56 protein-coding genes and 1 other RNA gene (1 of these 57 only partly in view) are annotated in these 57,671 nt (G+C 27.9%); 8 read left to right on the top strand and 49 right to left on the bottom strand.

Going from position 1 to position 57,671, the window contains the following annotated elements:
- Positions 1 to 24 precede the first annotated feature (24 nt).
- A complete protein-coding gene (locus tag I2H23_RS08625; protein ID WP_195237964.1) occupies positions 25 to 705 on the top strand; it encodes a response regulator transcription factor in 681 nt (226 codons plus the stop codon).
- On the top strand, positions 698 to 1,894 hold the full coding sequence (locus tag I2H23_RS08620; RefSeq protein ID WP_195581502.1) for a sensor histidine kinase: 1,197 nt from the start codon (positions 698 to 700) through the stop codon (positions 1,892 to 1,894). The genes I2H23_RS08625 and I2H23_RS08620 overlap by 8 nt, the downstream gene beginning before the upstream one ends.
- 52 nt (positions 1,895 to 1,946) lie before the next feature.
- Here I2H23_RS08620 and I2H23_RS08615 read toward each other — a convergent pair whose 3' ends face one another.
- The 22 genes from I2H23_RS08615 to I2H23_RS08510 all read right to left on the bottom strand — a co-directional run bounded on the left by I2H23_RS08615 (position 1,947) and on the right by I2H23_RS08510 (position 23,948).
- Positions 1,947 to 3,890 (bottom strand): carbohydrate-binding domain-containing protein, encoded by a 1,944-nt coding sequence (locus I2H23_RS08615; RefSeq protein WP_195581501.1) that lies wholly within the window; start codon positions 3,888 to 3,890, stop codon positions 1,947 to 1,949.
- 164 nt (positions 3,891 to 4,054) lie between these two features.
- Positions 4,055 to 4,354 (bottom strand): nitrous oxide-stimulated promoter family protein, encoded by a 300-nt coding sequence (locus tag I2H23_RS08610; RefSeq protein ID WP_195581500.1) that lies wholly within the window; start codon positions 4,352 to 4,354, stop codon positions 4,055 to 4,057.
- Between the two features lie 54 nt (positions 4,355 to 4,408).
- Positions 4,409 to 6,091, bottom strand: a complete 1,683-nt coding sequence (locus tag I2H23_RS08605; protein WP_330615404.1) for an amino acid ABC transporter ATP-binding/permease protein — start codon at positions 6,089 to 6,091, stop codon at positions 4,409 to 4,411.
- On the bottom strand, positions 6,084 to 7,853 hold the full coding sequence (locus I2H23_RS08600) for an ABC transporter ATP-binding protein/permease (protein WP_195581499.1): 1,770 nt from the start codon (positions 7,851 to 7,853) through the stop codon (positions 6,084 to 6,086). The genes I2H23_RS08605 and I2H23_RS08600 overlap by 8 nt, the downstream gene beginning before the upstream one ends.
- An 18-nt stretch (positions 7,854 to 7,871) precedes the next feature.
- Positions 7,872 to 8,186, bottom strand: a complete 315-nt coding sequence (locus tag I2H23_RS08595; RefSeq protein WP_092922696.1) for a hypothetical protein — start codon at positions 8,184 to 8,186, stop codon at positions 7,872 to 7,874.
- Positions 8,187 to 8,212: 26 nt separating this feature from the next.
- Positions 8,213 to 8,611, bottom strand: coding sequence for a YbaN family protein (locus I2H23_RS08590; RefSeq protein WP_195581498.1), 399 nt, complete (start codon positions 8,609 to 8,611; stop codon positions 8,213 to 8,215).
- Between the two features lie 193 nt (positions 8,612 to 8,804).
- Entirely contained in the window at positions 8,805 to 10,184 is a 1,380-nt protein-coding gene (locus I2H23_RS08585; RefSeq protein WP_195581497.1) for an MATE family efflux transporter, read from the bottom strand.
- Between the two features lie 80 nt (positions 10,185 to 10,264).
- On the bottom strand, positions 10,265 to 10,708 hold the full coding sequence (locus I2H23_RS08580; protein WP_195237979.1) for a MarR family winged helix-turn-helix transcriptional regulator: 444 nt from the start codon (positions 10,706 to 10,708) through the stop codon (positions 10,265 to 10,267).
- 208 nt (positions 10,709 to 10,916) lie between these two features.
- A complete protein-coding gene (locus I2H23_RS08575) occupies positions 10,917 to 11,348 on the bottom strand; it encodes a peptide deformylase (RefSeq protein WP_271893384.1) in 432 nt (143 codons plus the stop codon).
- A 273-nt stretch (positions 11,349 to 11,621) separates the two neighbouring features.
- The gene (locus I2H23_RS08570; protein WP_166504764.1) at positions 11,622 to 11,750 is read right to left on the bottom strand and encodes a helix-turn-helix domain-containing protein; all 129 of its coding nucleotides are present in this window, start codon (positions 11,748 to 11,750) and stop codon (positions 11,622 to 11,624) included.
- 414 nt (positions 11,751 to 12,164) lie between these two features.
- Positions 12,165 to 12,497, bottom strand: a complete 333-nt coding sequence (locus I2H23_RS08565) for a GIY-YIG nuclease family protein (protein WP_195581496.1) — start codon at positions 12,495 to 12,497, stop codon at positions 12,165 to 12,167.
- A 247-nt stretch (positions 12,498 to 12,744) separates the two neighbouring features.
- A complete protein-coding gene (locus I2H23_RS08560; RefSeq protein ID WP_195581495.1) occupies positions 12,745 to 14,826 on the bottom strand; it encodes an ABC transporter permease in 2,082 nt (693 codons plus the stop codon).
- On the bottom strand, positions 14,816 to 15,583 hold the full coding sequence (locus I2H23_RS08555) for an ABC transporter ATP-binding protein (protein ID WP_195237985.1): 768 nt from the start codon (positions 15,581 to 15,583) through the stop codon (positions 14,816 to 14,818). The genes I2H23_RS08560 and I2H23_RS08555 overlap by 11 nt, the downstream gene beginning before the upstream one ends.
- Before the next feature lie 98 nt (positions 15,584 to 15,681).
- On the bottom strand, positions 15,682 to 16,692 hold the full coding sequence (locus tag I2H23_RS08550; protein WP_092922672.1) for a sensor histidine kinase: 1,011 nt from the start codon (positions 16,690 to 16,692) through the stop codon (positions 15,682 to 15,684).
- Positions 16,689 to 17,357 (bottom strand): response regulator transcription factor, encoded by a 669-nt coding sequence (locus I2H23_RS08545; RefSeq protein ID WP_195581494.1) that lies wholly within the window; start codon positions 17,355 to 17,357, stop codon positions 16,689 to 16,691. Before I2H23_RS08545 ends, I2H23_RS08550 begins: the two co-directional genes overlap by 4 nt.
- Positions 17,358 to 17,553: 196 nt before the next feature.
- Positions 17,554 to 18,453 (bottom strand): sensor histidine kinase, encoded by a 900-nt coding sequence (locus I2H23_RS08540; protein ID WP_195237988.1) that lies wholly within the window; start codon positions 18,451 to 18,453, stop codon positions 17,554 to 17,556.
- A gap of 30 nt (positions 18,454 to 18,483) precedes the next feature.
- A complete protein-coding gene (locus I2H23_RS08535) occupies positions 18,484 to 19,263 on the bottom strand; it encodes an ABC transporter permease (RefSeq protein ID WP_195581493.1) in 780 nt (259 codons plus the stop codon).
- The gene (locus I2H23_RS08530) at positions 19,256 to 20,176 is read right to left on the bottom strand and encodes an ATP-binding cassette domain-containing protein (protein ID WP_092922660.1); all 921 of its coding nucleotides are present in this window, start codon (positions 20,174 to 20,176) and stop codon (positions 19,256 to 19,258) included. Before I2H23_RS08530 ends, I2H23_RS08535 begins: the two co-directional genes overlap by 8 nt.
- A gap of 124 nt (positions 20,177 to 20,300) precedes the next feature.
- Positions 20,301 to 20,996 (bottom strand): response regulator transcription factor, encoded by a 696-nt coding sequence (locus tag I2H23_RS08525; protein WP_195581492.1) that lies wholly within the window; start codon positions 20,994 to 20,996, stop codon positions 20,301 to 20,303.
- A 244-nt stretch (positions 20,997 to 21,240) separates the two neighbouring features.
- Complete coding sequence (locus I2H23_RS08520) at positions 21,241 to 21,726, bottom strand: hypothetical protein (RefSeq protein ID WP_195581491.1); 486 nt, start codon at positions 21,724 to 21,726, stop codon at positions 21,241 to 21,243.
- 358 nt (positions 21,727 to 22,084) lie between these two features.
- Complete coding sequence (locus tag I2H23_RS08515; protein WP_195581490.1) at positions 22,085 to 23,002, bottom strand: metallophosphoesterase; 918 nt, start codon at positions 23,000 to 23,002, stop codon at positions 22,085 to 22,087.
- Positions 22,989 to 23,948: a DUF4474 domain-containing protein gene (locus I2H23_RS08510; protein ID WP_195581489.1), complete on the bottom strand. Its 960-nt coding sequence runs from the start codon at positions 23,946 to 23,948 to the stop codon at positions 22,989 to 22,991. The genes I2H23_RS08515 and I2H23_RS08510 overlap by 14 nt, the downstream gene beginning before the upstream one ends.
- 650 nt (positions 23,949 to 24,598) lie before the next feature.
- On the opposite strand from I2H23_RS08510, the gene I2H23_RS15485 reads away from it, so the two are divergent.
- On the top strand, positions 24,599 to 24,724 hold the full coding sequence (locus I2H23_RS15485) for a hypothetical protein (protein ID WP_271933051.1): 126 nt from the start codon (positions 24,599 to 24,601) through the stop codon (positions 24,722 to 24,724).
- A 371-nt stretch (positions 24,725 to 25,095) separates the two neighbouring features.
- On the opposite strand, the gene I2H23_RS08505 is transcribed toward I2H23_RS15485, so the two are convergent.
- Together I2H23_RS08505 and I2H23_RS08500 are read right to left on the bottom strand one after the other, a co-directional pair.
- A complete protein-coding gene (locus I2H23_RS08505) occupies positions 25,096 to 26,271 on the bottom strand; it encodes an amidohydrolase (RefSeq protein WP_166504751.1) in 1,176 nt (391 codons plus the stop codon).
- 602 nt (positions 26,272 to 26,873) lie between these two features.
- Positions 26,874 to 27,305 carry a MarR family winged helix-turn-helix transcriptional regulator gene (locus I2H23_RS08500; protein WP_195237998.1) on the bottom strand — a complete coding sequence of 144 codons (432 nt, stop codon included), beginning with the start codon at positions 27,303 to 27,305 and terminating at the stop codon, positions 26,874 to 26,876.
- A gap of 157 nt (positions 27,306 to 27,462) precedes the next feature.
- Here I2H23_RS08500 and I2H23_RS08495 point away from each other — a divergent pair, with 157 nt between their 5' ends.
- Positions 27,463 to 27,948 carry a DUF2798 domain-containing protein gene (locus tag I2H23_RS08495; RefSeq protein ID WP_092922639.1) on the top strand — a complete coding sequence of 162 codons (486 nt, stop codon included), beginning with the start codon at positions 27,463 to 27,465 and terminating at the stop codon, positions 27,946 to 27,948.
- Between the two features lie 256 nt (positions 27,949 to 28,204).
- On the opposite strand, the gene I2H23_RS08490 is transcribed toward I2H23_RS08495, so the two are convergent.
- The 9 genes from I2H23_RS08490 to I2H23_RS08450 form a co-directional block, all read right to left on the bottom strand.
- Positions 28,205 to 29,077 carry a sensor histidine kinase gene (locus tag I2H23_RS08490; RefSeq protein WP_195581488.1) on the bottom strand — a complete coding sequence of 291 codons (873 nt, stop codon included), beginning with the start codon at positions 29,075 to 29,077 and terminating at the stop codon, positions 28,205 to 28,207.
- A 21-nt stretch (positions 29,078 to 29,098) separates the two neighbouring features.
- Positions 29,099 to 29,788 (bottom strand): ABC transporter permease subunit, encoded by a 690-nt coding sequence (locus tag I2H23_RS08485; RefSeq protein WP_195238004.1) that lies wholly within the window; start codon positions 29,786 to 29,788, stop codon positions 29,099 to 29,101.
- Positions 29,781 to 30,704 (bottom strand): ATP-binding cassette domain-containing protein, encoded by a 924-nt coding sequence (locus I2H23_RS08480; RefSeq protein WP_195581487.1) that lies wholly within the window; start codon positions 30,702 to 30,704, stop codon positions 29,781 to 29,783. Before I2H23_RS08480 ends, I2H23_RS08485 begins: the two co-directional genes overlap by 8 nt.
- Before the next feature lie 82 nt (positions 30,705 to 30,786).
- Positions 30,787 to 31,449 (bottom strand): response regulator transcription factor, encoded by a 663-nt coding sequence (locus I2H23_RS08475; protein WP_195581486.1) that lies wholly within the window; start codon positions 31,447 to 31,449, stop codon positions 30,787 to 30,789.
- Positions 31,450 to 31,744: 295 nt separating this feature from the next.
- Complete coding sequence (locus I2H23_RS08470; protein WP_092922624.1) at positions 31,745 to 32,290, bottom strand: hypothetical protein; 546 nt, start codon at positions 32,288 to 32,290, stop codon at positions 31,745 to 31,747.
- A gap of 13 nt (positions 32,291 to 32,303) precedes the next feature.
- Positions 32,304 to 33,272 carry an ABC transporter substrate-binding protein gene (locus tag I2H23_RS08465; protein WP_092922621.1) on the bottom strand — a complete coding sequence of 323 codons (969 nt, stop codon included), beginning with the start codon at positions 33,270 to 33,272 and terminating at the stop codon, positions 32,304 to 32,306.
- Between the two features lie 32 nt (positions 33,273 to 33,304).
- Positions 33,305 to 34,018, bottom strand: a complete 714-nt coding sequence (locus I2H23_RS08460) for an ABC transporter ATP-binding protein (RefSeq protein WP_195581485.1) — start codon at positions 34,016 to 34,018, stop codon at positions 33,305 to 33,307.
- The gene (locus tag I2H23_RS08455; RefSeq protein WP_092922615.1) at positions 34,005 to 34,769 is read right to left on the bottom strand and encodes an ABC transporter permease; all 765 of its coding nucleotides are present in this window, start codon (positions 34,767 to 34,769) and stop codon (positions 34,005 to 34,007) included. The genes I2H23_RS08460 and I2H23_RS08455 overlap by 14 nt, the downstream gene beginning before the upstream one ends.
- Positions 34,762 to 35,388 carry a hypothetical protein gene (locus I2H23_RS08450; protein ID WP_166504748.1) on the bottom strand — a complete coding sequence of 209 codons (627 nt, stop codon included), beginning with the start codon at positions 35,386 to 35,388 and terminating at the stop codon, positions 34,762 to 34,764. Before I2H23_RS08450 ends, I2H23_RS08455 begins: the two co-directional genes overlap by 8 nt.
- Before the next feature lie 378 nt (positions 35,389 to 35,766).
- Between I2H23_RS08450 and I2H23_RS08445 the strand changes: the two genes are divergently transcribed.
- Positions 35,767 to 36,135, top strand: a complete 369-nt coding sequence (locus I2H23_RS08445) for a hypothetical protein (protein ID WP_092922609.1) — start codon at positions 35,767 to 35,769, stop codon at positions 36,133 to 36,135.
- A 177-nt stretch (positions 36,136 to 36,312) separates the two neighbouring features.
- Here I2H23_RS08445 and I2H23_RS08440 read toward each other — a convergent pair whose 3' ends face one another.
- The 4 genes from I2H23_RS08440 to I2H23_RS08425 all read right to left on the bottom strand — a co-directional run bounded on the left by I2H23_RS08440 (position 36,313) and on the right by I2H23_RS08425 (position 40,591).
- Positions 36,313 to 37,206, bottom strand: coding sequence for a LysR family transcriptional regulator (locus tag I2H23_RS08440; RefSeq protein ID WP_195581484.1), 894 nt, complete (start codon positions 37,204 to 37,206; stop codon positions 36,313 to 36,315).
- A gap of 80 nt (positions 37,207 to 37,286) precedes the next feature.
- Entirely contained in the window at positions 37,287 to 38,906 is a 1,620-nt protein-coding gene (locus I2H23_RS08435; RefSeq protein ID WP_195581483.1) for an amidohydrolase, read from the bottom strand.
- 69 nt (positions 38,907 to 38,975) lie between these two features.
- Entirely contained in the window at positions 38,976 to 39,170 is a 195-nt protein-coding gene (locus I2H23_RS15240; RefSeq protein ID WP_207741715.1) for a hypothetical protein, read from the bottom strand.
- A gap of 179 nt (positions 39,171 to 39,349) precedes the next feature.
- Positions 39,350 to 40,591, bottom strand: coding sequence for an MFS transporter (locus I2H23_RS08425; protein ID WP_166504744.1), 1,242 nt, complete (start codon positions 40,589 to 40,591; stop codon positions 39,350 to 39,352).
- Positions 40,592 to 40,808: 217 nt separating this feature from the next.
- Here I2H23_RS08425 and I2H23_RS08420 point away from each other — a divergent pair, with 217 nt between their 5' ends.
- Together I2H23_RS08420 and I2H23_RS08415 are read left to right on the top strand one after the other, a co-directional pair.
- Positions 40,809 to 41,837: a YeiH family protein gene (locus tag I2H23_RS08420; protein WP_195581482.1), complete on the top strand. Its 1,029-nt coding sequence runs from the start codon at positions 40,809 to 40,811 to the stop codon at positions 41,835 to 41,837.
- A 110-nt stretch (positions 41,838 to 41,947) separates the two neighbouring features.
- On the top strand, positions 41,948 to 43,249 hold the full coding sequence (locus I2H23_RS08415; RefSeq protein ID WP_195581481.1) for a conjugated bile salt MFS transporter: 1,302 nt from the start codon (positions 41,948 to 41,950) through the stop codon (positions 43,247 to 43,249).
- A 533-nt stretch (positions 43,250 to 43,782) separates the two neighbouring features.
- Here I2H23_RS08415 and ssrA read toward each other — a convergent pair.
- The 4 genes from ssrA to I2H23_RS08395 all read right to left on the bottom strand — a co-directional run bounded on the left by ssrA (position 43,783) and on the right by I2H23_RS08395 (position 47,712).
- Positions 43,783 to 44,131, bottom strand: a transfer-messenger RNA (tmRNA) gene (gene ssrA, locus I2H23_RS08410).
- 150 nt (positions 44,132 to 44,281) lie between these two features.
- The gene (smpB, locus tag I2H23_RS08405) at positions 44,282 to 44,737 is read right to left on the bottom strand and encodes an SsrA-binding protein SmpB (protein ID WP_092922583.1); all 456 of its coding nucleotides are present in this window, start codon (positions 44,735 to 44,737) and stop codon (positions 44,282 to 44,284) included.
- A gap of 133 nt (positions 44,738 to 44,870) precedes the next feature.
- On the bottom strand, positions 44,871 to 47,042 hold the full coding sequence (rnr, locus tag I2H23_RS08400) for a ribonuclease R (protein WP_195238013.1): 2,172 nt from the start codon (positions 47,040 to 47,042) through the stop codon (positions 44,871 to 44,873).
- A gap of 358 nt (positions 47,043 to 47,400) precedes the next feature.
- Positions 47,401 to 47,712, bottom strand: a complete 312-nt coding sequence (locus I2H23_RS08395; protein ID WP_195238015.1) for a DNA-binding protein — start codon at positions 47,710 to 47,712, stop codon at positions 47,401 to 47,403.
- A 302-nt stretch (positions 47,713 to 48,014) separates the two neighbouring features.
- Between I2H23_RS08395 and I2H23_RS08390 the strand changes: the two genes are divergently transcribed.
- A complete protein-coding gene (locus I2H23_RS08390; protein WP_195238017.1) occupies positions 48,015 to 48,371 on the top strand; it encodes a hypothetical protein in 357 nt (118 codons plus the stop codon).
- Positions 48,372 to 48,460: 89 nt separating this feature from the next.
- On the opposite strand, the gene secG is transcribed toward I2H23_RS08390, so the two are convergent.
- The 8 genes from secG to rpoN all read right to left on the bottom strand — a co-directional run.
- On the bottom strand, positions 48,461 to 48,688 hold the full coding sequence (gene secG / locus I2H23_RS08385; protein ID WP_166504739.1) for a preprotein translocase subunit SecG: 228 nt from the start codon (positions 48,686 to 48,688) through the stop codon (positions 48,461 to 48,463).
- 232 nt (positions 48,689 to 48,920) lie between these two features.
- Positions 48,921 to 50,213, bottom strand: coding sequence for a phosphopyruvate hydratase (gene eno, locus I2H23_RS08380; protein WP_166504738.1), 1,293 nt, complete (start codon positions 50,211 to 50,213; stop codon positions 48,921 to 48,923).
- 179 nt (positions 50,214 to 50,392) lie between these two features.
- Positions 50,393 to 51,922 carry a 2,3-bisphosphoglycerate-independent phosphoglycerate mutase gene (gene gpmI, locus I2H23_RS08375; protein WP_195581480.1) on the bottom strand — a complete coding sequence of 510 codons (1,530 nt, stop codon included), beginning with the start codon at positions 51,920 to 51,922 and terminating at the stop codon, positions 50,393 to 50,395.
- Positions 51,923 to 51,934: 12 nt separating this feature from the next.
- A complete protein-coding gene (gene tpiA / locus I2H23_RS08370; protein WP_195581479.1) occupies positions 51,935 to 52,678 on the bottom strand; it encodes a triose-phosphate isomerase in 744 nt (247 codons plus the stop codon).
- Between the two features lie 164 nt (positions 52,679 to 52,842).
- A complete protein-coding gene (locus I2H23_RS08365) occupies positions 52,843 to 54,042 on the bottom strand; it encodes a phosphoglycerate kinase (protein ID WP_195581478.1) in 1,200 nt (399 codons plus the stop codon).
- A 165-nt stretch (positions 54,043 to 54,207) separates the two neighbouring features.
- Positions 54,208 to 55,215 (bottom strand): type I glyceraldehyde-3-phosphate dehydrogenase, encoded by a 1,008-nt coding sequence (gene gap / locus I2H23_RS08360; RefSeq protein ID WP_092922559.1) that lies wholly within the window; start codon positions 55,213 to 55,215, stop codon positions 54,208 to 54,210.
- A 58-nt stretch (positions 55,216 to 55,273) separates the two neighbouring features.
- Positions 55,274 to 56,323, bottom strand: coding sequence for a sugar-binding transcriptional regulator (locus I2H23_RS08355; protein ID WP_271933042.1), 1,050 nt, complete (start codon positions 56,321 to 56,323; stop codon positions 55,274 to 55,276).
- A 117-nt stretch (positions 56,324 to 56,440) separates the two neighbouring features.
- Positions 56,441 to 57,671, bottom strand: the 3' portion of a protein-coding gene (rpoN, locus tag I2H23_RS08350) for an RNA polymerase factor sigma-54 (protein ID WP_195581476.1). The gene runs 116 nt beyond the window's last position; only the last 1,231 of its 1,347 coding nucleotides appear in the window; its start codon lies off the right edge, out of view; it ends in the stop codon at positions 56,441 to 56,443.

The following is a 57,671-nucleotide window of genomic DNA, read 5'->3' as shown; positions in this document are numbered from 1 at the left end:
CAATATATAAAGAGGTATATTTTTATGAAATTATTATTAGTAGAAGATGAAAAACAACTTTCCGAAGCTTTAACTCAGATTTTAATAAAAAATAATTACTCTGTTGATGCCGTATTTGATGGTGAAGATGGACTTGATTATGGTTTAACAGATGTTTATGATGTTATTATTTTAGATATAATGTTGCCTAAAATGAATGGTCTAGATGTATTAAAAGACTTAAGAAAAGAAGGAATTTCAACTCCTATTATACTCCTTACTGCTAAAGGTAGTGTTGAAGATAGAATTTTAGGACTTGATTATGGTGCTGATGACTATTTACCTAAGCCTTTTTCTCCTGAAGAACTATTGGCTAGACTAAGAGCTATAACTAGAAGAAAAGGTCCTATGGTAAATAATAATATATTGGAATTTGGAGATATTAAATTAAATATTTCTACCTATAATATGGAAGTCAATGGTACTTCTCTTACTCTAACTTCTAAGGAGTTTGATATACTAAAATATTTTATGGAAAGACCTACATCTATAGTAACTAAGGATGATTTAATCACTAAACTATGGGGCTTTGATTCTGATGTAGAGCACAATAATATTGAAGTGTATATTTCCTTCCTTAGAAAAAAATTAGCCTATGTAAAGTCAAATGTTCAAATTACTACCTTAAGAAGAGTTGGGTACAAACTGGAGGAGCAAAATGTTTGATAAGCTAAAGAAAAAATTTATACTTATTAATATGACATTGCTTACTACAGTTTTTGTAGCTATTTTTGGAACTATTTTTGCCATAACTTATACTAATATAGTTAATGAAATGAATGGTGAAATGGAAGTTTTATTAAGGGGTGGTCATAAACCTAAACCTTATTATGACTATATAATTGCAGAGTATGATAAGGACAAAAATATATTAAATACTTTTACTCGTTTTAATACTAAAATTGACAACAATAATCTAAAGGAATCTGTAGTACAAATACTAAACAATAAAAGTAGATCTGGCAAAATAGAAATAGGTGATACTAAATATTCTTATACAAAAGAAGATACTCCTATGGGCAGTAAAATTGTTTTACTAAATAGAACTTATCTGCAAAATACAGTAACTCAGCTTTTAAAGAGTTTCTTATTAGTTGGCTGTATAAGTTTAATAGCTTTATTATTTATTAGTTTTTATTTAACTAACAAGGCTCTAAAACCTATAAAAGAAACTTTTGAAAAGCAAAAACAGTTTATTGCTGATGCTTCTCATGAGTTAAAAACCCCTCTTACCATTATAAAGACCAATACTTCATTAGTACTAAGTAATCCAAATGATGCTGTAAAAAATCAGTCTAAATGGATTAACTACATTAACTCTCAATGTGACAGAATGTCTGAGTTAGTTAATGAGATGTTATCTCTTGCTAAGCTAGATGTTGAAGAAAATAAAATTGAACTCCAATCTATTAATATTAGTAAGATAGTCCAAAGTATGATGCTTGGATTTGATGCTATTATCTATGAAAATGGTATTGAATTAGAAGAAAATATCTCAAATGATATCTTTATTAATGGAGATACTGAGGGTATCAAAAAATTATTTAATATATTAATGGACAATGCTATAAAGCATAGTAATAAGAGTGGTAAAATTACTGTTGATTTATTTAAAGATAAAAATAAAGTTAAGCTAATAGTTAAAAATACTGGTGAAGGTATTGAACCTGAGTATCTAGAGAAAATTTTTGAAAGATTCTACAGAATTGATACTTCCAGGGTAAGAGAAACTGGAGGTTATGGATTAGGATTATCTATTGCTAAGTCTATAGTAGCTCAACATAAAGGTAAGATATATGCTAAAAGTAACGTAGGAAAAGATACTACTTTTATAGTAGAGCTTCCTCTTCAATAAAATAACAAACACTTAAAAAAGAGGAGCTACTGCTCCTCTTTTTTAGTATTTGTTATTGTGTTTGAATATTGTTTTCCATGCTATTTTGTGTTGGTGGTTGTTGCATACTACCATTTCTATCTGGTCTAATGCCACCTTTTCCACCTCCCATAGAACCTCCTGCTGAACCTAGGTTAGTTACACTTTCTGATACTGTAAAGCTCGTAGATTTTGTTCCTCCTGAGTATTTACCACCAGTGTATAATCCATCTTTAGCTTCTCCAGTTGAAGTTCCTCCATAAGATACTGTATATGTTGAACCTGTTTTTAATTCAGGTGATGATACTATTACTGACTGATATTGTTTTGATGGTGCAAAGGTAATTACTTCATTTCCTTTTTCATCTTCTATATGAATTATTGTGTTAGCTTGTTGTGATGATAAAGCTACGTTTACTGAGTTTTGAGAGGAAGTGGCGCTAGGTGATTGTGCCATACCTGCACTACCTGCTGCTATTAATATTCCTCCACTTATATCACAACTTCCATCATAATCTAAAGAACCATTTCCGTTATTTTCAGGACCGTTTACTATTGTTGTACCACCTGTTATTGTTATTGTGCCATTTGCATCTATACCATCTCCTCTAGCGTCTACTACTGTATACCCGCCATTTATAACTATTTCACATTTGCTAGATGAATTAAAATTATTTTCTCCTGGTCTACCACTAGTTGAAGAAGCATCATTGCCTCCACCAGCATTTATTCCATCATCACTTGATACTACATTTACATTCCCATCGTTAATTGCTATAGACTGACTCTCTATCCCTTCATATGATTTTGTAATATCTATATCTCCATCGTTTATTTCTATTTTAGAATCTGCATGTACACCATCATCTCCAGAAGATGCTTTGATATTACCTCCATTGATCATTATGGTGTCATTTGAGTGAATAGAGTCATCAGATGAATCTATATTTATGTCACCTCCAGATATTGTAATGTTAGAAGTTGCTTTTATCCCTTTTGCACTAGTAGAATCCGTTTCTTCTGTAGTAGTTGTATTATTCTTCTCTGGTGGTTGCACTCCTGGTGATTGCATTTCTGCTGGCTGCTTACCTCCCCAGTTACCCCAGTTTTCATTTTTACTACTACTATTTTTACTTCCTTCACCTGAGACTATATTTATTTCTCCATTAGATATTACTGCATTAGTTTCAGCTTGTATTCCATCTTGTCCTGACGTGACGTTTAAAGTCCCACCTTGAATATGTATATATCCTTTTTCTACATCTTCAGTATTACTAGATTTCATACCATCTTCCTTTGCATCTATAGTTATTTTACCATCTAAAATTGTAATAGAGTCTTTACCTCTTAGTCCATCTGATACTGCATTTACTGTTATTTGTCCGCCTTCTATTTTTAAGTCATCTTTACTAGTGATACCATTGTTGTAGTTTGCATTTACTACTAATGAACCTGTTCCTATTATAGTAAGGTCATCTTTACTAAAAATTGCCGCATTTGGTTCATCTGTTGTAGCATCTTCAAATACATAATTTTCTCCATCTGTTATAGTATTTTTAGTTCCCTCACTTAGCCCTATTACTACTTTTTTAGCACTTTTTACATATATAGGTGCACTATTTGAGCTTGTTATATTTGCATTGTTTAATTGTATTTGAACTTTATCTTCTTCACTTGAACTTACTACTATCTGCCCGTCCTTTAATTCTCCGCTTATGCTATAAGTACCTGCTGAAGTTATTGTTACTACATTGTTTTCTACCTTAGCACCTTCTCCGTTTATGCTTATGCTATCTCCAAGTTCTATATATGTATCTACTTCTTTTAATTCTTCGCTTTTTGTTGAATCTATTGTTTGATCGGTTACTGTAGTTTTGTTTGTATTTGTAGATGTTGTTGTATTAGTTTTTACTGAGCATCCTGTTACACTTACTGTTAAGGAAAGTGCACATAACGTTGTTAATAGTTTTTTGTTCATAATTTACCCTCCGAAAATTATATCTATTTAATTTGAATTTTTATTTGTATTCTTTTTCTTAGGATATAATAGCAACTCTACCTTAAACTAAACTTAAAAATAATCAAGTATGATATATACATCTACAAATCTATTTTAGTTTCTAAGTATATTATTAATTTATCTTATCTCTCAAAAATATGTTTTATAACTTCTATTGGCTCATGAAGTAATAGCCTTGGACCTGAAAACCTCATGACTTCTTTAATCTTAGCTCTCATATCCTTTTTATAGCAATGTATAGGACATTTACTACAAAACTTCTTTTCTTCTCCAAATTTACAAAAATCCAACCTTTTATTAGCATATTCTAAAAGTTCACTACATTCATTACATAAGCTTCCGTTTTTATGCCTATGCTTTTTATTGCAATATATATTTATCATAAGATTAATAATATTTTTCTCTTTTTCTATTCTAGTCATACTCTTTCTCCCTAATTATCTCTAATATAAAAGGGCTAAAATAGCCCTTTTATATTAGTTGAATTTAAGTGTATTATTTTTTACATAAACCTTCTTGTCACATATTGATGTACTAGATTTTCTATGTGATACCATTATTATTGTTTTATCATCTGATTCTTCTTTTATACTTTTTAATATTTGTGCCTCATTAAGTGTATCTAAATTACTTGTAGGCTCATCAAGTATTAAAACTTGTGGATTATGTAAAAATGCCCTTGCTATACCTAATCTTTGCTTTTCACCTGATGAAAGATTAGAACCTATTTCTCCAACATTAGTTTCATATCCATTAGGTAAAGTTTCTATAAACTCATGTACTGAGGCTTTTTTACAAGCACTTATTACCTCTTCAATAGTTGCATCTTTTTTACCTATTTTTAAGTTATTTATAATAGTATCATTGAATAAGAATGTTTCTTGACTTACTAATGATTGAGTTTTTCTTAATGCTTTAGTTGGAATAGTTTTTATATTCTTATTGTCTATTTCAATACTTCCATTCTCTACATCCCAGAATCTCATCATAAGTTTTAAAAGTGTACTCTTTCCGCAACCACTTTCTCCTATTATTGCAACCTTATCCCCTTTTTTAATGTTAAGATTGACATCTTTAAGTAATACTTCATCTCTATCTGCATACTTAAATTCTAAATCATTTATATTAGTATTATTCATTTCTAAATCACAATTTCCAGATACTTCTTCAACAGCAGGCACTTCATCTAATATATCGAATAATCTTTGTGCACAAGCAAATGTATGCATTAAGTTATTTGATAGGTTACTTAACGCTACAGTTGGTCCAAAAGAACTAGAAAGTAAAACTAAAGCAACTATTACTTGACCTAAGTTTATAATATCAGCTTTAAATAATTCAACACCTACGTAAAGAGTTATAAGTATTGCTATCATTATAGTTATATCAGTTAAAGCTCTTATTAAACCTTCATGACTTTTTATAACTTTCATTTTTTCATTTAATTTATCACTATTTTTATTTATTGAGTTTAGTCTATTATCGCCTTGACCAAATAATAATATTTCTTTTATACCTCTTAATGAATCAAGTAAAAAACTATTAGCTTGCCCAAATTCATTTCTATAATCAAGTCCTGCTTCACTTCCTAATTTAGAAGATAAAACTGGTATTATGTATCCTACTATTACATAAAAAACTAATCCTATAATCCCAAAGTATGGATTTATATTATATAAAAATAATGCTATTATTGATGATGTAATTATGGCTATAACTATTGGTGCTATTGTATGAGCATAAAATACTTCAAGTAATTCTATATCACTAGTTATAACTGATATTAAATTTCCTTTTTCTTTACTTTCAAGCTTAGCTGGTGCTAACTTTCTTAAAGCTTTATATACCTTGTCTCTTAGTATAGCAAGTATTTTAAATGCTATATAATGACCTGAGTATTGTTCTATATACCTTAATATACCTCTAAGTACTGCACATACTATTATTATTTTTACTGCATTTTTAAAAGTATAACCCATATCAAGACCTATAATATCTCCCATAGCAACTGCTCCAAATGTAGTTATTGCTATAGCCGCTAAAAATCCTAATACACCAAAACTTATTGTTATCATCATTACAGGTACTAGTGGCTTTAGTATTTTTATAAGTCTAAGCATTATTTTACTACCTGACAATCTTTTTCTTTCATTATTCACTTATAGCCACCTCCCTAACTATATCTTCTTTATATATATTTTCTAAGTTTTCTTGATTAGTATATAGATTCGCATATGCTGAATTATTGTTCATTAATTCCTCATGATTTCCACTTTCAGCTATATATCCTTTATCTAACACATATATCTTATCCGCATTTTTTATGTTAGCTAATCTATGTGATATAACTACTACAGTTTTCTCTTTTGCTAAAGCATATATCGTTTCAAGTATTGAGTCTTCACTTTCAACGTCAATATTTGAAGTTGCTTCATCAAATATATAAACTTCCGGATTCGTTAGTATCATTCTAGCTAAAGCTAATCTTTGCTTTTGCCCTCCTGATAAGAACGATCCATTTTCACCAACTGGAGTTTGTAATTTTTTATCAAGTCCCATTACAAAATCATAAAGATTTGCTGTCTTTAAAGCTATATATAGTTCTTCTTCAGTTGCATCTTCTTTACCCATTCTTAAATTTGCCTCTATCGTAGAGTTAAATATATACGAGCTATGACTTATAAAGCTTACTTTTTTTCTTAATTCATTAAATGGTATATCATTTAAGTTTACTTCATTTAATAGAATTTCACCTTTATCGACCTTATTTAACTTTAAAAGTAAATTAGTTATTGTACTTTTTCCACAACCACTTTCTCCGACTAAAGCAACCATTGATTTATTTTCTATGTCTATATTTACATTATGTAAGACTTTTCTTTCTTTATCATAACTAAAATCAACATTTTTTATTGATATAGAAATATCTTTTAATTTTGCTTTATTCTTATCTGATAACTCTTTTTCTTCTTCAACCTTAGCATCAAGTAAATCAAATATCTTATCAGCAGCAGCTAATCCATTCATAGCGACATGGAAAAATGACCCAAGTAGCCTCATCGGAATAAAGAACTCTGATGATAATAATATTATTACTACTGTAGATCCTATAGTAATATTGCCTTTAGAAAATTCATTAACAGCTATTAATATACCTATAGCAGAACCACCAAATGCTATTAAGTCCATTATTGTTATAGAATTTAATTGCATTGATAAAACCTTCATTGTTATATTTCTAAAAGTTTCTGCTTCTTTATTCATTTCATCATTTTTTTCTTTATCTAAATCAAATATCTTTAAAGTGGTAAGACCTTGAAGATTTTCTAAAAATGAATCTCCTAAATTAGTATATATCCCCCAGTATTTGCTTAAAAGTTTTTTAGCAAATTTCATAACTGACGCTATTGATATTGGTATCAATGGAACACATATTAAAAGTACTATTCCTGCCTTAAAGCTTATAGGTGCTATAACAGCAAATAATGTAAGTGGTGCTAATAAACTATAAAATAATTTAGGTAAGTATCTACCAAAATAAATTTCAAGTGCCTCAACTCCATCTACTGCTATTTGAACAGTTGATGATGTTGATATTGTGTCATTATAATTTACACCTAATTTTAATAATTTCTTATAAATACTTTCCCTTATTGATGCTCTTACCTTTGCTGAAGAATTATAAGAAAATATCCCTGACATATAATTGCATATAAATCTTATCAATATTAATGAACCTAAATAAGCCACATAAGCTACCATATTAAAATTCAAATCATTATTATATAATTTGTCTATTATATTTCCAACAAATAAAACTATTCCTATATTACAAATTATTGATATCCAGTTCATTAAAACTGTAAAATATACATATTTTTGAGACTCTTTACTAAGCGAAAGTAATCTTTTATTTACCATAATATTCCCTCCTGCATATTAGTTGATTATATGATATGCAAGCGCAACTGCAAATCCTATAACCGACATTAAATGTAACCATTTATATTTTTTTCTGACCTTATTAGTCCCAGATAATATTATTAATAAACTAGCTATACCTACTGGCAATATTGTAACTTCCTTATCCTTAATATAATCTGTTATTGAATATACAATCATTGCTAGTGATCCTAAACTTCCAGTTAAAATATGTAACTTTAAAATTAGTTTATTATTTATAAATTTTAAATACTTAAAAAAATATGTTATTATAGCTAACAAAAATAACATTGATCCTAATCTATGTAACATTCATGTTTTCCTTTCTACTTTTACCTTTATTGAGAATTTACTTTTAAATCATCTTGTTTTATTGTTTTTATTTTAAACATAAAGTAATAATATTTAAAACATGCTAAAGCTATTAAAAATAACCTAATATGTAAACTATCTAATATTATAATTGGAAATGCTAACATTATATCTGCGAATAATAATATACCTATCTTTTGTTTCATAGTCATAGCTCTTTCATTTACAAAGCTTTCTAAATGTTTTTTGTAAATTTTTGTTGACTTAAGCCATCTATCAAACTTTTCAGAGCCCCTAACAAAACAATATGACGCTAATAATAAAAATGGAGTAGTCGGAAGTATTGGAAGTACAACGCCTATCGCGCCTAACACAAATGATATTAACCCTACTGTTACATATATAAACTTTTTAATTTTACTCACTAGCTTTTCCCCCTAATTTAATTTACTATAACAATTCTATCATTATTAATAATCAATATCAATAACATTTTAAAATCAAATAAAAATAATTATTATGTACTTTTTGAAAACTTATATAAAAATTCATAATAAAAAATACCTATATCCAAAAGGATATAGGTATTCGTGTACTTCAATTATTAAAATTAAAGATTTACTGCTCTTGTACTTGATAAGTTATATCTACAGGTGTCTCTTCTTTTGACAACTTCTTTGATAAAATCATAAAGTAAATTACACATAATATAATTTGTACAAATGTAGACATTGGTGTTGCAAGACCTACTTTAAATAACGATACTGGTAATATTTTACTCATAATATATGATACTGGTATTCTTACCCCAAAAGCACCTATTATTCCTTGTATCATTACAAAAGTTGTTTTTCCACATCCATTAAAATACCCTACCATACAGAACATAATTGCAGTTAAAAGACAGTCTATTCCGTATGCTTTCATGTATTCCCAAGCTGCTAAGACTACATCTTTATCTTTAGAGAACATTCCTGCAAGTAAATTTCCATGGAAGAAGGTAATATAAAACATTACAACTCCACAACATAAAGAAGCCGAAATTGCATAAACAAGAACTTTTCTTGATCTATGGTATTTTTTAGCTCCATAGTTTTGTGCAACAAACGCAGATACTGCTTGAGAAAAAGATGATGGTATAAGCATTATAAATCCAACAAGTTTTTCTGCGACACCAATTCCTGCTGATGGAATTACTCCCATTGAATTACCTATAATCATAATTACAAGGAAAGATAAATGTACAAGTCCATCTTGTAAAGCTATTGGAGTACCGTATTTAATTATCTTTGATGTTAAACCTTTATGAAACTTTATACTTTTTCTAGAAAATTCAAAAGGAAGTCCACGCTTTTTAATAATTATTACAGAAAGTATAACACTAATTGCCTGAGCCATTATAGTAGCAAGTGCTGCACCTGTAGCAGCCATTTTAAATATTCCAACGAATATTAAATCTCCTATAATATTTGTAACACATGCAATCCCTACTGTAATAAGTGGAGTTTTTGAATCTCCTAATCCTCTAAATACTCCTCCTATAATATTATAAGCTACTATAAAAATAGAGCCTGAAGCACAAACTTTTATATACATTACAGTGCTATCAAAAGCTTCTTTTGGAGTATGCATAAAAGTTGAAATAGGTGAAGCAAAGCTAACAATTAAAACAGTAATAACTATAGCTATAATAGCAAATATTGAAATACCACTTCCTACAACATTTCCAGCTTCTTTTGAATTTCCTTCTCCAAGTTTTTGTCCTATTAATATGGTAAGCCCCATAATTAACCCTGTGATTATTACAGTTATAGTCATCATTACTTGACTACCTGTTGAAACGGCAGACACATCTGCTGCATTACCAAATTGCCCTACTATAAGTAAATCAACTGCACCGTACATGGTTTGTAAAAATAGTGCAAGTAGTATAGGTATTGCAAATTTTAATAAAGGGGAGAATATCTTCCCTTCTGTAAAGTTAGATACTTTTGACATATATCATCCTCCTATTTTTATTTATGTTTTGTGCAAAACAATATTTATATAAATATAACCGTTATTGAAATTTCAAACGGTTATTCTAAACTATTTCTTATTTTTTCAAGTACACTTTGAAATACTTTTATTTCTTCTGGAGTTATATTTTCTGATAATTTATCCTCAATTGAATCAATTGCAGTTGAAATTTTTTCATAAAGTTTTATAGATTTTTGAGTTAAAATTATTTTCTTTAATCGTGCATCCTCTGTAACAGGTACTCTTTCTATTAAATCACTCTTTTCCATATTATTTAGCATTAAGCTAATAGATGAGCGTTTTAAATCAAATGCTTTTTCTAAATCCTTTTGGAATATTTCTTTATCTTTACCTTCATTAGAAATAAAATCTATTACATAAGCTTGTGATACAGTTAAATTATCATCAATTGCACTAATTACAGAAGCATCCATCTTCCTTGAAATTATATGATGAATTTTACTAATATCAAGGCCTAGTTTAAGCTTATTTTTATTTTTCATGGAAACACCTCCATACAAAATTTGTTTTGTACAAAACTATAGTAACTATTATAGCTACTTATGTCAATAAAAACCCTTATACTTTTATTATTAATAAAATAAAAAAATTACCACACATATTCATGCGGTAATTTAAATACTTTAAAGGTTATATCATTATATAATTGTTATAGAAAAATCCATATAATAATGCTTACAATATTATCTATTAAATTATTATACCTTCGAAGTGATCTACCTCATGCTGAATAATCTGTGCAGTAAATCCCGTAAATATTTGTTTGTGCTTCTTGAAATTTATATCTAGATATTCAACCTCTATAGTTTCATATCTTGTTGTTTTTCTAAAACCATCTAAAGATAAACAACTTTCTTCTGCTTCATAAGGATTTTCTTTTTTTAATATAACTGGGTTCACCATAGGAACTATAATATTACCTACAGTAAATACCAATATACGTTTTTTTACTCCTATCATATTGGCTGCCATACCCACACAATGTTCTAAATTTGCTCTTAATGTATCGATTAAATCATTAATAACATCTACATCTTCTTTTGTCGCAGGTTCTGATTTTTGTTTTAAAAATGATATATCTTTTACAATTGTTCTTATCATCTGTGTTCCAACCTTTCTAATTTCTTTACTTAATTAATATAAGTTTATATTCTATACTTTTAAATTATACTCTAATAACTTCCTAATTTATCATTTTTAATTTATTTTCACTACTAATCTATAATATCCTTTATTATCAAGTTATTTTTCATTAGTGAAAAAAGCATGTACACTAAGTACATTAACAATCTACTAAACTATAAAACTATACATACTAAGTAAATATATAAAATTTTATTAGCTATAGTGTACCTACTGTACTAAATATTTTAGACTACACTATTTTTCTATATTTTAAATACAGTACACCAAAAATGATACTGTTGATTTTGATAGGTTGCTATCTTTTGCTAGTTTGGTTATTGAATAGCCTTTTCTTAACATTTGTAGTTTTATTATTTCTGTGTTTATTTTGTATTTCATTACTACCTCCTATTTCGTTTTGTTTTGTTCTATGAGGTAACGATATCATTTGAAGTTTGATGATTTTCAAAGAACATATGTGTATAAAATATGTTGTAGAAAAAAGGCATCCTTATTTTATTAAAAATTGTCTTTGATAATTATTTCTAGGTTATTATTTTTTATATTGTCAGTTTTCTTATTTTCATTTATAAAACAATATTATTAAATAAAAAACACATTGATAAAATTATCAATGTGTTTTCGTAAATTTCAATATTTGAGGAGATTAACAGTGATCATCCTAACTCTTCTAGTGTTTCTACAATTACCTTAAAATCTTTCACCTAATAATTCACCTTGCTTATTAAATTCATCCGCTAAAGTAATTTTTTATAACTGATTTAAATTCTATTTCTATATTTCTTCCACATTTTATTCTGTAAATCTATCTTTACACATTTCTCTTAATATTTTTAAATCTTCACTATAATCTACCTTACTTTCATCTTTATCATAAGGTAATACTTCTACTGTTGTTATCTCAAAGTTCTCTTCTTTATTTTCATTCCAATCTTCTTGCAACTTTTTACATCTATGATTATTAGAATTTAATTTAAATCTATCACCATTTATAGTTGCCTCTATATTTTTATCACAACCTAAATAAACTATGTTTGTTTTTATAGACTTAAACATATATACACCCATTTCTGGCTTCATTTCTTTGTATTGTTGTAATAATTCTTTTCTTCTTAATCTATCCATAATTAATCTCCTATCTATTATTAGTTCTATATTAAAAATCTTTTATAAATCTCTTTATATATATGTGTTGTCATTATACTTATTAATTTATATTATTTCACACTACTAAACAATAAACGCTCCGTAGAGTTAGACTCTTTGGAGCATTTATTGTTTAGTAAAAAATTCTAATATACTTATTTAGTGAATTTAAAAAGGATATAACTATCATAGATAATATATTTTAAATTTTCTTATTATCCCTTTCTTAATTTCTTATATTCCTCTTAAAAGTATAATATGTTCCAATAAAGTAACTTACATAAATAATTACCATAATAAATATACCTGTACTCATATTTAATACAAACATACTATCTCCAATATAAGCACTAATATAGGATTCATATATTAAATAAAAATTATATATAAATACTACAAATCCTACCATACCTATTATTACAGGAATAGTAAAATACACACTTATTTGCTTTAATACTATTTTATTAATTTCATTTTCTTCTATCCCCAGTTTTCGTAAAACATTAAATCTATCTTTATGTTCTATTGAATCTGTAAGCTGTTGAAGAGCAAGCACTGTCAAACTTATCATAAGTAAAACTGTACCTAAATATAATCCTAAGATTCTCATTCCTAGAGTAGCATTTACAATTTCACTAGTTTCTGCTGATTTAATTCTTCCGTGTATAAAATAATAAGAGTCATCATATTTTTTCATTAATTCTGGATTATTTTCTTCAAACCACTTCGGTATATACTCTAATTCAAATTTAGTAGCTTCTTCATAACTTAGCTCATTATTAGATGTAATAAATAAATCTACTCCTGCACTTACAAGCTCTTTACATGCATCATCAGGTAATATAATAATATTTGTAGTAGGATAATTATATATTCCTTCTCCTAAAGTTTCTTTATAATATGCATCTTTACTAACTTTTAAATTCTTTCCTTCTACATTTATAACTTTATTTTCTTCTATATACTTGTCAATTTCTTGCTGATCAGTAGTATTATCCCATTGAGTAGTATATTCATCATTTTTTAAACTTATTGTATCATAACCCTTCATACGTCTTAGTTTATTAAAATCACTTAAACTTATAGCTAAGGCAGGCTTTTCTCTATTATCTCTTATGTAAAAATCTTTTTTATTTATAAAGTACTTTTCTAATTCTTCATATTCATTAATATCTAAACCAGAATTTTTTAGATAATCTATAACCTCTGAATAATTAAACTTTGGCATATCTTCTATTTTGTTTATACTGTACTCTTTTTCAGATCTATATGAATATTCACTCCTTAACTCTATATCAAAAGGAATTCTATAATCTAAATACCCTAAAGACCACTGAGATATTAGTAATGTAAGTATAAAGCTTATTGAAGCACCTAAGAATGTTAATGATATAGTAGCCATAAGTATTGGAGTTGTTCTTATTTTAGATACTATTGTTCCTAATAAAAAAAGATTTGTACCTTCATAGCTAAATTTTTTGTGTTTTTCTTTTATTCTTATAAGAATATATGATATTGAGTAAAATAAAGCATAGGTCGCTATGATGAATGAAACTATTGAAATAACTTCTGCAAACATCATTTGATTTGCACTAATTAAATGATTAGTGCTATTTATTCCTTTTTTAATATTTATAATAAATTTAATTGAATATATAAATATACCATATAATATTAAAGATATTAAAAATACTATTGAATAAACTTTTTTACTTTTTTTAAACTTAAATTCACTTATTTTACTATTATTCATCATATCTATAAGCTTTAACTTATTTAAAACTCTAATATTATAAATACCTACTACTAAAAACATTCCTATAAAGAATATAAATGTTATAAAAACTGTGTCTAAGTAAAGTTTAAATGAAAATACTATTTCTTGTTTAGCACTTATATATACCATAGCTGTAACAACTTGTGAGAAAAGTGTTCCAATAAATATCCCACATGCTATGGATAATATTCCAACTATCAACATTTCTACAAAAAACATAAGTGCTATACTCTTTTGCTCTGCTCCTAATAATATATAAGTAGCAAATTCTTTTTGTCTTCTTTTAATCATATATTTACTTACATATGCAACAAGTATTGCTAATAATGCTGTAATTATATAAGTTGAGTATTTTAACATCTTTTTTAGAGATTCAAAGTTGAAAGTATCCTCAGTTATAAGTTCATAACTAGAACTTGATAAAGATGTGAAAGCATAAAACAAACTTACACACATTGTTATAGTTATAAAATATATTAAGTAATCTTTAATAGATTTTTTTGCATTATTTATGGCTAATTTAACGTACATCCCTTACATCACCGCCTAACAATGCAACTACATCTAATACTTGATTAAAAAATTGTTTTCGTGTATTATTTCCCTTTACTAATTCTGTAAATATCTTTCCGTCTTTAATAAACAAAATTCTATCACAGTAACTTGCCGTAAACGAATCATGTGTTACCATTAATATTGTTGCATTAAAATCCTTGTTTAGACTTGATATCATCTCTATTAGAATTTGAGCCGACCTAGAATCTAGAGCTCCTGTTGGTTCATCTGCAAGTATTAGCTTTGGATTTGTTATCAATGCTCTTGCACAAGCTGTCCTTTGTTTTTGACCACCTGATACTTCATAAGGATACTTATTTAGTATTTCTATTATTCCCAATTCTTTTGCTACAGATTTTACTTTATCGTCTATTTCATTTTTATTAGTTTTATTTATTGTAAGTGCTAAAGCTATATTTTCATATATTGTTAAAGTATCTAATAAATTAAAATCTTGAAATATAAATCCTAGATTTTCTCTTCTAAATCTAGCTATATTCTTTTTATTTATTTCAGTTAAGTCCTGATTATTTAAGTAGATATGACCAGAACTTACTTCATCAATAGTTGCTATTAGGTTTAATAAAGTCGTTTTTCCTGAACCAGAAGGTCCCATAACCCCTACAAACTCACCTTCCCTCACATTAAAGCTTATATCATCAATTGCCTTAAATATATTTCCCTTATTTCCATAGTATTTTTCTATACTATCAATTTTTAATATTTCACCCATATTTATCACCTCAAGGTTATTTTATATGATTTATCCTTGTTTTGATTTGATTTAACCTTTCATTAATGTTACGTTATTGTAACGTTAAGAGGTAATTATTAAAATTTAGAAAAATTTCCTTTTGGAAAAATAATTCTAACTTTTGTACATTTGTCTTCTTTTGATTCTATTTTTATTAATAACCCCAACTTATCACATAAATTTTTACACAAATATAATCCTATCCCTGTTGATTTATAATTTAGGCGACCTTTATTACCTGTAAACCCTTTATCAAATACTCTATCTATTTCATAACTAGGTATTCCTATACCATTATCATAAATAATTAATTCAACTGCATTTTTTATTTCATTAGTATATATCTTTATGGTAGGATTGTTATCTCTCCTATACTTTATTGCATTTACTATAATTTGATTTACTATAAACTCTAACCATTTACTATCGCTATATACGCTTTTATTAATATCATCTATCTCAATATTTATATTATTAAGTATAAGCACTTGCTTATTTTTAGTGATAACTCTATTAATGCACTCATCTAAAGATATTTCTTTTACTAAATAATCCTTTTCTACATCTTCACTTCTAGCATAAAATAATGCTTGTTCTACATATGTATCTATTTCCTCTAACTGCTGAAGTACTAGTCTTGACGTAGATGTTTTATTGTTTTCTTCTATTAATTTAATAGCTGAAATAGGTGTCTTAACTTCATGTACCCACTTTTCTATATATTCTTTATAATCTTTTCTTTGTTTTTTTATTGTGTTTATTTCGTCTCTCATAGATTTACTCGCCTTTTTTAAAGCATAGTAATATGGCATTGCCTCTATATACTTAGGTTCTTTTATTATTTCACTTAGTAAATATTTTTTATCTGTGTTTTCAATGTATTTATTTATTTCATCAAAATGTTTTCTTATAGCCTTATATTCATACAAAAGATATATTAATAATACTATAATCCATGTTATTGCCACTATTTTTATAACTTTAAAAGGGTTTCCTACACTAAATAAAAATATTGATAATGTTATCAAAGATATAATGTTTAAGCTAATTATACCTATCCTTTTGTTTAAATAATCTTTTATATTCATACCATATAACCTTGTCCTCTTTTAGTTATTATATAGTCTTTTACCCCTAACTCCTCTACCTTACTTCTTATTCTCGTAATGTTAACTGTAAGAGTATTATCATTTACAAATAATGCACTATCCCATAAATACTCTAATATATCTACTCTTGAAACTATCTTACCTTTGTTTATAAGTAAGTAATGTAATATTTTAAATTCATTTTTTGTAAGCTCTACTGATTTATCATTTTTTTCTATTGTGCTTTTTAATATATTTAATGTTATTCCATTATGTTCTATATTATCTATTGTTTTTTCGTTAGGATATGCTCTTTTTAGTAATGATGCTATTCTTGCTAGAAGTATTTGTTTATTATAAGGCTTTGTTATAAAATCATCGGCTCCTAATGTTATTCCCATAAGTTCATCTATATTTGTATTTCTACTAGTTACAAATATTATAGGAACTTTTGAAAAACTTCTTATTTCTGTACAGATTTTAAAGCCATCTTCATCTGGTAAATTTATATCTAGTAGTATTAAATCTGGATTGTATTCTTTCACTTGCTTTGTAATACTATTAAAATCATTTACCTTTATTGTTTTATATCTGTTTAAATCTAATAAATTATGAATTTCATTTCTTATTAGTTCGTTATCCTCTATTATCATTATAGTAAACATACTTTTTCTCCATATATTATCATATTATATTTGCCTATGTTTAATTATATATTATATTAGACTAGCTTAACTACTTTATAAAATAAAAAACACATTGATAATATTCTCAATGTGTTTTTTGGATTTCAATGGTGGAGATGATTCTCAAAAATCATACCCACGATAAAATTATTTAAGTAATTAGTTTTTCATATATTTAATATATCTCTGATAAAAACTTTATTCTAAATATAATCCATTCTTTATCCATATCAACATCAATTTCACCATTCATAGATTCAACTAAAAGCTTGGTTATTGTAAGACCTAAACCAGAACTATCACTACTTCTTGATTTATCCTTCATATAAAATCTATTAAACAGTAAGTTTAACTCATCTTTATTAATATCTTGGACATCATTTTTAAACTCAATAATAACTTCTCTACCTTTATTGTTTATTGACATACAAAAATGACTCTTACTATACTTAATAGAATTTTGAATTAAATTATTAAAAACTCTTTTAATAGCACTTTCATCTAACCTTACTAATACTGGATTTTCATCTAACTTTAAATCCACTTCAATATTTTTCTTTTCAAAATCATTATAAAATACCAGTATATGCTCTCTTAGCTCCTTATTAATATCTATAATTTCCATATTTAAATTATAATCATTATTTTCAAACCTACTTAAATCATAAAAATCCTGAATTAAATGTTGAAGAACCTTAGCTCTTTTTTCTACAATACAAAGGTAATCTTTCTTTTCTTTAGATGTAATAGTTTCATCATTTATTAACTCTAAATATCCCCTAATAGAAGTTAAAGGTGTTCTTAAATCATGAGAAACATTTTCGATTTCTTTTCTAATTTCTTCTTCTCTTTTTATGTACTTTAATTTATTTACTTGTGTATCTTCTAAATACTGATTTATTTCAGATAATAATTTCTCAAAATTCTTATCTGGATGATTTAACTTAAGTTTACGATTTGTATCTATATTTTCAGAAATATATTTAAAGTCCTTAACTGATGTTTTAATATTTCTAGAAAGCAAGAAAAAGCGTGCAGAAAAATACACACTTGGTATTAATAAAATTACTAACATTCATTCCATAATCCACACGCCCCTTTTTATCTATTTTATTTCTTTTTTCTTAAACATAATTAATCCTAATGTATAAAATAATACAACTCCTATAAATCCTACTATAAAACATCTTACAAAACCATCAGTAGTATTCCATGCCATGATTATTCGATTAGTATTACTGTCAAATGTAGCATTTCCAACTATATTCCAAGGTAGCCATCTTGCTATTTTACCTAGTATATCTATTTTACGTCCAGCCATTGATATTAATAGTGGCACAAATACTATAAAAATTGACCAAAATGTCACAGCTATACTCTCATTATCAAATATGAAGTAAAAACAATGAGCAGCAGTCATACTAACTAATAGCAGTGGAAAGCATGCTACTATTGCATGTATAAAATCTTTTAAATATACTATACCGCTATCCTCTAGCATTACGTATGCAGCTATAACATATGCACTACTAATTAATATTAAATTTATTGTACAAATTACTACTTCTACTAAAAATTTGCCTAAATATATTTCACTTCTTGAAATTCCAAAGGCAATAGAATTTTTAAGTGTAGAGTTCTTAAATTCTTGACCAAAAATTAATGAAACTAAATAAATAGATATAAGTATTAATAATCCCATATAAGTATAAAAACTACTAAGAGAATATTTTGTATTTCCATACGGAAAATTCACTTGGCTTTGTGCAAATAAACCTAAGGCTACATTTATAAATATTACAAATGCTATACTTCCAAATAAAAATATATAATTTCCTTTAGTATTTATATTTCTGTAAAATTCACTTTTTATATAATTAAGCATTGCAATATCCCCCAATCAATGACATATAATAATTTTCAAGATTTATAGTTTTTTCTTCTATGCAATTTAATCCAATTCCATTTTTAACTATAAGCTCACTTATCTTTTGAGGGTCTCTATTTCTATCAAATAACTGTATTATATCATTAGGTAAAACCTTATAATCACTATAACCTAATTTTTCTTCTAATAGTGCAGTTAACTTATTGGCATTAGTAACTTTAATTTCTAAATAGCTTTTACATTTTTCATTAAGTTCAGTTGAAGATATTTCTTTGACTAATCTTCCCTTATTTAAAAATCCATAGCAAGTTGCAATATTTGATAGCTCTAAAAGTATATGACTTGATATAACTATAGTAATATTTTTTTCCTTATTTAATTTTAATAGTAGATTTCTAATTTCAATAATTCCTGATGGGTCTAAGCCATTAATTGGTTCATCAAGTATTAATAACTCTGGTTCTGTCATAATAGCAAGAGCTAATCCTAGTCGTTGCTTCATACCAAGAGATAATTGATTAAATTTTTTCTTTTTAGCATGACTCAAATTAACATCTTCAAGAGCTTTAATAACTTTGTCTTTTCCTGGTATACCTCTTTGAATACGATAATACTCCATATTTTTTTCAACAGTAAGATTAGGATAAAAACTTGGCGATTCAATAATAACACCTGTATGTTTTCTAACTTCATTTAATTCTTTCTCATCTGAAACTGAGAAAAGTTCAAAACTACCACTACTAGCATGTGACTGCCCAGATAATATTCTAAGTAAAGTAGTCTTACCTGCTCCATTATCACCTACTAAACCATATATATCACCTTGTTTTACATTAATATTTACATCTAACAATGCATCATAATTTCCATATTTCTTAGATAAATTATACGTTTTTATAACTTCCTTCATATATTTCTCCCTCTTTATTTAAGCAGTATTAAGTACCATTTATTAACTAACTTACAATAACTATGATATAAAAATTTTTTTAATAAATATTCAAGAAAGTTTAAAGAAAGTATAAAGATTTTTATTAATTATTATTTAATTTAAATCCTATTCCCCATACTGTTTTTATGTAATCTTCATCTTGTGATACTGATTTAATTTTTTTTCTAATATTGCTAATATGAACATTTACAGAGTTATCTTCCCCATAGTATCCATTTTTCCATACTTGTTCATACAATGATTCCCTTGAATATACCTTATCAGGATTTTTAATTAAAATGCTTAAAATATCAAACTCATGACCAGTTAAATGTATGTCTTCTCCTTTGACCTTTACTTTTCTTGTTTCTTCTTCTAAGATAAGATTTTTAAATTTGTATATTTCATTTGATTGTGTACTTATTTCATACTTTCTATATCTTCTTAACTGTGAGTTTATTCGAGCTATTATTTCTTCTGATTCAAAAGGTTTAGTTATATAATCATCCGCTCCTATATTCAAAACATTTACTTTATCTTTTAAAGACGTTTTTGCTGAAATTACTATTATTGGTATTTCTTTTTCATCTCTAATTTTACTGATTATCTCTTCTCCGCTCATACCTGGTAACATTAAATCTAGTAGCATCAATTTAAATTCTGATATAGATAGTTGTAACAGCGCTTCACTACCTGAAAATGCCTGCGTTACTTTATAGTTCTGTTTTTCTAGTGTTTTTGTTATTAGGTTATTTATATCTACATCATCTTCTACTACTAAAATGTTCTCTTTGTACATATATACATTCTCCCTAACTTGTATTTTATTTTATAATATCATACTTTATATTTGCATACTAAAAAAAGATATTAGCTAAGTAGCTAATATCTTTTCTTTTATTTCAATATTGTAGACGATTCGCAAAATCAAACCCACAATCAACTTATACTATTATTTCTATTTTATTACTTAAGTCACCTATACTCTCTATGAGCACAACATAACTCATTAAATTATCATTTCCCCTATTATTAGATTTAATCTAAAATGCACATTCTATAAGATTAATATTTCTATATTCTATAGCCATTGGTACAAATCTAATTCTACTACCTTCACAAGATATCCTAAATCCTTGAATACTTCTTCTATCAGCTCTATCTACTAGCATAAAGAAATTAGAAGGAGTAAAGCCTCTTCTCATTACTATTCTAACTACTGCCATTCTCCTACAATTATTTATAGTAAATTGACCACCACCAGGTGATATAAAAGGAGTAGGAGATTGCCCACCACCAGGTAATGTAAAATTTGGATCGTTACCTGTTTGTGCATAGACATTATCATCGTCATATTCATCATAATCCTCGTAATCTTCAAGAGACATAGGAGGTTCAAATAAGTTAGCAACTTCTGCGTATTCATTTTTTATATCCGCATCAGGATATGCATTTTGTAACTCTCTAAGATATACAGCCATAAACTTGTAATAATTTTCCCAATAATCTTGCCAATAATTTCTGTCCATTGTTGATTCCCCTTTTTCTGATATAAATATTGTTCTCTATATTATATGTAAATACTAGACAATGGTTCTTATTTATGTAAGATAATTTACCTTAAAAATTCCATATATACTATTTGCTTATAATATGATAATAAAAAATAAATAGATTAAAAAAATATGTATAAAAAACTTATATTTGGATATCTATATAGATTATACTGTCCATTCATTAAAGAATTACCTAAAGCATTAACTAAAATATTAATACCTTTTATATTTGATTTTGCCATTCTTATATCATAATACTTTTCCTTTTTAATGTAATACTAATGCTAAAAAAGCTGACTCCTTATCAATACAGGAATCAGCTTTTAAATACTTAAAAACTTTCTACTTTTAAATTTTTTACAAAGTAATCTTCTAATTTTACTGGTCCTTTTAAAACTTTTTTTCCTACATACATACTACTATCTTCTCTTGTCATAACACTCCATTTCACCAAGCTAATACAACCACATTCAATCTCTATAGCTGTAATAGCTGTTGGATGTATGCAACTTCCTGAATTAAAGTACATAGCTTCATCTAAGTTAGCAAAGCTAGGTCTATGAGTATGACCTGCAATTAACATTATGTTATTCTCTTTTGACCATGCCATCAGTTGTCGTTCTATTCTATTTTTCTTTTTATAATTTTTAGCTGCTCTTGTAGGATCATTAAATCCCCATATCTCTAGTGGTCTCCAGATATAACGAACTAAAAACCTACCTAGCTTCCATAGTCTATCATTAATCAAATCTCCTTGATGACCATGTACAAGAAAGGTTCTATATTGATTATTGTCTTCATTTTCTAGAATTATTCCTTCATATGCTCTTATATAATTGAATAATGAAAAAATATCTTTTCTTATTCCACAATAATATCCTTTATAATGACACTCTAAAAATTCTGTATAACTTTTTTGCATATCATGATTACCATAAATCATATACATTCTGTTTGACTCATAAAATTTAGATAGTAATTCAAATGTACTACTGTGTACTTCCATAATTTGTTCCATAGATCTGTTTTCCCAAAGTTCATCTCCATCACCTAATTCAATGTAAGTAAATCCTTTTTTATAGTAGTCATTAAGTGCCGCGAAAAATATATATTGGTTTTTTATAAAATTATCTCCTAAATTTCCGCTACCCCTATGACAATCACTCATTATGACAAATTTTGAAGAATAATCATAAGGAATAACTTTAGAATTTTCATAGATTTTGGATAAGCGTTTATAAATGCTCATTACTTCTCATCTCATTTCCACTTATATAAGATGAAATCACTTTATAAGATTTTTTTAATTTTTTCATTCTATTTTTACCTGCAATCAATCTAAGCAAATTAGGATAGTATAATCGTAAAAAGTCAATTTTATCTATTGTACGTTCAAAATCTTTAGTAATTAAATTGTATATCTTACAGTAAGTTTTATTCATAAATTGGATAAAAGGTATTATTAATTTATAACGATTATATGGTTGATCAGATTTAGGTTTATCAAAATTAAAATAAATTATATTCTTAGTTATTTTAATTTCATCTTCTTTATAACCTGCTCTTTTTAATCCACCAAGAAATGCATCTTTCATAATTGAATTTGGAAAAATTATTCTAATTTTCATTGATAAGTTATTAGGATTAGAAAATACACCTACATCAAAACCTGTTAGCCACCAATGATAATCTTGTCTTTGAAATAATTCTTCTTCATTTATTTTAAGCTTAAAATCCATATTTAATAGTTCTTCATCTGATACGGCTTCGAAAAAAGGACCTGAAAAAATACCTGGTATATTAATATCATCCATTTCACTTACATATATACCAATTTCACCACCAGTAGTCATTCCATACTGACCTTTCCAAAGTTCAATAAGCCATCTTCTATTATCATATTCAAAATAAATAGGCTCGCTATCAATAATCATATTTAAGGTAGGTGCTGCTTCATCATAAAACCTACAATATCCTACTTCTCTTTGCCAAGGATACATATTTGAACATATAATATCATTAGTTTTATCATATACAAAACCATATAGATCTAGTGCATTATTAATATCTTTAATTTTTTCTTCATCACTTCTTTGTAACACATTATTAATAACTTTTTTTCTTTGTATTATCCATCTATATAAGAGTAAGGCAAGTATAATTATAATAATAACTATAGTCCATTTTAACTCCATATACTCAACCTCCATAAACAATATGTTTCATATTATTATATTTCTATATATCATTTTTTGTTACATTTTTAAATTTTTTGATAATAAACAATCCATAATCCAAACAAAATAGATAAAAATATAAATATGTAATATGTATTATCCCAAGATATGAAGAAATGAGAAAAACAGATAGATTCCATCTAAAAAATAATTGTATTTGTCGCAGCCTTTATACAAAAAAATGTCCTATTAAAGTGATAGAAATGCCCAATATGAAGTCCACTTGGGTAAAAGATAAATGTATTCTATGTGTAGGATTCCTTCACCTATGCTAAAAATCTTCAATTCAATATAGCAAAATACTAAAAAATATAGATAGTTTATTTCATAAAAAGTATGCAACCTCACTATTTTCATAGCATTAAAATTTCAATTTTTAGGATAAGTATATATTATAGTTTAATTTCTATTTGACATTTTGAAAATTCCTTATATCTGGTAAAACTACCTTAATCCTATCCTCATTTTCATGTAATTCGATAATTAACATCCATATTATCTACAAATTAATTAAACTAATTCTAGCATTATTAATAAAAAATTATTTTTATTGATTATGTATATTACGATACCTTTCTGCCAATAATATTTTCGAGGAGGTGATAATCATGATAAAGTCAAACAACAACGACAATAATAGAAACAATAACAACAACAATAACTGCAATAACAACTGCAACAACAACAATAATAGAAATAATAACGAAAATAATAGAAACAACAACAATAGATAGTTTTATTGACAAAACTTACATAGAAGTTAGTAAAGCAAGTTCTATGTAATTGATAAGGTGATAGCAAAGTCATTATAAAATTGACTTTGTTATCGCTTTATTATAAAAATTATAAGAAAATTTTAATTATTATTCTACTTAATAAATTATTCAAACCAATCCTTTCTACCACAAAGTTTAACCAAGCTAACTTCATCAAGTAAATTCCCGAAATTCTTACCTACAATCTTATTCAAAATTAATATAATTTCTATTTGCTATAATACATACTATTAATCTATATAATATATTTATCTAAAACTATTAATAATTAATATAAAAAAGTAGATAGCTTGTTATATAAAACTATCTACCATTCTTATTTTTAATAGCTAATTATCTATATCTTTTGCTTCATAAACTATTTCACCATCAATTATGGTATACATTGTTTTTGTAAATACCTCCATTGGATTCCCATCAAAAATTGCAATATCAGCATCTTTTCCTATTTCCAGACTTCCAACTTTATCTGATACATTACATATTTCTGCCGCATTTATTGTAATTGCTTTAAGTCCCTCTTCTATTCCTAGTCCTTCTCTTGCTGCAAATCCAGCACAAATAGGTAAATCTTGTATTCTTGTAACTGGATGATCAGTAGTAATAGCTACTTTCACACCAGCCTTGTGTAATATACCAGCTGTTTTAAAATCTGCATTTTGAGTCTCTATCTTATTTCTTATTGCTAATGAAGGTCCAACTATTGCCGGAAATCCAGCTTCCTTAATCTCTTCTGAAATTAGATGTCCTTCTGTACAATGATCTAAAGTTAATCTTAAATTAAACTCTTTAGCTATACGGATTGCTGTTAAAATATCATCTGCTCTATGTACATGTGCTTTTAAAGGAATCTCTCTGTTAATTACAGGTAACCAACACTCTCTCCTAAATACCTCATCAAAACTATCACCATTTTTCATAGCATTTTTTTTGTTTTGATTATATTTTTGAGCTTCAAACAATTCCTCACGTAAAAGTGCAGCTATTGACATACGAGTTGATGGCATCATATTTTTTTGATTATAATTTGTTTTTATATTTTCTCCAAATGCAATTTTCATTGCTGCTGGTTCAAGGACAGCCATGTTATCTATTGTTCTACCATGAGTTTTTATAAAAACAAACTGTCCTCCGACTACATTTGAACTTCCAGGTCCTACCATTACTCCTGTAATACCAGCAGTCAAAGCATTATGAAAAGCTGAATCCATAACATTAATACCATCTAAAGCCCTAAGATATGGTGTAATTGATTCATTTGTTTCATTACAGTCATTGCCTTCAAATCCTTTTCTTTCTTCTTGAATTCCAATATGGCAATGAGCTTCTATTATGCCTGGCATAACCCAACAATTTTCTGCATCAATTATCTTACAATCCTCATTACTATTTATATTAATATTTTCTCCAATTTCTACAATCTTTTTATCTTTTATTAAAATAGATCCACTATTATAATTTTTATCAGCCATGGTTATTATTTTCCCATTTTTTATTAATAGCATAACCTTTATTCTCCTTTATAGACTAACTTATTATATTCGAACTTATTATTAACTAATATTGCTTCTGAATCTTATATGTAATAACTAGGATATTTTATTATCAAAATATTTATTTTATTTGTGTTAATCATACTAGTTAATATTACTGAGTATAACTATGTAATATATTATTCACAATCCTTAAATTTATATACGCATCTATTTGTTAATTTTTAGTTCATGTTTTGGGTTTATCTGAAATGATAATAAAAGCTAAAACCAATGGTCAAACCCCTGATTTCAAAGATTTTTCATTGCATCACTTGGATTTTTTAATAAAAGGCATAATAATATAACTTTGGGTCAGAAGTACTTGCAAGTATATTAAGGTGACAAATCTTTTACGTTAGTATTTATTTTAATTTTATTTAGCATTTCTTTACAACAAGCTATTTTCACAAGCCATACTCTCTTACTTATGATATAGTTTTTCCGTATCTACTTTACGGAGCGTGTTTTTATTATATAAAGTAACTTTTTAAGTCTTTTATTACACCTTGCTTTTTGGGTATTCTAAAATATAACCTAAAGAATTTTATATTAGAGTTAGTTTTGAACAATACTTATTTTGCAAACCAATTTTCACTTAAACACTCTTTTAATATTTTAAATTTATCCTCACCTATAGAATTTATAATATTTGTTTCAAATTCTTCTTTTAAAATTAATGTCTCTCTACAAAATCTTGATCCCTTTTCAGTTAAAGAAAGTATCTTGTCCCTAGAATTTACGTCTTTATTTTCTATAATAATATATCCTCTTTCAATTAAGCCTTTTGCGCATTTATGAGCTCCTTGGCGTGATATTCCTATTATCCTTCCAATCTGTGCCACTGTTAATTCATTTCTTTCTACTAATGCAATCATATACGATTCTGTATCACTAACCCTTTCTTCTCCCCTTTCAACCCAAGTTTCTATTACCATTTTTCTAAGCTTTGCGTGTTTTTCACTTATTAAATCTATTATATTTAAATTTTTAAAATCTGAACTCATATAAATACTCCTTTATTTTAATCAAATCTATCTATATTATATAATTTTTAAAATAAATAATACAACTTTAGTCAACCTAGTTGACATTATAGACTTAAAAATGATACTATACATTAGTCAACTTAGTTGACAATTTATTAGAAGAGAGGTATTTAACTTGTTTAAAAACAAAAAAGAACATTTTATATTCATATTAATGATTGCTGCAACAATGGTATTTATTATGAGTTGCTACAATATAGCTATAATTGAAGGATTTTCATTAAATATATTTAAGCATGCAGCACTAGGGTTTCCATTGGCTTTTATATATGCACTAATAGGAGATATTTTTATAGTTGGTAGAATTGTTAAGGTCATTACAAGTAAAATATTAAAGCCAAATGACACTATGAAAAAAGTAGGACTGTGTATGTCATTTTTTACATCATGTGGTATGGTTATTTGGATGTCATTATTCGGAGTAATTGCTAATGTAGGATTAGATTCTAATTTTATTTCTGCTTATGGTGTTGCTATAGTTACAAACTTTATTTTTGCAATTCCTTTAAATTTATTAATTGTATCTCCTTTAATGAGATTTTTATTTTTTAAGATGTTTCCACCTATTTCAGGTATTAATGAACAAACAAATGCTATATAATAATCAACCCTATCCCTTACTTGTGATAGGGTTCACTTTTATTTGTTATAAATTATTTATTTCCCTATTATATAAATCCTATATTTCTTTAATTTATTTTAATAAAAAAGGAACTAATAGATTTTAAACTCTAACAATTCCAATTGGTTTGACGATAAAAATTATGTAATTGGTAGAGGTGATTCTTCACAATCATACCCATAATTAATTCATCTAATAATTCTTGATAAATATCAAATAACTTATATAATTATCCTTAAAAATATCTAAATAAAATACTTATACTTAATATATCATCATTTAAACTAACTTCATAAACTTCTCCATCAATCTTATCAAGTAATACCTTTACAATAAATAACCCTAAACCACTTCCACTGCGGTTTCGAGATTTATCTGCAGTATAAAACCTATCAAATAAATATTTCAAATCATCTTGAGTTAAATCCGAAACACTATTTCTAATCTTAAAAATAACATACTCATCAAACTCTTTAAGTTCAATAGAAATATAGCCTGTTGAATACTTTATTGCATTAGAAACTAAGTTTTGAATAATCCTTGAACAAACCACCTCTTCGCCTTGAACTTCTATTGGTTTAGAAGGAAGTCTATTATCAATTTCTATTTCTTTATTTTTAATTAAGGCATAGTTAGAAATAACAGTCCCCATAATTATTTCTACTATATCAATAGCTTTTATATCTATTTGGTAACTATCATTATCAAAAATAGAAAGCTCATAAAAATTATTAAGTAAATTATTTAGTTCTTCTGATTTTTTAGAAAGAATGCCAATATACATATTTCTTTCTTCTTCAGTACAATTTTCAAGAAGTGTAATATACCCTCTAATAGCTGTAAGTGGTGTTCTTAAATCATGTGAAATATTAGAAATAGATTGTTTTAGATTTTCTTCTCTGTTTCTTATATTTATCTCTAGTTGTTTTTGTTCTTGCAGAAAAATATTAAAAGATTCAGCTATTTTTTCTACATCTTTATCATTTAATATTATATTTATCCGTTCTTTCTTATTAAGTTGAATCTTAATTTTTCTTAGTTGTTTTTTTATAGATATGAAACGGATTACGATATATGTAAATCCTATAATTAATAAAATTGTTATCAAATCATAATCCATCCTCTCATATTAAATATCTTGTTTGTTAAAACAATAATTGAAAATTAAATATAAAATACCCGTACCTAATCCAAAACTTATTGCAAAGATAAGTGGCATCATTCCTAAAGAATAATCTTTATTTGCAACATAATAAGTAATAGTGTTCCAAGGTAACTGAGTTAGTGCTAGTATCAATCCTACAGTTCCTCCACATAAGGCAATTGATACACTTGAGTTTTTTACAAGTATACAAATAAAAAATGAAACTGAAGAAATGCATATATTAAAAAATATCCCAACTACTACATATACAATTAAAAAATATAACTCACTGCTATTAAATACTTGTCCCCATCCGTAAAATAAGCCATATGTACTTCCTATAAATGCATAGTTTGCAAGTAAAATAATCACACAACCAATCAAATAACACAAATACTTACTTAGAAAAACTTTACTTCTCTCATGTCCTGATGTTAGTGTGTGATTAATAGTTTTTGATACTAAATCTTTTCCTACATATGTAGCCGCAAATAAACTACAAGCCATTATTCCAATTATTTCTCTACTTGGATGGACTAATGCACCTTTCGCACCAAATTCTACTGAACCGTAGTAAGTATTTATGATAGCTAGTATTAATAGTCCTATCAAACATATCATAAGTTCTTTACTGTATTTTAATTTATATATTTCTGCTTTTAAAATATTATACATTAGCCCCACCTCCAATTATTTTTGCAAAATATGATTCTAAACTATCTCCTTTAATACTAATCTCTTCGACTAAGACTTTATTTAATATTAAAGTTGAATTGATTTTTGAACATTCATCAAGGTGGCTATATATTTTTATAATATTGTTATTACAAACAATAAAATCATTTATACCTAGTTCCTTTTCTAAAATAATAGATGCAATTTTGCTATCTGAAACATTTAGATATATATGTTTTTTACATCTTTCATCTAATTCCTTAGACGATATCTCTTCTATTAACTTTCCTTTGTGCATAATTCCATAACATGTTGATAGCTTATATAGTTCACTAAAAATATGACTAGATAAAACTATTGTAATTCCCTTTTCTAAGTTTAATCTTATTAACAATTGCCTTAATTCTAAAATTCCTGTAGGATCTAGTCCATTTAAAGGCTCATCTAAAATTAATAATTCTGGCTCATCTAACAATGCCATAGCTAATGCTAATCTTTGTTTCATTCCTAGAGAAAAGTTTTTTACCTTATTTTTATCATTAATATCTAGGTTTACAAGTTTTAATACCCTCTCAATATCGTATGTTCCAGGTATTCCTTTTTGCATACGTATTACTTCTAGGTTTTTTCTTGCTGTCATGTCCATGTACAGTGCTGGATTTTCAATTGTATACCCAATATTTTTTTGTAATTTGCACAATTGATTTTTATCAGTTGTTCCAAATAGCTTTACTTTCCCTTCTGTTTGGTTTATTAACTGAGCGATTATTTTTATTAATGTAGTCTTACCTGCTCCATTTTCCCCTATAAGACCATAAATGTCGCCTCTTTTAATGTTGATATTTACGTTATCAAGTACTATATTATCTTTATATTTTTTTGATAAGTTTACTGTTTGGCAAATTATCTCTGACATATTTATCATCTCCTCTGCCTTATATGATATATTTTAGAATATAAGAATTTCTAAATTAAATTCTAAAGAAATTCTAAAATAATCACTTTAACTTATATCCCATTTTCCAAACAGTTTCGATTAGTTCACTATCAATTTTCTTTCTTATATTACTTATATGAGTGTTTATCGTATCATCATCATATGCATATGAGTCTTTCCACACTGTTTCGTATATATTTTTCTTAGAAAATACTTTGTTTGGATATTTTATAAATAAGTATAAAATCTCAAACTCCTTAGATGTAAGTTTGACAACATTATTATCAACAAAGACTTCCTTTAAATCATAGTTTAGTGTTATGTTTTTGTGTTTATAAAGTGTTTGTTGACTTGTAAGTTTTAAGTAGCGTCTTAAATTTGTTTCGATCCTTGCTAGAAGTTCTAATAAATCAAATGTCTTGACTACATAATCATCTACTCCTATTTTAAATAAATCAACTTTAAACTGTACATTTTCTTTTGCTGATACTACTATTATTGGAATATCGGAAAATTCCCTCACTTCTCTTAAAATCTCATCACCACTTTTATATGGCAACATAATATCTAAGATAATTAAGTCAGGCTTCTTTTCTATCACATATTTAATCCCTCTTATTCCATCTTTAGCTATATGCGTTTCATATCCATTTTTACCAAGATAATCTGCAATCATATTAGATATTTCATTATCGTCCTCTATAATTAAAATTCGATTCTTCATGCCATCTCCCCTATGCAACATAAATATTGTTTATAAATTTATCAATAAAATCATTTTAGTCTAATACAAAGCTATTATAGCATATTCCATTAATTATTTTGTAAATGTATATATTATTAAGTCTAGTATAAATATAATATTATTTTCCATAAAAAAAGATATTGGCTATTTAGCCAATACCTTTTCGTGGATTTCAATGGTGGAGACGAATCACAGGAATAATACCCACGATTAATTTTTAACCTAGAATACACAAGTTAATTTAATGTAATATTATTTATTATGCTACTGATTTTTATTTTATTATTACAAATAGGTCTTCTGGGTCAGATGCCATAATTTTGATAGCTAGTTCTTTTCTCAATGATAATAATTTTTCTTGATCTTCTACTCTCATAGAAATATTTTCTGTTTTGCACTTATGTGATAATTTTGAATAATTTATAAATTCACTAGGTATAACCCCCTCTTTTAAGTACAATTTAACTAGTTTATCATCATATCCTATTTCAAAATAATATCTTCCACCACCTGGTGCTTCTTGTCCCATCTTATCATTAGAATAATCAATATCTAGTTCTAAATTTCCATAAGTTTTTACACGCATAACCATTTCTGCTGCATCTATTATACCTTTTCCATTTTTCCCTATTCCACTATAAAAACTAAACTTTCCTCTTTGCGGTATTTCATCAGAAAGTTTAGGAAAAGTCATAAGCATTATTTTAAATGCTAAAGCTGCTCCACCTATCATTTCTCTACCATGATATTTTAATATATCATCGTAAGTTATCTCTATAATATCATTTTGATCTTTTACTATAACTTTTTCTTGTATCATTTATATTCACCTACTATTTTATAAAAAGTTCATTTGTCTTAACTTCTTCTTCTATCATTCCAGTTTTTAACATAAAGTCTGCTACATTTTGAAATGCTTTACGGTCTGCATCTGTAGTTTCTATACTGAAATCATATTGTTTATACATTTCTTCAACTGCTGATTTATCTAAATCAAGTTCTTTAGAAACTATTTCCATAGTTTCATCGTAGTTTTCATTCATGTATTTATTTACGTTTTCTTGAGCTTTCATGAATAATTCAACTTCTTCTTTGTGCTCATTATAGAAATCTTCTCTAACTGCAACTGCTATTACTGCATCTGTTAATCCTTTTCCATTAGTAACTAAGTTATATCCCTGTTGTTCTGCTTTATATGCAGTAGGTCCTGCAACTAATGCTGCATCAACACTTTTTCCATCTAAAGCTGCTTTTGCATCAGCTATAGACATATTCACATAGTTAACATCATCTATAGTCATTCCAGCTTTTTCAAGGTATGCTATTAATAGTTGGTGTAAGTTAGTTCCAACTGGTCCTGCTATAGTTTTACCTTTTAAATCTTGTGCTGATTTTATGTTTTCATCAAGCGAATACATACAGAATGCTTCTGGTGATCTACTGTACATATTTAATATTTTTATATCTGCACCATTTGCTGCTGCTGAAACTACAGAAGTTCCTCCAACAGCGTATAATATATCAACATCTCCTGATGCTAATGCTTGAGTTTGATCAGCCCCCGATGTTATTTCAGCATACTCAATAGCTATATCTTTACCATTTTCACTGAACTCATTAGCAAAAACATTTTTATTTTTTTGTATTATACTTGGTACATTTAAAGGTGAAGTTACATGTGTTATTACTAACTTATCTAAACTTGCTTCTTTTGTTGTTGTACATCCAACCATTGATATCATTAATACACCAGTTGCAAGTACCGATGTTAATTTTATTTTTATTGACTTACTTAATTTCATAAATTTATCCTCCATTACTTATATATCTTTAATTAAATAACTTTTAAATCATCAATTATTTGTTTTTTTAATTTAACAAACTTATCATCTAATAAGTCTCTTGTGCTACTTTTTTCTTTAATTTCATATTGAGATTTAATAACACCTTTTTCTAAAATTACTATTTTATCTCCAAGGATAAGTGCCTCATCTATACTATGAGTTACAAATAAAATTGAGCATTTTGATGTTTGGTGAATCTTTAATAATTCATTTTGCATTTGCTCTCTTGTAAAAAAGTCTAATGCCGAAAAAGGCTCATCCATCATTATAAAGTCTGGATCATATGCAAATGCTCTTGCAATCGAGACTCTTTGTTTCATTCCACCTGATAATTGTCTTGGATATGCACTATAGAATTTTTTAAGACCTACAGTTTCAATAATCCTATCAATTTTTCTATTATCTATATTTTTATTATGTATACCAAATGTTATATTCTTTTTTACATCTAGCCATGGCATTAATCTATCCTCTTGGAATACATATGCCTTTCTTTTTGAATTAGTACCTAATATCTCTCCTTGATCAAATTCTTCTAAACCTGATACAAGTCTCAATAAAGTAGTCTTTCCACATCCACTTCGACCTAAGATTACAGTTATCTTATTTGCTGGTATATTTAAATCAATTCCATTTAGAACTTTTATACTTTCTTTTTCAACAGTATAGAACTTACTTACATTTACTAATTTAATCCCATCCATTTTCTTCTGATCCTTTCAAAGCCTTATCGATTATAAGTGCAAACAATCTATCAGTTATATAACCAACTACACCTATTACTAAAATACCGACTATAACTTTATCTGTTCTAGACATTTGCTGAGCAAATAAAATCATATGACCTAGACCAGTTGACGCAGCAATCATTTCTGCACTTATTATAGCTCTCCAACTATAACCTAGTCCTATTCTCATTCCAACTAATATATCTGACATAGCATATGGAATTCTTATCTTAAAAAAGCTATTTACTTTTGAATATCCATAAATTTCTCCAACTTCTAACAGTTTTTTATCACAACTTACAAATCCCTTTACCGTATTTAGGTATATTGGGAAAAACGCAGTTAAAACTATTATCCCAATCTTAGTTGTTTCTCCTATACCAAACCATAAAATTAATAATGATATTAAACTTAATGGTGGTACATTCTTTAAAAATTGAACTATATTTTCATAGTAATCATTAAATTTTGGTAAAATAACTCTCACCATTGCTAATAAAAAAGCTAATAAAGTTGCTATGAAAAATCCTTTTAAAACTCTTATGTAACTTATGTAAATATCTTCAAAGATTTCTCCTGATTTAATCATTTTTAATAAGCTGTCTAATACCTTTGATGGAGATGGTAAAATATAAGAACTAACTATATCCATTTTAGTAACTATACTCCATATTAAAACCAAAATTATTATAGAAATTGATGTTTTTATAACTTTATTCTTATTCATTTATTAATACTCCATCTCCATTGTTGCATCCATCCTTACAATAAAGCATCTCAACCAAGTCGCTTTCCTTATGTAGGTTATTTTTAAAATACGCTTCTATATTTTCTTCTCCTGAGATACTACTAATTTTAGCTTCTAATGAATTAAAATAACCCAGTGGAATAGGACTCTCATCAAGTAGTTTTACTTGAATTTTTTCATATAAATTTAATTTCTTTATAAATTCTTTCCAGCTTATAAATACTGTATCTTCTAAACCCTTTTTGTTTCCATATGAAGCTAGACTTTTACATGGCGTAGTAATTACCTTTTTCTTTCCTTTTAGATCCTCTCTATTTGCAATTTCTATACCACAATGTATTAGAATTGGATCAATTTTAGGAATAAAAACATCCTGCTCATTTATATATTCATTAATTGTATCAATAGCTAAAGGACACCTTCGATCTAAAAGTGCCTTTTCTGTTGATTTAAGAGCTTCATTATACTTTTCTTTTACAACCTTATGCCAATCATTTTCAACTTCTACCCTTGAGTAACCATTGTTAAGTAATAATTTATCTAGATCTTCTTTTATATACATATTATCTACAACTGGATTAATAAAAATATATTTCATAGCTGTCTCCTTTCTATCATGTCTTATATTTCAATTTGTAGATATCGATACTCATTATCATTAAATCCTCATAATTATATTTCATTGCTATATCTATAGTCTAATCTGTTAATTAATAAAAATATGTTCCATAGCTGTCTCCTTTCTATTATGTCTTATAACTATTATTTATTTTCTTAAATATTCATGAGCATCCAATTAATTATTTTTATTCATCATTATCGTTTATTTTTAATACATTATATAGCATTTGATATAGATAATCAATATCATTTTCGCTTTTTTTAATCACAAATAATTATGTAATTTATACAAATTAAACTAAAATATTTGTGATAATATATACATAATTTTAATCCATAAATTAAATGAGGATTAATGCTTAGTAAAATAGATATAATTGAAGAGTTTTCTAAGAACATAAATATATACCCTTTTAAAAAAGAAAACCTTAAGGAAAATTCAATAAATTTAAGTGCTAGTTCTTGTGCTTGGAATACCTCACATGGTGATATATTCATCGATAAAAACGGTGAAGTTAGAGCATATGATAGTTCTAAATCGCAAAATTCTAAACAATGTAATCTTGATAAAACCAAACGCGTCGGTAAAATTATTTTTATACTTCTTATATTCTATGGAGTATTCTATTTATCAGATTTCTTTTTTAAACACACAATTAATACCTTGGTACACTCAAGTTGGTTTATCTGGAGCTATGCTTTCTTTATTGTTAATATTAATTGATTTTTAAATTTCTTTTGTTATATTATTATCTTAAAATAAAAATACCTATATCCTTTTGGATATAGGTATTCGTGGATTTCAATGGTGGAAACGAATCACAAGAATAATACCCACGATTATTATGTAATAAATTGTAGTAAAATAATTAATATGCCAATTATAGTTTTTCATATATGATTATTTATTATTTAAAATATCTGTTTTTTCACAAAACTTCATAAAACATTCTATAGGTTTAGAAATATACTTATCTTTGTGTATAGCACTATATAAAGATCTATTAATCTTATGATCTTTTATCCTATATACATTTATTGATTTTGAATTTTCTTCAGATAAAACAGACATATAAGGTACACAACTTACTCCTATATTTAATTTAACATAATTTAAAATAGCCTCTAAATTACTTAATTCTATATATGAATTAAATTTAATATCATTATTTTCTAAAAAACCTTCAAATCGTTCTCTTGTTCCACTGCCATCTTCTCTTATAATAAATTTATTATTTTTTAAATCCTCTATGTCTAAGTATTTTTTTCCATTCCATTCATGATTTATTGAACTTATAAATACAAGCTCATCTGTCCATATATCTTTTAATATTATCTCTTTTGAATTTACTGTGCCTTCTATAAATGCAATGTCTACTTTGTTATTCAATATAAGTTCTTCTATATTATGCTTATTATCTATAATCATAGATATTTCAATATCTTTTTCTTTTTTATTAAATTTATGTATTATATAGGGCATTATATATGTACCTATAGTTGTACTTGCACCAATAACTAATTTTCCTTTATTAGATTTAGATGAACGTACTACATTTATTCCTTCTTCATAAATATTTAATATTCTCCTTGTATATTCATAAAAAATTTTACCTTCATGTGTCAAGTACAGTTTTTTACCTATTCTATCAAATAATTTTGTATCAATTTCTGACTCAATTTCAGATATACATTGACTTATTGATGGTTGACTAATATACATATCCTTTGCTACTTGACTCATATTTAAACACTTAGCTGTTTTATAAAAAATCTCTAATTTTCTAATATTCATAAGTATATCCTCCTCATATCTATATTACTATATCTAGCAAAAAGAGGTGAAAATAAAGTTTCACCTCTTTCTTAATTTTACTATTTTTTATATATTGTATTACCTTCTTTTATTGTCTCTAATACTTTTATTTCTTTAATCTCAGATGAATTTACATCTAAAGGATTTCTATCAAGTATTACAAAATCTGCAACTTTACCTTCTTCTATAGATCCTTTTTCATCTTCTTCAAAATACTGATATGCTGCATTTATTGTTAAAGCTTTTATTGCTTCCATAGTAGATAATCTTTGATCAGCTCCTAATATCCTACCGCTTTGAGTTTGTCTATTAACCGCATTATGCATTGCTAGTATTTGATTTGGCATCTTTACTGGCGAATCTTGATGTAATGTAAAGTTTATATTTCTTCTTAATGCAGATTTTGCTGGACTAAGTCTATTAGCTCTTTCTGGTCCAAATACTGATTCATAATGATAATCTCCCCAGAACCATATATGATCTAAAAAGAATGTAGGTATTATACCAAGTTCCTTCATATCATCTAATTGATCTTCTCTAACTGTTTGAGCATGTACCATTACTGGTCTTAAATCAGTTTTATTATCTGTCATCTCTAAAGCTTTTTTATAACATCTTATAAATTGATCTGATGCCGCATCACCATTACAATGGACATTTACCTGTATATTATTCTCAATTAAAGATTTAAAATATTCTATTACATCTTTATCTTCTTGAGTTGCATACCCACAGTAATCTTTAGATTCCCCTTCTGGAACTTCATAGTACGGCTTAGTTAACCAAGCTGTTTTTCCTTGTGGTGAGCCATCAAGCCAAGTTTTTCCACCTAGTAACTTATAATGATTATAGTATTTTCTCTTTGGTGTTCCTTCATTCTTTAATAATTTTAATGTTGTATGTTGAACAGCTTGACCAACAATATCAATTATTAATTCATTTTTTTGAGCTGCTAAATTTAAAAGTTGATTTAAATTTTCATCTATACTTGCATCCTGAGCTGTTGTTAATCCATAAGATGAATATATTTGTTGCGCTTTCTTTATACAGCTTAAAAGTGTATCTACAGATGGTGTAGGAATTACCTTTCTCTTTTCAGGAGATAAACAAGCATTTTCTTCTAATATTCCATTTGGCTCATTTGATTCTCCTACAGTTCTAACAACTCCACCTTCTGGTACTTCATAGTTTGTTCCTACATATCCAAAAGCTTCTAGCGCCTTTGAGTTTGTAGTTGCAATATGACCTGACGCATGACTTATAAATATTGGTATCTCTTTACTTACCAAATCTAAATCAAATTTAGTTGGATGTTCTTCATTTTCATATCTTGTGTTATCATAACCAAATCCTATTATCCACTCTCCATTTTTAGGTGGATTATTTTTAACATAATCTTTTAATATTGCTATAAATTCTTCTTTAGAATTTGCATCACTTAAATTTACTATCATTAAAGTCTGAGCTACTGCAATAATATGACTATGAGAATCTATGAAACCTGGTAACATGGTTTTACCATCTAAATCTACTAGTTCTGTATCTTCATTTTTTAATTTTAGTATTTCTTCTTTTGATCCTGTTTTTATTATTTTCCCATTTTCAACTAAAACAGCATCTACTATAGGCTCTTTATCATTAACTGTTATAATGTCTCCATTGAAGTATATTTTTCTCATTTTATTCACTCCTAATCCATATTTAATTTATTTCTTAAAGTAAATATATACTTTATGCTAATTTTTATTTTAATCTTTGACTTTTTTATTGATGTAAGTAGTAAATATCATTAATCCTATTACAGCTACAATTGAAAGTACTAATGATATAGACATTGTTTTTAATGTACCTATTTTATCAAATAAAGCTCCTCCAGTTACACTTCCTATTAAACAAAGTAGAGTAAATACTGAACCTAATGTCCCAACTAATATTGAACTCATTCCAAACTCTTCCTGTAAAATATGTTGCATATTGAATACTTAATACTGATATAGCAATTGCTATTATTGCATTAAGTATTCAAAATATCCCCAAATTAATATTAATCAAATAAGCTATTTTAGACCATCTATAAAATTTTAAATTATTAATAATCTATATTTTATAGGTTTATCAATCATTAGTTTTGTGCGAACATTTTTTTTGATTTTATTTGAGCAAATAAATTTAATCCAAATCCTACTACACCAACAACTATAAATAACATACATGAGCCAGTTAATCCTAACTTGTTTGATATAGTTGTGAATAATAATGCTGATATTGAACTACCTAATGCATAGAACATACCTACTTTTGCTAATTTCATTGTTCCATCTTTTTGTCCAAATACATCTGCTGGCATAAATGCTGGTGCTGATGTTATTGTATATACAGTTAATCCTGAACATATAGGTACTAAAAATCCTATTGCACTTCCATCTGGCATAAATGCCATTATTAATAATGCTATTACTGTAGATATTCCTGATAAAACCATCGGAATAAATGATCCTAGTTTATCGAATAATTTACCACCTACTACGTTACCTATTAAACATGATACTCCAAATATTGATCCTGCGATTCCTAATTTCCCTGCTTCAAATCCTTTTCGTCCTAATACTGGTATTGCTTGTGTCGATACTGCAACAACTGCAAAACATATTAATGCACACCCTACACAGAAAGTCCAGAATATTGGATTTTTATCATTTTCTTTGTCTGATAAACCATCAAATTTTGCTCTTGCTGGTTTCGCATTTGACTTATTAGATGATGTTTCTATTACGACTTCTTCTTGTCTTGGATATCTTATGAATAATAATGCTAGTGGCACACCTATTATTATCATAGCTGCCCCTAATGCCATATATGTTCCTCTCCATCCAACGTTAGCTAATAACTTAACAGTTATTGGTTGTAAAAATACATTACCTAATGATCCACCTGCTAATGCTATTCCTAATGCTGTCCCTTTACCTTCGCCTGGGAACCAATGACTCATCATTATTGGTAATGATAAACCTGTAAATAATATTGTTCCTACTTGTGTAAAAAATGCACTTCCATTAAACATTATTGCATTTTGAGCCATTCCATATGATGCGAATGCTATACCTGATATTATTAAACCTGCTACATATATATATTTAATTTTGAATTTATCATATACTTTAGCTATTATTGGATTGAATAATGCCGGAATTGTTCCTGATAAATATAGTAATGTAAATCCTACCTCAGATACTACACCTGATTGAGATACTGGTGTTTGCATCTGACTTTGTAAATTTTGAGATATGCAATATGGTATTGCTTGAATTAACATACAAATAAATACTATTAAGTATCTTCTCTTATTATTTTGTTCGTTTTTCATAATCCTCTCACTTTCCTTTTCTTTGCTAAATTTCATAACTTTATTATAAATATTTTTATTTAATTTGTTAAATACGTAAATTTTATATCACATATAACTAAATACTTATATGCGATATATAGGTAAATACTTATATTTATTATAAAAAAAACATATTTAACAAATTGTAAATATGAATTTAAAATTAAATTTATATCATAATAAAAGGAGTACTATAATGAAAAAATTAAATAATAATTTTATAAAAAATATAAAAGGTATATTACCTGGATTTATAGTTTCTATATTAGTAGCATATTTAAGTATACTTATTGCAAAATTTGTTCCAAAGCTTGGAGCAGCATCTATTGCTATATTCTTAGGTATGTTTGTAGGTAATGTATTTTTAAATCATAATATATTTCAAAAGGGATATAAGTTTTCAGAAACTGATTTGTTGTCATACTCAATAGTGTTATTAGGTGCAACATTAAGTATATCTACTATATCTGAAATTGGATTTTCTGGAGTAATATTTATAGTATTACAAATGGCAATTACAATAATAGGAGCTTTATATATTGGGAAAAAATTAGGTTTTTCAGACAACTTCAGATATATGATGGCAAGTGGTAATGCAGTATGTGGATCTTCTGCAATAGCAGCAACATCACCTGTAATTGGAGCTGATGATAAGGAAAAAGGAATATCAATAACTATTGTTAACGTAACTGGTATAGTCCTTATGTTCTTATTACCTATAATATCTCAATTCTTATATAATAATGAGATTACTCAAACATCTGCCATGGTCGGAGGTATATTACAATCTGTAGGACAAGTTGTCGCTAGTGGAGCAATGGTAAATGAACATGTAAAAGATTTATCTACAATATTTAAAATTGTACGTATAATATTTTTAGTTGTTGTTGTTTTCGTATTAGGTCATTTAAAACATAAATCAAATAAAGAAATTATAGAAGAAGAAGTACAAGATATGGAAAAAGGAAAAATAAAGGTTCCATGGTATGTAATAGGCTTCTTTATAACTTGTGCCTTATTCTCTTTAAATATAATAAGCAATGATGTTTCAATTCTTTGCAAAGAAATAAGCAATAAATTTGAAATAATTGCTTTAGCTGCTATCGGATTAAGGGTTAATGTAAAAGATTTAATTAAGCAAGGAAAATCAGTATCTCTGTATGGATTATTTATAGGGTTATTACAAATTTTCTCTGCAATAACTTTGATTGGAATATTATTATAAGTATAATCTAACCTGTTGTGAAAGTTAAATAACTATAACAACAGATTAGATAAAAAGTTTAATAAGCTTATTAAACTTTTCTAAATATAAAAGTAAAGAAGGTATTCATCATGGAACAAACAAAACAAAAAAGCACATTTTTTTATGGCTGGTTAATAGTTGTAGGTTGTATGCTTATCCAAGCAGTTCCATACTCATTAGCAGCTAATATTCAACCTGCATTTACAAGTTATGTAACTTCAGGAGAGGGATTTACTTATACTCAATTTTCACTAATATTCACAATTGGTACTATCGTATCTGCATTATGCTCTCCTTTCATCGGAAAATTATATTCCACTCCTAAAGCAAATATAAAATTGCTATATGTAATAGGTATTATTTTAGTAGGTGTTGGATTTGCATCGATGTCTTTAGCTAAAGGAAATATATTCGCTTATTATGCGCTATCTATATTAGTTCAAATAGGTTCAGCTATAATATCAGCTATAGGAGTTCCTACACTTATAAATAGTTGGTTTACAGAAAATAAGGGAATTGCAATGGGTCTTGCATTCTCTGGTGGAGGACTTGGTAATATGATTCTTCAACAATTTGCAGGTAAATGGCTATCTAATCCATCAATTGGCTATAAAGGTGCTTATTTAAGATTCGGATTATTAGCTATAATAGTAGCATTACCAGTAGCATTATTTGTAATGAGATTACCAAAGTCAAAATCTGAATTAGAAATGAATAAATCAAAGAAATCTAAAAAAACTTCTTCACAAAGCTCTAACTGGGGATATACTTTTGCAGAAGTTAGCAAAATTAAATACTTCTGGATTTTCGCAATATCATTTGTATTTGTAGGATTATATGTTGGTGGAATGGCATTACAATTTATACCATACCTACAAATATTAGAACAAGCTAAAGTATTAACTTTAGGATCAGCATTAGTTGCCTCTCTATTTGGACTGTTTTCAATATTTGGAAACCTTTGTGGTGGCGTTCTGTTTGATAAATTTGGTATAACAAAATCTCTTATACTAGCGGAATTATTAGTTATAATTTGTGGTTTATCTTTAATATTTATTGGTAAGATAAATGCACTTGGATTTGTATTTGCAGTTTGTCTAGGCATATCTATGTTTTCATATATAATAGGACCATCTTATATGACTAGTGCTCTATTTGGTAACAAAGAATTTGGTACTATATTAGGTATTGTACAAATATTCTTTGCGGTTGGATTTGGTTCAGGTTCTACAGTATTTGGATTTATAGTTGATAAGTCTGGCTTTACAAATGCATGGATATCTACAATAATCTATGCTGTAATAGCTTATGCAGGATTATTATATTCTACTAGTTCGATAGTAAAAATGAATAAAGATAATAATGTAATTGAAACTAAAAAAATATCATAAACTTTTAAATTATAATTTTCAATGCAAGTACAACAGTTTATATTTATGTTGTATCAAAGACCTCGGCAAGGTTTTATATCCAAGACACTGCGATGTCTATTATTTATTATACTTACAATTACATCAATATCATATTGAGTTATTATGGCAAAGTTAACTTTTTTATAATAAAATTCTCTTAGTAAACCATTTTAATTTACATTAGTGCCTCTTTACTAAAATGCATAATTAAGTCTAATTGAAATATCAAGACCTCGCCTGTCAATTGTACCGACAGGCTTATCTAAAATTTTTATACTTAAATCTGTAGCCATTGGTTTCTAAAATGAATAACCTACTATTTTAGTATGATACTTAAATTCACTTACAATAACTGATTTTAAACCAATCTATCTCATGAATCATTGAACTATTTTAATACTTTATCAGTTTTTATAAAGAATTTGACGTATTTTAAATTCATCATAGATACTTTTTTGAATTATAAAAAAACATATTGACTATTATATCAATATGTTTTTCGTGGATTTCAATGGTGGAGACGAGGGGAGTCGAACCCCTGTCCGCAAGTCCTTTCCTCGTTGCTTCTACGTGTGTAGCCAACTGTACTAGAATCTCGTCTCACATATCGCCCAGTGGCAGGCTATATGCTTGACCAGTCCCAATTAGTCCACTTTCGGTCGAGACACCCCGAGAGTAGTTCCCTGCATAAATGAAGTCCAGGCCTAGCCGGCAGGAGGGCGAGGCGGGACTAGCAGCACTATGCTGCTAAAGCGTAATTATCGTTTGCGTTTATTTTAAATTCCCCAGTTTTTACGTGACCCAGAGTAACACGACACGCAACCCCAAGTTCCAAACCCACGTCGAAACCTTTACGCCCCCGTGGTATTTTATAGTCCTTGGACTTTACTTTCGCAAACCTTGTTTTCACCATTTATATTAAGTTGTGTTGTTGATATATATAATATAATACTTTTTAAAATAAAAAGCAATGTTATCTAATGGAATTTAAAATAGTATTTGTAACTACTATTAATATTTTCCTCTTAATTCTCTTTCTATATTTCTTTGAGCATCTTTTTTAGCTAAGTCTTGACGCTTGTCATATAGCTTTTTACCTTTTGCTAGGGCTAATTCTATCTTAACCTTACCATGTTTAAGGTACATACTTAAAGGTATTAATGAATACCCCTTAACAGTAGTTGCTCCTATAAGCTTTCTTATTTCATGCTTGTGAAGTAATAACTTTCTAACTCTAAGAGGATCTACATTGAATCTATTTCCTTGTTCGTATGGGCTTATATGAACTTGTTTTAAAAATACTTCACTGTTATCTACAGATGCAAATCCATCAGTTAAGTTTACCTTACCTGCTCTTATAGATTTTACTTCTGTACCTTTTAATTCTATTCCACATTCATATGTTTCTTCTATGAAATATTCATGTCTTGCTTTTCTGTTTGTTGCAAGTGTTTTTGTTCCTGCCATACTCTCACCTCTTACTAAAAAATTCTTCACTAACATTTATTAGTAAAAATATACCATAAGTGCATTAAATAGTCAATACCACCCCCTCTGTCGGTATCTCCGACGGAGGGTAGTATTTCGACTATTATATTATCTATTCTTCAATAGATTCTTCAGATGCTATTTCATTTTCATCGTCTAATTTGTATAGAATTTCAAAGTCTATTTCTCTTAAATCTACATTTACATTAGCAACCTTTATTCTAACTGGGTCACCTATTTTGTAAGTCTTTTTAGTTCTTTCTCCTATTATAGTATATGTCATATCGTCATAAATATAATAGTCATCTCCCATATTTGCTAATCTACTTAATCCTTCTACTGTATTTGGAAGTTCTATAAACATACCAAATGATGTTACACTTGATACGATACCATTATATTCTTCTCCTACTTTGTCTTCCATATATACAGCTTTGTAGTAGTCTTTTACATCTCTTTCAGCAAGTTCTGCTGCTCTTTCTCTTTCTGATGATTGAGTTGATGCATATTCTACAGTATGAGCTAGTTGCTCTTGTCTTTTGTTGTTTATTTTATTATTTATATGTTCCTTCATTATTCTGTGTATTTGAAGGTCTGGATATCTTCTTATTGGAGAAGTGAAGTGACTGTAGTACTGTGCTGCTAGACCAAAATGTCCACTACATTCTGGTGAATATCTAGCTTGTTTTAGTGAACGTAGCATTATTGTACTTATTGCTTCTTCTTCTCTTGTTCCTTTTATTTTTTCTATTATTGATTGTAATGCTTTTGGATGTACTTCTTCTAAGTCTCCTTTTATAGTATACCCAAATGTAGATATAAATCTACTTAAGTCTTGCATTTTATCTGCTGATGGAGTTTCATGTATTCTATAAACAAATGGCATGTTTAACCAGAAGTAGTGCTCTGCTACTGTTTCATTTGTTATAAGCATGAATTCTTCTATTATTTTGTTTGATATTCTTCTTTCGTAGTGTTTTATATCAGCTACTTTTCCTTCTGGTGTTAATATTATTTTAGCCTCTGGGAAGTCAAAGTCTATTGCTCCTCTTTGCTTTCTTCTATTCATTAATATTTTAGCTAATATTTCAGCATTTTTAAATTCTTCTACTACGTGAGCGAATTTTTCTTTTAATTCTTCATCATCTTTTTCTAGTATGTCTGATACTTCTGTATAAGTCATTCTAGCTTTTGAGTTTATTATTGTTTCTTTTATATCGTACTTTTTAACATTACCTTTTCTATCTATTTCCATAAATACTGATAATGTAAGTTTATCTTCATTTGGATTTAAACTACATACTCCATTTGAAAGAGTCTTAGGTAACATTGGTATTACTGTATCCACTAAGTATACTGAAGTTGCTCTTTTTAAAGCTTCTTTGTCTAATTTACTTTTTTCATGTACATAGTGAGTAACGTCTGCTATATGTACTCCTAAGCTAAAGTTTCCATTTGGAAGTACTTCTATAGATATAGCGTCATCTAGGTCTTTTGCATCTTCACCATCTATTGTGAATATGTTCATATCTCTTATATCTAATCTTCTTCTTATTTCTTCTTGTGGTATTGGCTGTGCTACACTTTCAGCTTCTTGTAATACTTTTTTAGGGAATTCCTCTGGTAATCCATGTGCTCTTATTATTGATAGTATTTCTACTTCTTTACTTCCTTTTGGCCCTAATACTTCTACTATTTTACCTTCTGGCTTTCTTCCTGCTTGTGGCCATATAGTTATTTGACAAACTACTTTGTCTCCAGCTTTTGCACCACTAAAGTATTTTTTAGGTATATATATATCTTGGTTAAATTTCTTTTCATCTGGTATTACAAATCCAAAGCTTTTGCTTGGCTGGAATAATCCTACTACTTTTGTTATTTCTCTTTCAAGTATTTTTATTACAGCACCTTCTGCTCTTCTTTCGTCTGTTGCTGGTTTTATTATTTCTGCTACTACTCTATCATTATGCATAGCACTATTTGTTTCGCTTGCTGGTATGAATAAGTCTTGAGTGTATTCTTCATCAGATTCTACAAATCCAAATCCTTTTCTATGAGCTACGAATTTTCCTACAAAGTATCCCATTGATTTTGGAGATGTTATTTTTCCTTTTTTTGTTTTACATATATATCCATCTTCTTCTAGTTCTTCTAAAAAATTATAAAACATTGGCATTTCAGTTGGGTGTATTTCAAATATTAATGCTAATTCTTCTTTTTTTAGAGGATTGTATGCTTTGTCATTTATTAAGCCTAATAAACGTTCTTTAAGTCCTGGTAACATTTGTGCTTCCTCCTAAATTTATTTTTAAATTTGTTATTACTTAGTTTGTGTATTTACATACTTTATTAGTATTATAATTTTATTTATTTTTTACTACTTATACTTAAAATATATACTTTTTTAATAAATATAATACTTATAAAAAATTTTATTCTAAAGAAAATTATTCTTATTAGTCTATTGTATATAAAAAAGCAATTTATTCCAATACAATAGCCATATTTTGTAATTTATATTTTATTTTTATATGAGTTTATATATTTATTCATATAATTATAGATATTTTCATATTAAAAAGCTCATGTTTATATATTTTTATAACTCATGAGCTTTATATTATATATATTTATATTTTTTTTTAATCATAAAGTCCATTTAATACCCTACTTACTGTTGCTTTGCTCCATTTTGTTCTCTTTGATATTTCACTATAGCTTAGCTTACAAACTCTTAAGTCTTTTATAAGTTGTATATCTCTATCTGAAATTTGTTTATCTCTTGGTTTTAGAGTATTTTTACTGTCTCTTAATCTTAAGATTTCTGATTTTAATTTTTCTATTTCTACGTCTTTTAATTGTAGTTTGTACTCATAATTATCTCTCATGTCATTGAATTCTAATATGTAGTTTCTTTTCCATTCATCATCTTGCTTCATCTTAAACACAGCCATAGTTATCCTCCTTGTTTCCATTGTTTTGTAACATCTTTAATCATTTATTTCTTTATGTAACCTAAAAAATCCTTGTTAAAATCAAGATAAGAGTGTATAAAATTCTTGTATTTTTCAACACTTTCAACTAGTAAATTTCAATATATTCTTAGATTTTAGTCCTTTAAGGTTATACTTTTTGTTTTGATATCATAAATTGTTTTATTTTACTTTGTTTTTTTTAAATAACTATGGGTTATTAGGTAGATTTCTTGATTTGCAAGTGCTACTATTTAGTTAATTAGTTTATAGGGAGTGTTTTTATGAGTAAGTTTTGGGATAAATTTTATTTTTATAATCGTCTTACTTTCAAACCTATCATTATTTGGTCTGTCCTTTTTTTTATAATTGGATTAATTTTTGAGTTTTATGAGTTTCCTAATCAAAATTTTTGGTTTTTAGTTATTACTATAGTTTCAATTACTCTGCTTTTTGTATCTGTTTATAATAAAATTAAGCATATTCCTTATGTATGTAAAAATTGTGGTCATAAGTTTTATATTAAGTTTCATCAGATGTTTGCTATAAATTCTGGTCTTCAATCTAGATTAAAGTGTCCTTTTTGTAATCGTGTTACTTGGGCTGATATTTATATAGAAGAAATTGATGAAAAAAATTAAAGACAACTACTAGTTGTAGCTGCCTCTTTAAAAATTAAATTTAATTTTTAAATCTTAATTTTTATTAAATAATGGCCAATTATTTAATATTATTTTACTAAAAGCATTGCTATTGCATTTATAAAGAATAGTACCCCTGCTACCTTAGTTGTTCTTGCTAAGAATGCTTCTTTTCCTTTCGGCTTAAAGTAACTTTGGTTACCTTCTCCACCAAATTGTGAAGGAACTGCACTTTTTGTATCTTGTGGCATTATGCTTACTACAAGAATTATAGATAGTACTACTTGTACTCCCATTAATATCATACCTAAATCCATCTATATTCCCTCCTTTCCTTCATTAATTGTAGGTTTGTCTTACACTTTAATATATCATATAACCCTAGTGTATTCAAGGTATACAGTATAGTTTGATGTTTTCTGTAATTGTTTTATATTGTATCTTTTCTTTTGTAACACTATGTTGAAATCTATAAAATATTAATAAATTTTATTATATGTAAAAAGGGGCTTAGATAATCTAAACCCCTTTTATATTACTTTTATTTGATTATTTTTTTAAGTTGTAGAAAGATTTTAATCCACAGTATCTAGCTTGCTCACCAACTGTTTCTTCTATTCTTAATAATTGGTTGTATTTAGCTACTCTATCAGTTCTTGATGGAGCACCAGTTTTTATTTGCCCAGCGTTTACTGCTACTGCTAAGTCAGCTATAGTAGTATCTTCAGTTTCTCCTGATCTATGAGATATAACTGCAGTGTATCCAGCTCTCTTAGCCATTTCTATAGCATCTAAAGTTTCAGTTATTGTTCCTATTTGGTTAACTTTAACTAATATAGAGTTAGCTACACCAGCTTCTATTCCTCTTTCTAATCTTTCAGTGTTAGTTACGAATAAATCGTCTCCAACTAATTGTAATTTGTTTCCTAATCTATCAGTTAATAACTTCCATCCATCCCAATCTTCTTCATCTAATCCATCTTCTATAGTTATTATTGGGAAGTTGTTAGCCCAATCTTCATATAAATTAACCATTTCTTCAGCAGTTAATTCTCTACCTTCTCCAGCTAAAACATATTTTTTAGTTTCTTTGTTGTACATTTCTGTAGCAGCAACGTCAAGACCTAATCTTACGTCATCTCCTGGCTTGTATCCAGCTTTTTCTATAGCTTCAACTATTAATTCTAAAGCTTCTCTGTTTGATCCTAAGTTTGGAGCGAATCCACCTTCGTCACCTACACCACAAGCTAATCCTCTTTCTCCTAAAACTTTCTTTAATGAATGGAATACTTCTGCACCCATTCTTAATCCTTCTTTGAATGTTTTAGCTCCAACTGGTAATATCATGAACTCTTGTACGTCAACGTTATTATCAGCATGCTCTCCACCATTTAATATGTTCATCATTGGTACTGGTAATTGCTTAGCATTTACTCCACCTATGTATTGGAATAATGGTAATCCTACTTCATCAGCAGCAGCTCTAGCTACAGCCATAGAAACACCTAATATTGCGTTAGCTCCTAACTTACCTTTGTTTGGAGTTCCATCTAATTCTATCATTAATGCATCTATTCCTGGTTGGTCAAATGCATCCATTCCTTCTAATTCAGGAGCTATTATTTCATTTACATTAGCAACAGCTTTTTCAGTACCTTTTCCTAAGTATCTTGACTTGTCGCCATCTCTTAACTCAACAGCTTCAAAAGCTCCTGTTGATGCTCCTGATGGAACTATTGCTCTACCTTGAGCTCCACTTTCTAAAGCTACTTCAACCTCTACAGTTGGATTTCCTCTTGAGTCTAATACTTCTCTAGCATATACTAATTCTATAACTGACATGTTTGTATCTCCCTTCGATTTTAAATGGTTTATTTGCTACTTTTAATGTCTAAATTTTTAAAATTAAGTAAACTACTTAATATTATACCTATTTTTAAGAATATAATATCTTATGTTTAATAAAAAAATTCTTTGATGGGGTTTTATATTTTCTTATTTTATAGTTTTAATTTTAAAATTTATTTTATTATTAAAGATTCACCAGTCATTTGTTCTGGTTTATCTAAATTCATCATTTCTAATATTGTAGGTGCTATATCACATAATCTTCCGCCTTCTCTTAGGCTTAATGATTTATCTTTTTCTCCTACTAATATAAATGGTACTGGATTTGTAGAGTGTGCTGTTATAGTAGATTTAGTTTCTGGGTCTTGCATAAGTTCTACATTACCATGGTCAGCAGTTATTATAGCCTCTCCACCTTTAGAAAGTATCTTTTCTACTACCTTTCCTACACATTCATCTACAGTTTCAACAGCTTTTATTGCTGCTTTTACTACACCTGTATGTCCTACCATATCAGGATTTGCGAAGTTTACAACTATAAAGTCGTATTTGTCTTCATCTATTTTAGCAAGCAACTTATCTGTTACTTCATAAGCACTCATCTCTGGTTGTAAGTCATAAGTTGCAACCTTTGGTGATGGTACTAGTTCTCTATCTTCACCTTCATTAGGTTCTTCAACTCCACCATTGAAGAAGAATGTAACGTGAGCGTATTTTTCAGTTTCTGCTGTTCTTAATTGATTTTTACCGTTTTTCGCTAAATATTCCCCTAATGTATTTTCAAGACTTTGAGGTTTAAAAGCTACATGTACATTTTTTATAGTTATGTCATATGTAGTTAAACATGTAAAGTATGTTTTTATGTTTGGTCTTTCAAACCCTGTAAAATCTGTATCTACTATTGCTCTAGTTATTTCTCTCGCTCTATCTGGTCTAAAGTTACCAAATACTATTGAATCCCCTTCTTTTATAAGACCTACTGGTTTATCGTTTTCTACTATAACTGTTGGAAGAACAAATTCATCGTTTTTGTCTTCTGCATAAGAGTTTTCTACAGCTTCTTTTGCACTAGATGCAGTTAATCCCTTTCCATTAACCATTGCATCGTATGCAAGTTTAACTCTATCCCATCTCTTATCTCTATCCATAGCATAGTATCTACCAGAAACTGAAGCAAATTTACCTACTCCAAGTTCTTTCATGTAATTTTCTACATCTTGTATATATGTTAATGCACTTTGAGGATCTGTATCTCTACCATCTGTGAATGCATGTACATATACATTTTCAACACCATTTTCTTTGGCCATCTTTATGATACCTTTTAAATGGTCTATATGTGAATGTACTCCACCATCAGATAATAAGCCCATTAAATGAAGTGCGCTAGTCTTAGCATTTTTCATAGTTTCTAGTAAGACTTCGTTTTTGAATAAATCTCCATCTTCTATTGCTTTACTAACTCTAGTTAAATCTTGATATACTATTCTTCCTGCTCCAATGTTAGTGTGTCCTACTTCTGAGTTACCCATTTGTCCATCTGGAAGACCTACATCAAGTCCACTAGCACTTATTAAAGTGTGTGGATATTCTTTTATTAAGTTGTCTAGATTAGGAGTATTTGCATTTAGTACAGCGTTTCCATCTACTACTTTGCTTTCTCCAAAACCATCCATTATTATTAATGCTATTGGCTTTTTCATAGTTTCCTCTCCTTAGTAGTTAACAAGTTGAGTGTAGTCACTTGCTTCTAAGCTAGCTCCACCAACTAATGCTCCATCTATATCACTTTGACCCATTATTTCAGCTACGTTAGCAGGCTTAACACTTCCACCGTATTGAATTCTAACTTCGTTAGCTAGGTCTCCGTATATATCTTTTACAACTTCTCTTATGTATTTTATTACATCATTAGCATCTTCACTAGTTGCAGTTTTTCCAGTTCCTATAGCCCATATTGGCTCATATGCTATAACAACCTTAGCTAAATCTTCTTTAGCTACGTTTTCTAAAGCTTTTTCAACTTGAACTTTACAAACTGCTTTAGTTTCTCCAGCTTCTCTTTCTTCTAGAGTTTCACCAACACATAATATTGGATCTATAGAAACTTCTAAAGCTTTTAAAACTTTTTTATTTACTGTTTCATTAGTTTCGTTGAAGTATTGTCTTCTTTCTGAGTGTCCTATTACAACATAGTCTATATCTAATTCTTTTAACATAAGTGGTGATACTTCTCCAGTGAATGCCCCTTTTTCTTCAAAATGCATGTTTTGAGCACCTATCTTTATGTTAGTTCCTTTAGTTGCTTCTTTTAAGTCTTTTAATAAAGTGAAAGGTGCACATATTACAGCTTCTACCTTATCATTATTTACTTTATCTTTAACTTCATTCACAAAAGCTACACCTTCTGCTATAGTTTTGTGCATTTTCCAGTTTCCTGCTATTATAGGCTTTCTCATTTTTTACTCCTCCACCTTTGATTAAATCCAAGAGAAACCTTAAGTAAGATTTCTCTAGATTTAATAAATATTTATTAAGGTAGCTCTACCCATTAAGGTAAAACTAAACTGTGGTCATATATATAAATGTTTGACAAATAAATGTCTTACGATAATTTTCAAATTTATTTATTATCTAAAGCTACTATACCTGGTAATTCTTTACCTTCTAAGAATTCTAGAGAAGCTCCTCCACCTGTTGATACGTGAGTCATCTTATCTCCAAATCCTAATTGGTTAACTGCAGCAGCACTATCTCCACCACCTATTACAGTAGTAGCATCAGTTAAAGCTGCCATAGCCTTAGCGACAGCTAATGTCCCTTTATTGAAGTTTTCGAACTCGAATACTCCCATTGGTCCATTCCATACTATTGTTTTAGAGTTTTTCACTGTATTTACATATAACTCTATTGTTTTAGGTCCTATATCTAGTCCCATGAATCCTGCTGGTATATTTGCATCTTCAGTTATAACTGGTTCAACATCAGCAAATTTGTCAGCAACAGCGTTATCTATTGGTAATAATAACTTAACGCCTTTTTCTTCTGCTTTTTTCATCATTTCTCTAGCGTAATCTACTTTTTCTTCTTCTACTAGAGAAGTTCCTATTTCATATCCTTGTGCTTTTAAGAATGTATAAGCCATTCCTCCACCTATTATTAGATTGTCTACTTTTTCTAATAATTGTTCTATAACAGCTATCTTATCAGATACTTTAGCTCCTCCAAGTATAGCAGTAAAAGGTCTTACTGGTGTTTCAACAGCTTCTCCTAAGAACTTTAATTCCTTTTGAATTAAGTATCCGCAAGCTCTTTCTTGTAAGAACTCGCCAGCTCCTACTGTTGAACAGTGTGCTCTATGAGCAGTTCCGAATGCATCGTTTACAAATATTTCAGCAAGTGATGCTAATTCTTTTGAGAAGTTTTCTTCGTTTTTAGTTTCTTCTTTTCTATATCTAGTGTTTTGTAGTAATACTACATCACCATTTTCCATCTTTTCTACAGCTGCCTTTGCATTTTCTCCTACAACGTTGTCATCAGCTGCAAATACAACTTCTTTACCTAACATTTCTGATAATCTAGTAGCTACTGGTGCTAAAGATAATTCTGGCTTAGCTTCTCCTTTTGGTTTTCCTAAGTGAGAACATAATATAACTTTTGCTCCATTTTCTATTAAGTACTTTATTGTTGGTAAAGCTCCGTTTAATCTGTTTTCATCTGTTATAACGCCATCTTTTAGAGGCACATTGAAATCACATCTTACTAAAACTTTTTTTCCACATACATTTATATCTTCTATAGTCTTTTTATTAAGCATTGACATATTTATCTCTCTCCTTTAAATCAAGCTAACCCATTGTTAAAATGAATAATCTTTCTATAACACCGAATTTAGCATACCTTATTTTTAGTTGTTATTTGTTGTAAGTCTCTTTTAAAAAAGTCCTAAGCCTGTAGTTTAAACTACAAGCCTGGACTCTATATTAAATTACTTAGCTAAACCAGCAAAGTATCCTAATGTTCTTATTAATTGAGCAGTGTAAGACATTTCATTGTCATACCAAGAAGTAACTTTAACTAATTGTTGTCCGTCTACTTCCATAACTCTTGTTTGAGTTGCATCAAATAATGAACCAAAGTCTATTCCTATTATATCTGAAGATACTAATGGCTCTTCAGTATATCCAAATGATTCATTTGAAGCAGCTTTCATAGTAGCGTTTATTTCTTCTACTGTAACTTTTTTATCTAATGTACAAACTAATTCAGTTAAAGAACCAGTTATAACTGGAACTCTTTGAGCTCCTCCGTCTAATTTACCTTTTAATTCTGGTATAACTAAACCTATAGCTTTTGCAGCACCTGTAGTGTTAGGAACTATACTTGCAGCAGCAGCTCTAGCTCTTCTTAAGTCTCCCTTAGCATGAGGACCATCTAATGTATTTTGGTCATTAGTGTATGCATGTATTGTAGTCATGAATCCTTTTTGTAATCCAAATGCATCATTTAATGCTTTAGCCATTGGTGCTAAGCAGTTAGTTGTACAAGATGCCCCTGATATAACAGTCTCTGTTCCATCTAATACATCATGGTTAACATTGAATACTACAGTTTTTAAGTCTCCTGTAGCTGGTGCAGATATAACAACTTTTTTAGCTCCAGCTTCTAAATGAAGTCCAGCCTTCTCTTGAGAAGTAAAGAATCCAGTACATTCTAATACTATATCAACTCCAAGCTCAGCCCATGGTAAATCAGCTGGGTTTCTTTCAGCAGTAACTTTTATTTCATGTCCATTAACTACGAAAGCACCTTCTTTAACTTCTATTTCACCATTGAATCTTCCTTGTGCAGAGTCATACTTGAATAAGTGAGCTAATGTTTTAGCATCTGTTAAGTCGTTTATAGCAACAACTTCAAACTTATCTGTTTGCTCCATTAATTTTCTTAAAGCTAATCTTCCTATTCTACCAAATCCGTTTATAGCAACTTTAACCATAATGCTACCTCCTAAATTGTGTATAAAATATATTTTTACTAGCAATGCTAGTTATAAACTATTGTAATAACTCTAATATTCTATTTGCACTTTCTTCATCTGTTACTAGTGATATGTTTTTATTGATATTTGTCATAGCTATAAAAGACTCTGCTTTTTGAGTTCCAGCAAATATAGCTATGTTCTCTTTAGTTTTTTTGAAAGTATCTAGATGTATCCCTACAGTATTTAGCTTGCATACTATTTCACCATCTTTATTGAAATAGTGTCCAAATGCTTCCCCTATTGCATCTTTATCAATAAGTTCTTGTATTCTTTCTTCTGGAAGCCTTCTTTTTTTGGCCATCTCCAGTGCAATTCCGATTCCAAACACTAATACATCAGTTTTTTCAATCATATCTAAAGTCTTTTTTATTTGAGGCTCTTGTGTAAGTGTTTTCATAGCCTCTGTACCTAGTTCATCAGGTATATGTAATAATTTGTAGTTTGCTCCTAATTTCTTACTTGTTGTCGCTACTATGTTGTTAGATTGACTCACTACATCTTTTCCCATACTACCTCTTGCAGGTACTACAGTTGTATTTTCGTATTTTTTGTCAGTCTTTATAGCATTTGAAAACTCTAACATAGTACTTCCACCTGTTATAGAAACTACATCTCCATCTTTTAAGATACTTAAGAAATACTCTGATCCTAGTTTTGCTATATCTTTTATTAAGCTAGGATTTTGATCATAGCTACCAGGTACTAGTAAAACTTTCTTTATTCCAAGCTTTTCTTTTACCTTTTCTTGTAGCGTTGATAATCCCATGATATCGTTCATTATATCTTTAAGCTCTTCTAAAAGATCCATACCTTCTTGAGTCATGGTCATTCCAGATACTGCTACCTCTATAAGACCTTGTTCTTTTAGAAACTCAGTTTCTGATCTTACGACCCTCTCACTTATTCCTAAAACATTTGATAAGGTTCTCCTACCTATTGGTTCACTCAAGGATATCTGTCTTAAAATAGAGTATCTTTTCTCCATTAGCTCTATAACTTGTGGAATTAGTTTTTGTTGAATTTTTATTAAGTTATTCATATTGTCTCCTTCATCAACGTCCACCGAGGGACTTTTTATGTCCCCGTGTATTTTTTTAGTCCCACAAGATAATTTTATTGTAAATGAAATGTAAATATATTTCAATAGTTTTTGAGATATTTTTATTTTTATTTTCTAATACTAGTATTGTTTTCTCTTACTTGAAGATGGTATTTTAAGCTCTTCTCTATATTTAGCAATCGTTCTCCTAGCTATATTAATCCCTTCTTCTTTTAACATACTTGCTATCTTGTCGTCACTTAATGGCTTTTTCTTATTTTCCGCTTTTATTTTATCCTGTATCATTTTTTTTATGCTTAAGCTAGATGTACCCTCATCTTTATTAGATTCTATAGCGCTACTAAAAAAATATCTAAATTCAAATATTCCAAAAGTTGTTAGCATATACTTTCCATTTACACCTCTACTTATTGTAGATTCATGAAAACCTAATCTATCAGCAATATCTTTCATCCTCATAGGCTTTATATACCTGACTCCATTTTCAAAAAACTCTCGTTGAGACTTTACAATTTCTTTTGCTATTTTCATAATTGTACTATTTCTACTTTCTATGCTCTTAATTAGCATTGTCGCTGAATTTAATTTTTCCTTTATAAACGACTTTGCACTATTATCTGAGCTTGCATTTTTTAGTATTTCTTTATAAAAATTATTTATGTTTAATTGATAGTTATCGTTAGTATTTCTATATACTATAAACTCCCCATCTAATTTTTCGACTATTACATCTGGATGTATATACATACTACTTTCTTTACTAACAGATATACCTGGCTTTGGATTTAGACTTTTAACTATTTCCATCATATCTACACACTGTTGCAGAGATATTTTGTATTTTTTACTAATATCCCTATATTTATTATTTCCTATCAATTCTAAGTCATTTAATATAATTTTTTCTAATATTTCATTGTCTATACCTAAATTTCTTATTTGTATAATTAAGCATTCTGATATGTTTCTTGCTCCTACACCATTTGGTTCTAATTGTTGTATATTTAATAAGCATCTTTCAAATAACTCTTTATCTATATTTAATTCACTTATTATTTCTTCTTCATTTGCTCTTAAATATCCATCTTCATCTAGACTGTCGATAATATAGTCACAAACTTCCATTTCTTTTTTACTTAGCTTATATAAACTTATATGAAAATGTAAGTCTTCGTATAAGCTTGATGAATACTTTACCATATTTTCAAAGCTAACTTCATTATCCCTGTTGTAGCTAACCTCATTTTTATCATATAAGTTGGACTTTTCAATATTTTTAATATATGCTTCCCAATCTATTTCTGTAGTTTTTTCTGCATCTATTAAAGGATTTTCTTCACATTCTCTTTTT

This window comes from Romboutsia sp. BSD2780061687b_171204_C1 (genome assembly GCF_015560225.1).
GTDB classification, from domain to species: Bacteria; Bacillota; Clostridia; order Peptostreptococcales; family Peptostreptococcaceae; genus Romboutsia_C; species Romboutsia_C hominis.
Note: the sequence above shows the minus strand (reverse complement) of the source record. Positions and strands in the feature narration are given on the sequence as shown.

Excerpts from the sequence above, each read along its gene's own strand:
- smpB (WP_092922583.1), bottom strand. The coding sequence starts at position 44,737 with ATGGCAGGAACAAAAACACTTGCAACAAACAGAAAAGCAAGACATGAA.
- I2H23_RS08555 (WP_195237985.1), bottom strand. The coding sequence starts at position 15,583 with ATGGGTGAAATATTAAAAATTGATAGTATAGAAAAATACTATGGAAAT.
- I2H23_RS08395 (WP_195238015.1), bottom strand. The coding sequence starts at position 47,712 with ATGGCTGTGTTTAAGATGAAGCAAGATGATGAATGGAAAAGAAACTAC.
- I2H23_RS08455 (WP_092922615.1), bottom strand. The coding sequence starts at position 34,769 with ATGAATAAGAATAAAGTTATAAAAACATCAATTTCTATAATAATTTTG.
- tpiA (WP_195581479.1), bottom strand. The coding sequence starts at position 52,678 with ATGAGAAAGCCTATAATAGCAGGAAACTGGAAAATGCACAAAACTATA.
- I2H23_RS08420 (WP_195581482.1), top strand. The coding sequence starts at position 40,809 with ATGAAAAAATTAAATAATAATTTTATAAAAAATATAAAAGGTATATTA.
- gpmI (WP_195581480.1), bottom strand. The coding sequence starts at position 51,922 with ATGAAAAAGCCAATAGCATTAATAATAATGGATGGTTTTGGAGAAAGC.
- I2H23_RS08580 (WP_195237979.1), bottom strand. The coding sequence starts at position 10,708 with ATGAAAAATAAAAATAAGCTTAAACTAGGCCTTGATATTAGTAAAATT.
- I2H23_RS08480 (WP_195581487.1), bottom strand. The coding sequence starts at position 30,704 with ATGTCAGAGATAATTTGCCAAACAGTAAACTTATCAAAAAAATATAAA.
- I2H23_RS08520 (WP_195581491.1), bottom strand. The coding sequence starts at position 21,726 with ATGGACAGAAATTATTGGCAAGATTATTGGGAAAATTATTACAAGTTT.
- eno (WP_166504738.1), bottom strand. The coding sequence starts at position 50,213 with ATGTCAGTTATAGAATTAGTATATGCTAGAGAAGTATTAGACTCAAGA.
- I2H23_RS08530 (WP_092922660.1), bottom strand. The coding sequence starts at position 20,176 with ATGAAGGAAGTTATAAAAACGTATAATTTATCTAAGAAATATGGAAAT.
- I2H23_RS08415 (WP_195581481.1), top strand. The coding sequence starts at position 41,948 with ATGGAACAAACAAAACAAAAAAGCACATTTTTTTATGGCTGGTTAATA.
- I2H23_RS08615 (WP_195581501.1), bottom strand. The coding sequence starts at position 3,890 with ATGAACAAAAAACTATTAACAACGTTATGTGCACTTTCCTTAACAGTA.
- I2H23_RS08435 (WP_195581483.1), bottom strand. The coding sequence starts at position 38,906 with ATGAGAAAAATATACTTCAATGGAGACATTATAACAGTTAATGATAAA.
- rnr (WP_195238013.1), bottom strand. The coding sequence starts at position 47,042 with ATGTTACCAGGACTTAAAGAACGTTTATTAGGCTTAATAAATGACAAA.
- gap (WP_092922559.1), bottom strand. The coding sequence starts at position 55,215 with ATGGTTAAAGTTGCTATAAACGGATTTGGTAGAATAGGAAGATTAGCT.
- I2H23_RS08565 (WP_195581496.1), bottom strand. The coding sequence starts at position 12,497 with ATGGATAGATTAAGAAGAAAAGAATTATTACAACAATACAAAGAAATG.
- I2H23_RS08500 (WP_195237998.1), bottom strand. The coding sequence starts at position 27,305 with ATGAGTTCAGATTTTAAAAATTTAAATATAATAGATTTAATAAGTGAA.
- I2H23_RS08450 (WP_166504748.1), bottom strand. The coding sequence starts at position 35,388 with ATGAAATATATTTTTATTAATCCAGTTGTAGATAATATGTATATAAAA.
- I2H23_RS08585 (WP_195581497.1), bottom strand. The coding sequence starts at position 10,184 with ATGTCAAAAGTATCTAACTTTACAGAAGGGAAGATATTCTCCCCTTTA.
- secG (WP_166504739.1), bottom strand. The coding sequence starts at position 48,688 with ATGGATTTAGGTATGATATTAATGGGAGTACAAGTAGTACTATCTATA.
- I2H23_RS08545 (WP_195581494.1), bottom strand. The coding sequence starts at position 17,357 with ATGTTTACTATAATGATAATAGAGGATAACGAACTAATAAGAAATGAA.
- I2H23_RS08470 (WP_092922624.1), bottom strand. The coding sequence starts at position 32,290 with ATGATACAAGAAAAAGTTATAGTAAAAGATCAAAATGATATTATAGAG.
- I2H23_RS08600 (WP_195581499.1), bottom strand. The coding sequence starts at position 7,853 with ATGGTAAATAAAAGATTACTTTCGCTTAGTAAAGAGTCTCAAAAATAT.
- I2H23_RS08560 (WP_195581495.1), bottom strand. The coding sequence starts at position 14,826 with ATGTACGTTAAATTAGCCATAAATAATGCAAAAAAATCTATTAAAGAT.
- I2H23_RS08460 (WP_195581485.1), bottom strand. The coding sequence starts at position 34,018 with ATGGATGGGATTAAATTAGTAAATGTAAGTAAGTTCTATACTGTTGAA.
- I2H23_RS08610 (WP_195581500.1), bottom strand. The coding sequence starts at position 4,354 with ATGACTAGAATAGAAAAAGAGAAAAATATTATTAATCTTATGATAAAT.
- I2H23_RS08550 (WP_092922672.1), bottom strand. The coding sequence starts at position 16,692 with ATGAATATAAAAGATTATTTAAACAAAAGGATAGGTATAATTAGCTTA.
- I2H23_RS08625 (WP_195237964.1), top strand. The coding sequence starts at position 25 with ATGAAATTATTATTAGTAGAAGATGAAAAACAACTTTCCGAAGCTTTA.
- I2H23_RS08540 (WP_195237988.1), bottom strand. The coding sequence starts at position 18,453 with ATGTTAGTAATTTTATTAATACCAAGTGTGTATTTTTCTGCACGCTTT.
- I2H23_RS08425 (WP_166504744.1), bottom strand. The coding sequence starts at position 40,591 with ATGAAAAACGAACAAAATAATAAGAGAAGATACTTAATAGTATTTATT.
- I2H23_RS08620 (WP_195581502.1), top strand. The coding sequence starts at position 698 with ATGTTTGATAAGCTAAAGAAAAAATTTATACTTATTAATATGACATTG.
- I2H23_RS08485 (WP_195238004.1), bottom strand. The coding sequence starts at position 29,788 with ATGTATAATATTTTAAAAGCAGAAATATATAAATTAAAATACAGTAAA.
- I2H23_RS08390 (WP_195238017.1), top strand. The coding sequence starts at position 48,015 with ATGAGTAAGTTTTGGGATAAATTTTATTTTTATAATCGTCTTACTTTC.
- I2H23_RS08505 (WP_166504751.1), bottom strand. The coding sequence starts at position 26,271 with ATGCTATTAATAAAAAATGGGAAAATAATAACCATGGCTGATAAAAAT.
- I2H23_RS15240 (WP_207741715.1), bottom strand. The coding sequence starts at position 39,170 with ATGAGTTCAATATTAGTTGGGACATTAGGTTCAGTATTTACTCTACTT.
- I2H23_RS08475 (WP_195581486.1), bottom strand. The coding sequence starts at position 31,449 with ATGAAGAATCGAATTTTAATTATAGAGGACGATAATGAAATATCTAAT.
- I2H23_RS08365 (WP_195581478.1), bottom strand. The coding sequence starts at position 54,042 with ATGTCAATGCTTAATAAAAAGACTATAGAAGATATAAATGTATGTGGA.
- I2H23_RS08515 (WP_195581490.1), bottom strand. The coding sequence starts at position 23,002 with ATGAGCATTTATAAACGCTTATCCAAAATCTATGAAAATTCTAAAGTT.
- I2H23_RS08535 (WP_195581493.1), bottom strand. The coding sequence starts at position 19,263 with ATGCTTAATTATATAAAAAGTGAATTTTACAGAAATATAAATACTAAA.
- I2H23_RS08465 (WP_092922621.1), bottom strand. The coding sequence starts at position 33,272 with ATGAAATTAAGTAAGTCAATAAAAATAAAATTAACATCGGTACTTGCA.
- I2H23_RS08525 (WP_195581492.1), bottom strand. The coding sequence starts at position 20,996 with ATGTACAAAGAGAACATTTTAGTAGTAGAAGATGATGTAGATATAAAT.
- I2H23_RS08570 (WP_166504764.1), bottom strand. The coding sequence starts at position 11,750 with ATGAAATACAAAATAAACACAGAAATAATAAAACTACAAATGTTAAGA.
- I2H23_RS08440 (WP_195581484.1), bottom strand. The coding sequence starts at position 37,206 with ATGAATATTAGAAAATTAGAGATTTTTTATAAAACAGCTAAGTGTTTA.
- I2H23_RS08510 (WP_195581489.1), bottom strand. The coding sequence starts at position 23,948 with ATGGAGTTAAAATGGACTATAGTTATTATTATAATTATACTTGCCTTA.
- I2H23_RS08595 (WP_092922696.1), bottom strand. The coding sequence starts at position 8,186 with ATGTTACATAGATTAGGATCAATGTTATTTTTGTTAGCTATAATAACA.
- I2H23_RS08445 (WP_092922609.1), top strand. The coding sequence starts at position 35,767 with ATGCTTAGTAAAATAGATATAATTGAAGAGTTTTCTAAGAACATAAAT.
- I2H23_RS15485 (WP_271933051.1), top strand. The coding sequence starts at position 24,599 with ATGATAAAGTCAAACAACAACGACAATAATAGAAACAATAACAACAAC.